Origin of the sequence: Cryobacterium sp. M23 (assembly GCF_002929655.1) — a bacterium.
GTDB classification, from domain to species: domain Bacteria; phylum Actinomycetota; class Actinomycetes; order Actinomycetales; family Microbacteriaceae; genus Cryobacterium; species Cryobacterium sandaracinum.
This window is the reverse complement of the sequence record NZ_PJJV01000050.1, coordinates 1-41,234: the sequence shown is the minus strand read 5'-3', so window position 1 is coordinate 41,234 and position 41,234 is coordinate 1. Positions and strand designations below refer to the sequence as shown.

General features: G+C 66.2%; 37 protein-coding genes, 1 tRNA gene and 1 pseudogene. 30 read left to right on the top strand and 9 right to left on the bottom strand.

Annotated elements, in window-relative coordinates:
- Nucleotides 1-442: C40 family peptidase (locus tag CXY82_RS02940; RefSeq protein WP_146069035.1), on the top strand; the 442-nt coding region annotated here is incomplete at its 5' end.
- 231 nt (nt 443-673) lie between these two features.
- On the opposite strand, the gene CXY82_RS18480 is transcribed toward CXY82_RS02940, so the two are convergent.
- From CXY82_RS18480 to CXY82_RS02925, 3 genes are read right to left on the bottom strand one after another with little or no spacing between them, the layout of a single operon-like run.
- Nucleotides 674-961: a DUF6671 family protein gene (locus CXY82_RS18480; RefSeq protein ID WP_370443673.1), complete on the bottom strand. Its 288-nt coding sequence runs from the start codon at nt 959-961 to the stop codon at nt 674-676.
- Nucleotides 958-1,353 (bottom strand): DUF6671 family protein, encoded by a 396-nt coding sequence (locus CXY82_RS02930; RefSeq protein WP_134544305.1) that lies wholly within the window; start codon nt 1,351-1,353, stop codon nt 958-960. The genes CXY82_RS18480 and CXY82_RS02930 overlap by 4 nt, the downstream gene beginning before the upstream one ends.
- A gap of 46 nt (nt 1,354-1,399) precedes the next feature.
- Nucleotides 1,400-1,891 carry an inorganic diphosphatase gene (locus CXY82_RS02925; protein ID WP_104102469.1) on the bottom strand — a complete coding sequence of 164 codons (492 nt, stop codon included), beginning with the start codon at nt 1,889-1,891 and terminating at the stop codon, nt 1,400-1,402.
- Between the two features lie 45 nt (nt 1,892-1,936).
- Between CXY82_RS02925 and tilS the strand changes: the two genes are divergently transcribed.
- From tilS to cls, 16 genes are all read left to right on the top strand, one after another.
- Nucleotides 1,937-3,010 (top strand): tRNA lysidine(34) synthetase TilS, encoded by a 1,074-nt coding sequence (tilS, locus tag CXY82_RS02920; protein WP_104169607.1) that lies wholly within the window; start codon nt 1,937-1,939, stop codon nt 3,008-3,010.
- Nucleotides 2,991-3,542 (top strand): hypoxanthine phosphoribosyltransferase, encoded by a 552-nt coding sequence (gene hpt / locus CXY82_RS02915; protein ID WP_104169606.1) that lies wholly within the window; start codon nt 2,991-2,993, stop codon nt 3,540-3,542. Before tilS ends, hpt begins: the two co-directional genes overlap by 20 nt.
- A 66-nt stretch (nt 3,543-3,608) precedes the next feature.
- Nucleotides 3,609-5,618 (top strand): ATP-dependent zinc metalloprotease FtsH, encoded by a 2,010-nt coding sequence (gene ftsH / locus CXY82_RS02910; RefSeq protein ID WP_104169605.1) that lies wholly within the window; start codon nt 3,609-3,611, stop codon nt 5,616-5,618.
- An 8-nt stretch (nt 5,619-5,626) separates the two neighbouring features.
- A complete protein-coding gene (gene folE / locus CXY82_RS02905) occupies nt 5,627-6,196 on the top strand; it encodes a GTP cyclohydrolase I FolE (RefSeq protein ID WP_104169604.1) in 570 nt (189 codons plus the stop codon).
- Nucleotides 6,193-7,011, top strand: coding sequence for a dihydropteroate synthase (gene folP / locus CXY82_RS02900; RefSeq protein ID WP_370287922.1), 819 nt, complete (start codon nt 6,193-6,195; stop codon nt 7,009-7,011). Before folE ends, folP begins: the two co-directional genes overlap by 4 nt.
- Nucleotides 7,008-7,373 (top strand): dihydroneopterin aldolase, encoded by a 366-nt coding sequence (gene folB, locus CXY82_RS02895; RefSeq protein WP_104169603.1) that lies wholly within the window; start codon nt 7,008-7,010, stop codon nt 7,371-7,373. The genes folP and folB overlap by 4 nt, the downstream gene beginning before the upstream one ends.
- Nucleotides 7,370-7,894, top strand: coding sequence for a 2-amino-4-hydroxy-6-hydroxymethyldihydropteridine diphosphokinase (gene folK, locus CXY82_RS02890; protein WP_104169602.1), 525 nt, complete (start codon nt 7,370-7,372; stop codon nt 7,892-7,894). Before folB ends, folK begins: the two co-directional genes overlap by 4 nt.
- On the top strand, nt 7,891-8,361 hold the full coding sequence (locus tag CXY82_RS02885; protein WP_104169601.1) for a DUF3180 domain-containing protein: 471 nt from the start codon (nt 7,891-7,893) through the stop codon (nt 8,359-8,361). The genes folK and CXY82_RS02885 overlap by 4 nt, the downstream gene beginning before the upstream one ends.
- Entirely contained in the window at nt 8,354-8,851 is a 498-nt protein-coding gene (locus CXY82_RS02880; RefSeq protein ID WP_233199181.1) for a PH domain-containing protein, read from the top strand. Before CXY82_RS02885 ends, CXY82_RS02880 begins: the two co-directional genes overlap by 8 nt.
- Nucleotides 8,848-10,446 carry a PH domain-containing protein gene (locus CXY82_RS02875; RefSeq protein ID WP_104169599.1) on the top strand — a complete coding sequence of 533 codons (1,599 nt, stop codon included), beginning with the start codon at nt 8,848-8,850 and terminating at the stop codon, nt 10,444-10,446. The genes CXY82_RS02880 and CXY82_RS02875 overlap by 4 nt, the downstream gene beginning before the upstream one ends.
- Nucleotides 10,443-11,201, top strand: a complete 759-nt coding sequence (locus CXY82_RS02870; protein WP_104169598.1) for a Rossmann-like and DUF2520 domain-containing protein — start codon at nt 10,443-10,445, stop codon at nt 11,199-11,201. The genes CXY82_RS02875 and CXY82_RS02870 overlap by 4 nt, the downstream gene beginning before the upstream one ends.
- Entirely contained in the window at nt 11,198-12,130 is a 933-nt protein-coding gene (gene panC, locus CXY82_RS02865) for a pantoate--beta-alanine ligase (protein ID WP_104169597.1), read from the top strand. Before CXY82_RS02870 ends, panC begins: the two co-directional genes overlap by 4 nt.
- 132 nt (nt 12,131-12,262) lie before the next feature.
- Nucleotides 12,263-13,798, top strand: coding sequence for a lysine--tRNA ligase (gene lysS, locus CXY82_RS02860; RefSeq protein WP_104169596.1), 1,536 nt, complete (start codon nt 12,263-12,265; stop codon nt 13,796-13,798).
- A 7-nt stretch (nt 13,799-13,805) separates the two neighbouring features.
- Entirely contained in the window at nt 13,806-13,976 is a 171-nt protein-coding gene (locus tag CXY82_RS17215) for a hypothetical protein (protein WP_158252116.1), read from the top strand.
- Between the two features lie 45 nt (nt 13,977-14,021).
- Entirely contained in the window at nt 14,022-14,198 is a 177-nt protein-coding gene (locus tag CXY82_RS17500) for a hypothetical protein (RefSeq protein WP_166784554.1), read from the top strand.
- 6 nt (nt 14,199-14,204) lie between these two features.
- Nucleotides 14,205-15,668: a cardiolipin synthase gene (cls, locus tag CXY82_RS02855; protein WP_104169595.1), complete on the top strand. Its 1,464-nt coding sequence runs from the start codon at nt 14,205-14,207 to the stop codon at nt 15,666-15,668.
- Nucleotides 15,669-16,253: 585 nt separating this feature from the next.
- Here cls and CXY82_RS02850 read toward each other — a convergent pair.
- The gene (locus tag CXY82_RS02850) at nt 16,254-18,089 is read right to left on the bottom strand and encodes a glycoside hydrolase family 2 protein (RefSeq protein WP_370443672.1); all 1,836 of its coding nucleotides are present in this window, start codon (nt 18,087-18,089) and stop codon (nt 16,254-16,256) included.
- A gap of 98 nt (nt 18,090-18,187) precedes the next feature.
- Nucleotides 18,188-19,201, bottom strand: a complete 1,014-nt coding sequence (locus CXY82_RS02845) for a LacI family DNA-binding transcriptional regulator (RefSeq protein WP_104169593.1) — start codon at nt 19,199-19,201, stop codon at nt 18,188-18,190.
- Nucleotides 19,202-19,421: 220 nt separating this feature from the next.
- On the opposite strand from CXY82_RS02845, the gene CXY82_RS02840 reads away from it, so the two are divergent.
- The 6 genes from CXY82_RS02840 (at nt 19,422) to CXY82_RS02815 (ending at nt 26,141) form a co-directional block, all read left to right on the top strand.
- Entirely contained in the window at nt 19,422-20,729 is a 1,308-nt protein-coding gene (locus tag CXY82_RS02840; RefSeq protein WP_104169592.1) for an ABC transporter substrate-binding protein, read from the top strand.
- Between the two features lie 93 nt (nt 20,730-20,822).
- Nucleotides 20,823-21,746: a carbohydrate ABC transporter permease gene (locus CXY82_RS02835; protein ID WP_233199173.1), complete on the top strand. Its 924-nt coding sequence runs from the start codon at nt 20,823-20,825 to the stop codon at nt 21,744-21,746.
- A 125-nt stretch (nt 21,747-21,871) separates the two neighbouring features.
- Nucleotides 21,872-22,621 (top strand): carbohydrate ABC transporter permease, encoded by a 750-nt coding sequence (locus CXY82_RS02830; RefSeq protein WP_104102706.1) that lies wholly within the window; start codon nt 21,872-21,874, stop codon nt 22,619-22,621.
- A 54-nt stretch (nt 22,622-22,675) separates the two neighbouring features.
- Entirely contained in the window at nt 22,676-23,614 is a 939-nt protein-coding gene (locus CXY82_RS02825; protein ID WP_104102419.1) for a glycoside hydrolase family 43 protein, read from the top strand.
- Between the two features lie 47 nt (nt 23,615-23,661).
- The gene (locus CXY82_RS02820; RefSeq protein WP_104169591.1) at nt 23,662-24,615 is read left to right on the top strand and encodes an aldose 1-epimerase family protein; all 954 of its coding nucleotides are present in this window, start codon (nt 23,662-23,664) and stop codon (nt 24,613-24,615) included.
- Between the two features lie 383 nt (nt 24,616-24,998).
- Nucleotides 24,999-26,141 carry a glutathione-independent formaldehyde dehydrogenase gene (locus CXY82_RS02815; RefSeq protein ID WP_104169590.1) on the top strand — a complete coding sequence of 381 codons (1,143 nt, stop codon included), beginning with the start codon at nt 24,999-25,001 and terminating at the stop codon, nt 26,139-26,141.
- Here CXY82_RS02815 and CXY82_RS02810 read toward each other — a convergent pair.
- Nucleotides 26,081-26,320, bottom strand: a pseudogene (locus CXY82_RS02810) (GMC oxidoreductase); the annotation flags it as partial. The gene CXY82_RS02815 and the pseudogene CXY82_RS02810 overlap by 61 nt on opposite strands.
- 60 nt (nt 26,321-26,380) lie before the next feature.
- Nucleotides 26,381-26,611, bottom strand: a complete 231-nt coding sequence (locus tag CXY82_RS02805; protein WP_104169588.1) for a hypothetical protein — start codon at nt 26,609-26,611, stop codon at nt 26,381-26,383.
- Nucleotides 26,612-26,787: 176 nt separating this feature from the next.
- Here CXY82_RS02805 and CXY82_RS02800 point away from each other — a divergent pair, with 176 nt between their 5' ends.
- The 6 genes from CXY82_RS02800 (at nt 26,788) to CXY82_RS02775 (ending at nt 38,029) form a co-directional block, all read left to right on the top strand.
- Entirely contained in the window at nt 26,788-29,313 is a 2,526-nt protein-coding gene (locus CXY82_RS02800; protein ID WP_104102410.1) for an ATP-dependent Clp protease ATP-binding subunit, read from the top strand.
- Nucleotides 29,314-29,543: 230 nt separating this feature from the next.
- The gene (locus tag CXY82_RS02795) at nt 29,544-30,050 is read left to right on the top strand and encodes an amino-acid N-acetyltransferase (protein WP_104169587.1); all 507 of its coding nucleotides are present in this window, start codon (nt 29,544-29,546) and stop codon (nt 30,048-30,050) included.
- 204 nt (nt 30,051-30,254) lie between these two features.
- Entirely contained in the window at nt 30,255-34,991 is a 4,737-nt protein-coding gene (locus tag CXY82_RS02790) for an ExeM/NucH family extracellular endonuclease (RefSeq protein ID WP_104169586.1), read from the top strand.
- 139 nt (nt 34,992-35,130) lie between these two features.
- On the top strand, nt 35,131-35,763 hold the full coding sequence (locus tag CXY82_RS02785; protein WP_104169585.1) for a hypothetical protein: 633 nt from the start codon (nt 35,131-35,133) through the stop codon (nt 35,761-35,763).
- 88 nt (nt 35,764-35,851) lie between these two features.
- Nucleotides 35,852-36,277: a dehydrogenase gene (locus CXY82_RS02780; RefSeq protein WP_233194158.1), complete on the top strand. Its 426-nt coding sequence runs from the start codon at nt 35,852-35,854 to the stop codon at nt 36,275-36,277.
- A 156-nt stretch (nt 36,278-36,433) separates the two neighbouring features.
- Nucleotides 36,434-38,029, top strand: a complete 1,596-nt coding sequence (locus tag CXY82_RS02775) for a GGDEF domain-containing protein (RefSeq protein WP_104169583.1) — start codon at nt 36,434-36,436, stop codon at nt 38,027-38,029.
- 121 nt (nt 38,030-38,150) lie between these two features.
- Here CXY82_RS02775 and radA read toward each other — a convergent pair whose 3' ends face one another.
- Both radA and CXY82_RS02765 read right to left on the bottom strand, forming a co-directional pair.
- Nucleotides 38,151-39,515: a DNA repair protein RadA gene (gene radA / locus CXY82_RS02770; RefSeq protein ID WP_104169582.1), complete on the bottom strand. Its 1,365-nt coding sequence runs from the start codon at nt 39,513-39,515 to the stop codon at nt 38,151-38,153.
- Nucleotides 39,516-39,524: 9 nt separating this feature from the next.
- Nucleotides 39,525-40,466 (bottom strand): SGNH/GDSL hydrolase family protein, encoded by a 942-nt coding sequence (locus CXY82_RS02765; RefSeq protein ID WP_233199171.1) that lies wholly within the window; start codon nt 40,464-40,466, stop codon nt 39,525-39,527.
- 121 nt (nt 40,467-40,587) lie between these two features.
- Here CXY82_RS02765 and CXY82_RS02760 point away from each other — a divergent pair.
- Nucleotides 40,588-40,677: transfer RNA gene (locus tag CXY82_RS02760), tRNA-Ser, on the top strand.
- The last annotated feature ends 557 nt before the right edge of the window (nt 40,678-41,234 follow it).

The following is a 41,234-nucleotide window of genomic DNA, read 5'->3' as shown; positions in this document are numbered from 1 at the left end:
GGCGGCGCCGGCCCCGGCAGCCCCGGCCTCGGCAGCCCCGGCCCCCGCGGCCCCGGCCCCGAGCGCCGGAGCGGTCGACACGGCGCTGTCATTCGCCACCCAGCAGCTCGGCGACCGCTACGTGCTCGGCGGCTCCGGGCCGAACGTCTGGGACTGCTCGGGGCTGACCAAGGCCGCCTACGCGGCGGCGGGCATTTACATTGGCGCGCACTCGGCCACCAACCAGTACCGCACCATGGCCAACGAGGGTCGCCTGGTGCCCTTCAGTCAAGCTCAGCGCGGCGACCTCGTATTCTGGGGCGGGGGTGGTGACTACTACCATGTGGCTATCTACGTGGGCGGCGGCAAGATCCTCGAGGCCCCGAACCCGTCCTCGCCCGTGCGCATCCACGGCATCTGGTCTGCCGGCGACGTGGCTCCCTACGTGGGCCGACCCGGCTGACCGGCGAAACGGATCACCGGGTTGTCGGGTGCGTGGGCATCCAGGGCGTGTCTGCGAATTCGTGTCACCACACCACGATGGCGCTCAGGACAGCTCCGCCCCGGTAGGTGAGGGCGGGTTTGTCGTGGCGAGTGGCAAGTCCGCGCCACAGCTTGCGGGTGTGGCAAGCCGGCGTCGCCGCTCGAGGAGCGCGGGGACGAACGAGGGGGCAGCACGTGTGGGGTCGCCACTTCACGAGTTGCAGTAGTCGCACCATTCTGGGGCTGCCAGTGCGTGATTTCGTGGTGTCCGGATCTGGTGAGTGCACCGGCCGCAGCCGTGGATATCGGCTGCGATGGCCTGGGTTGCCGATCCGCAGAAGGAGCAGGGCAGGCCGTGTTCGACGTTGACGTGGCCAAACCCGGGCGCCCGGCAGGCCGGACACTCGGTTGAGAGACGCTGGGCCATTTTCTCGCACAGTGCTCGGATGGCTGCGGCGCGGGATGGTGCCTTGTGGGCGCGATAGTCCGGAAGTATCACAACGATCGGTGCTGTTTCAGAAGTGCTTCAGCGGTGTCGCCGAGGATCTCGAATTGGGTGATGTTTTTGTGGGTGACCGTGTGGTTCTTCTGTGTGCCGTGCAGGATCACGCCTTGGTCCAGGAAGCCGATAGCCGACGCGAACGTGATGGCTTCGCTGGCGCTAACGATGTGTCGTCCTCCGGCCACTGGCGAGGTGCTGACGCTGCCTTCGGCAATCTTCAGGCCCAAGGTGGTACATGTCCCGCCGGGCAACTGCTTCCCGGCGGGTACGCGGGCCCGGTATGGCTGGACATCGGCGGGATCATCCCTGGTCTGCGCGTGATCCAGGTCCGGGACGAGCCTCGGCAGCCCGACCTCACTCACGCTCGCCATCACGGCAGTACGAGTCACGGGTCGATTCTGCCGACAATCCTCACCGGACTGCAGGAGACGCGTCCTAGTGGCCCTCTTCCGCCAGTTTCGTGAGGCCGTCGCGCACGATCTGGTCGGCCTCCGCGGCGTCGCCCCAGCCCTCGGTCTTGACCCATTTGCCGGGTTCGAGGTCCTTGTAGTGCTCGAAGAAGTGCTCGATCTCCTTGCGGGTGTACTCCGGGATGTCGGTGACGTCCTGGATATAGTCCCAGCGCGGGTCGCCCGCGGGAACCGCGATGACCTTTGCGTCTGAGCCGCCGTCATCCGTCATATTGAACACGCCGACCGGGCGTACCGACAGGCCGACCCCTGGGAAAAGGGGAAACTCGATCAGGACCAGGACGTCGACCGGGTCGCCGTCGAGTCCCAGGGTGTTCTCGAAGAAGCCGTAGTCGGTCGGGTACACGAAGCTCGTGTAGAGAACACGGTCCAGGTACACCCGCCCGGTCTCGTGATCGACTTCGTACTTGTTGCGGCTCCCGCGAGGGATTTCAATTACTGCGTCGTATGCTGCCATGGCCTGGTCTCTCCCTTGTTCACAGTCTGTCGATAACGTTACTGGATGGAGTCCCCACGCCGCCCGAGGCTCACCCCGGCGATCGCCGATGTGCGCCGCCATGTACGCACCCTGCTCACCGAGGCCGGCCCGGCCCGCGGCGGCGGCCTGGTGCTGGTCGGCCTCAGCGGGGGAGCCGACTCGCTCGCCCTGGCCGCAGCCACCGCTTTCGAGGCGCCGCGCGCGGGCCTGCGCGCCGGGGCGGTCATCGTCGACCACGCCCTGCAGGCCGGCTCGGCCGGCGTCGCGGCGGCCGCGGCCGGGCAGGCGCGGGAACTCGGCCTCGACCCGGTTCTCGTTCTTCGGGTCACGGTCGACCACGGCACGGATGCCGGCGGTCCGGAGGCCTCCGCCCGCACCGCTCGGTACGCGGCCTTCGACCAGGCGCGGCGGGAGACCGGCGCGAGCCACATCCTCCTCGGGCACACACTCGACGATCAGGCCGAGACCGTGCTACTCGGCCTTGCCCGGGGATCGGGCCCCACAAGCCTGCAGGGAATGAAGCCGGTCGGCGGACCGATTCTGCGGCCGCTGCTGGGCATCCGTCGCGCCCGGACCCGGCAATTCTGCGTGGATGCCGGCCTGCACCCCTGGCAGGACCCGCACAACGACGACCCCCGCTTCCAGCGGGTGCGGGTACGCCAGACCGTGCTGCCCGTACTCGAGCGGGAGCTGGGGCCCGGCGTGGCCGAAGCACTCGTGCGCACGGCCGGGCAGCTGCGCGAGGACTCGAGCGCGCTCGACGACCTGGCCCGTGGTCTCAGCGAGCAGCTGAGTGAACCGCTCAGCGACTCTGCCGACGGCGCCGGAATCCGGCTGGACGCGAGCCGGCTCGAGACGAATCCGCCCGCGGTGCGCCAGCGGATCATCCGATTCTCGGTCGAACGGGAGTTCGGGGTGTCCCTGGAACGCGTGCACACGCTGGCCGTGCTGCGCCTGGTCACCGACTGGCACGGGCAGAAGCCGCTTGACCTGCCAGGCGTTAGGGTTATACGGCAGGACGGCTGGCTGATATTCACCGCGCCTGGACACGCCCCGAGCAAAGGACCCTCCCGCTCCCATGGAACCCCGCGACATTGAAGGCGACCTCACCGAGATTCTGATCGAGGAGGAGCAGATCCGCACCCGGCTCGCAGAGCTGTGCCGCCTGATCGAGGCGGACTATGCCGGCAAGGACCTGTTGCTGGTCGGCGTGCTCAAAGGAGCGGTCATGGTCATGGCCGATCTGGCGCGCGAACTCGTGCACCCGATCACGATGGACTGGATGGCGGTCAGCTCCTACGGGTCCGGCACGCAGTCCAGCGGCGTCGTGCGCATCCTGAAGGACCTCGACACCGACCTGCACGGTCGCAACGTGCTCATCGTCGAGGACATCATCGACTCCGGTCTGACGCTCTCGTGGCTGCTGTCCAACCTGAAGTCTCGCGGACCGGAATCCGTTGAAATCTGCGCCCTGCTGCGCAAGCCGGATGCCGCTCGCGTCGACATCGACGTGAAATACCTCGGTTTCGACATCCCGAACCAGTTTGTCGTGGGCTACGGTCTCGACTTCGACGAACGCTACCGCAATCTGCGCTCGGTGGGTGTTCTCGCCCCGCACATCTACAGCTGAGCCTGGTAGCGCTTTGGGCGAACACACGGTCTTCGTCCAGCGCGGTCACGGTAGCCTGACACCACGATGAACGTCAAGAAGCTACTGCGCGGGCCGCTCCTCTACATTCTCCTGGCGATTGTTGCTGTGTGGGTAGGGTCGAGTCTCATTACCATGTCGGGATTCAAAGAGATTCCGACCCAACAGGGACTGGAGTTCCTGAAAGACGGGAAGGTCTCCGAGGCCACGATCGTCGACGGCGAGCAGCGCGTCGACCTCACCCTGACCAAGGCGGATAAAGACCTCGGTAGCGAGGTCCAGTTCTACTACGTCGCCCCGCGCGGCGAAGAGGTCATCACGGCCGTCACCACTGCCAATCCGGCCGACGGCTTCACCGACGAGGTGCCGAAGTCCAGCTGGATCCTGTCGCTGCTCGGCATCATGCTGCCCCTGCTCCTGATCGGCGCGTTCTTCTGGTTCATGCTCGCCGGCATGCAGGGCGGCGGCAACAAGGTGATGCAGTTTGGCAAGTCGAAGGCCAAGCTGGTATCCAAGGAGAGTCCCCAGGTGACATTCGCGGATGTCGCGGGCGCCGACGAGGCCATCGAGGAGCTCGAGGAGATCAAGGATTTCCTCAAGGAGCCGGCGAAGTTCCAGGCCGTCGGGGCACGCATCCCCAAGGGCGTTCTGCTCTACGGCCCTCCCGGAACCGGAAAGACCCTCCTCGCCCGGGCCGTCGCCGGCGAGGCCAACGTGCCGTTCTACGCGATCTCGGGCTCCGACTTCGTGGAAATGTTCGTCGGCGTCGGCGCGAGCCGCGTGCGCGACCTGTTCCAGCAGGCCAAGGAAAACGCCCCGGCCATCATCTTCATCGATGAGATCGACGCCGTTGGCCGTCACCGCGGCGCCGGCATGGGCGGCGGGCACGACGAGCGCGAGCAGACCCTCAACCAGCTGCTGGTCGAGATGGACGGCTTCGACGTCAAGGCGAACGTCATTCTCATCGCGGCCACCAACCGGCCCGACATCCTCGACCCGGCGCTGCTGCGCCCCGGTCGCTTCGACCGTCAGATCGGCGTGGACGCGCCCGACATGCTCGGTCGCAAGCGCATCTTGGAGGTGCACTCCAAGGGCAAGCCGATGGCTCCCGGCGTCGACCTCGAGGTGCTGGCGCGCAAGACGCCCGGCTTCACCGGCGCCGATTTGGCCAACGTTCTCAACGAGGCCGCGCTGCTCACCGCGCGTTCCAACGCGCAGCTGATCGACAACCGCGCCCTCGACGAGGCAGTCGACCGCGTGATGGCCGGTCCGCAGCGCCGCAGCCGTGTTATGCGCGACAAAGAGAAGCTGATCACCGCGTACCACGAGGGCGGCCACGCGCTCGTGGCGACCGCGATGCGCAACACCGACCCGGTCACCAAGATCACGATCCTGCCCCGCGGCCGCGCCCTCGGCTACACGATGGTTATGCCGGTCGAAGACCGCTACTCCGTCACCCGCAACGAACTACTCGACCAGCTCGCCTACGCAATGGGCGGTCGGGTGGCCGAGGAGATCATCTTCCACGACCCGACCACCGGCGCCTCGAACGACATCGAGAAGGCCACCTCCACCGCGCGCAAGATGGTCACCGAGTTCGGCATGAGCTCGGCCGTCGGCCCGCTCAAGCTCGGGCAGGGTTCCGGTGAGGTCTTCCTCGGCCGCGACATGGGCCACCAGCGGGACTACTCCGAGCGGGTCGCCGAAAGCGTCGACGCCGAAGTGCGCCAGCTGCTTGAAGACGCGCACGACGAGGCATACCAGGTGCTGATCACGAACCGGGCCATCCTCGACGACCTGGCCGCCGAGCTGCTCGAGCACGAGACGCTCGACCAGCACGCGCTGGCCGGGCTCTTCACGGGCGTCGTCAAGCTGCCCCCGCGGCCGCAGTGGCTGTCCAGTGACAAGCGTCCGGTCTCCGACCTGCCGCCCATCGCGATGCCGACCTCCAAGGCCCTCATCGAGAGCGGAGTCGCCGATGGCAGTACCGCTGGCGAGACCGCCGCGCGCACTCCGGCCCGCACGCCGGCCCGTACCCCTCGCCCCGCCACCGCGTAGGCCCCCGGGTGGCAGTGGACAGGGTGCGGATCGAAGCCGCGGTCGCCGAGATCCTCGCCGCAATCGGCGAAGATCCCGCCCGTCCGGGCCTCAGGGCGACCCCTCGCCGGGTGGCCGAATCATACGGTGAGTTCTTCGCCGGGCTGGCGGTGGACCCGGTCGACCACCTGCGCGACACGATCCCGGTGGGCCCGCACACGGGTGAACTGGTGCTCCTGCGCGACATCGCCTTCCGCTCCGTCTGCGAACATCACCTGCTGCCCTTCCTCGGCATCGCCCACCTTGCCTACGTGCCGAACGAACGGGTCGTGGGTCTGGGCAAGCTGCCGGCCGTCGTCGACACGATCGCCGCCCGGCCCCAGATGCAGGAACGCCTGACCGAGGAGATCGCCGAGGCGCTCCAAATCGGGCTCGCACCGCTCGGCGTACTGGTCGTGCTCGACGCCGTGCACGGCTGCGTGACCGCCCGCGGTTCGCGCCAGACCGGCAGCTCGACCGTCACGATGGCCAGCCGCGGGTCCCTCGCCGATCCCGTGAAGCGCGCCGAGATCATGGCCCTGATCGGCTCCGGCCGGTGACCCGGCCGCGCACCCTGATCATGGGGGTGCTCAACGTCACACCGGATTCCTTCAGCGACGGCGGCCGGTGGGCGTCGACGGATGCCGCGATCATTCACGCCCTCGACCTGCAGTCCCAGGGAGCCGACCTGATCGACGTGGGCGGCGAGTCCACGCGCCCCGGCGCCGGCCGGGTCGCGCCCGCCGAGGAGCAGTCCCGGGTGATCCCGGTGATCAGCGAACTCGCCCGGCAGGGGCTTTCGATCAGTGTCGACACCCTCAATTCGAGCACCGCGGCCGCCGCGGCCGCCGCCGGGGCGCAGATCATCAACGACGTCTCCGGCGGCCTGGCGGACCCGCAGATGGCATCCATCGCCGCACGCAGCGGGCTGACCTACGTCGCCATGCACTGGCGGGCGCACGCCCCGAAGATGGACGACCTCGCTGTCTATGGCGACGTCGTCGCCGAGGTGCGGGCCGAGCTGGTTGCGCGGGTCGACATGCTCACCGCGGCTGGCCTGCCGCCGGAGAAGATCGTGCTTGACCCGGGGCTCGGCTTCTCGAAGCTGCCCGAGCACAACTGGCGTTTGCTGTCCCACCTGGACGCCTTCGCCGACCTGGGGTTCCCGGTCATGGTCGGTGCCTCTCGCAAGCGGTTCCTCGCCGGGGTGCTCCCGGCCGACGCGGGCGTGCTGGAACGCGATCTGCCGACCGCCGTGGTCAGCGTGCTGGCCGCGCAGGCCGGCGCCTGGGCGGTGCGCGTGCACGACGTCGCGGCGACGCGAACGGCGCTGAATGTGCTGGCACTGGCGGATTCCGCCAGAATGGGACCATGAGAAGCGACTCCATCACGCTCACCGGCCTGCGGGTCAACGCGCACCACGGCGTCTACGACTTCGAGCGGGAAAACGGACAGGACTTCGTCATCGACGTGACGGTTTGGCTCGACCTGCGGCATGCCGCCGCGAGCGACGATGTGACGCAGACCATCCACTACGGCGAGCTCGCCGTGGAGGTGACGGATGCTGCCCGGCACAACCCGGTCGACCTGATCGAAACCGTCGCCGAGCGCATCGCCGCCGCGGTGCTGGCGCACGACGCCGCCGACACGGTTCAGGTGACGGTGCACAAACCACAGGCACCGATCTCCGTACCGTTCACGGATGTCGCGGTGCAGATCGTGCGGACGCGCGCATGACCGACGCGACCCCGGCGCTGCTCGCCCTGGGCAGCAATCTCGGCGACCGCATGGCCACCCTCACCGCGGCGATCGACGCCCTGAAGCAGGTGCCCGGGCTCGAGCTGACCGGCGTCTCCCCGGTCTACGAGTCCGCCGCGGTGAAGGTCGGCGGCGTCGACGACGAGGCACCGCGCTATCTGAACCTGGTGGTCGGCATCCGTTACACCGGGCACCCGCACACCCTGCTCGACGCGGTGAACGCCATCGAGAACGACCACGGTCGGGTGCGGGTCGAACGCTGGGGCGACCGCACCCTCGACATCGACATCATCGTCTTCGGAACGGCCTCGCTGCACGACGAGCGCCTGACTATCCCGCACCAGCGGGCCGCCGAGCGCGACTTCGTGCTGGCCCCGTGGTTGGACCTCGACCCGGCCGCCGTGCTGCCGGGCCGCGGCCCGGTGCGCGCGCTGCTCGGCGCGATCAACACCACCGTGCAGCGGCACCCCGCCCTGCCGTCCGCGGGCGGCAGCCGGTGAAACGTACGCAGCCGTCGGCGCTGATCGCCCTGGGTCTGGCCGGCCTGGTCGTCGTGTTCCTGCTCGAGCTGGCCGCCGCGGCCGGCGGCTCGGCGATGTTCCTGCCCCCGGCCACCCTGCCGATCGCGCTGATCGCGATCGGGATCGGCGTCCTGGCGCTGGCCTGGCCGATCCGTCAGGCCATTCGCGGCACGGTGCGGAAACACGTCAACCCGTTCCTGGCCATCCGGGTGGCACTACTGGCGAAGGCGTCGGCGCTGAGCGGGGCGCTGCTTCTCGGCGGCGGACTGGGAATCGTGCTCTACATCCTGACCCGCTCGGTCATGCCGGCGGTAACATCGTTATGGCCTGCAATCGGGACGGCGGTAGGCGCCGGGATCCTCCTGACGCTGGGGCTGGTGGCCGAGCACTTTTGCACGCTTCCCCCCGATGACGACGATCAAGAGCAGGGAGAAGTGCGTGCCTGAGGCGGCTGTAGGACTGGACCTCCCCGACGTGGAGGAGTGGAAGCGCGTCTCCCCGCGTTATGTGGTGGTGGAGACGGTCGGCACGATCGTCTTCGGACTGGTGTTCACGGCCATGGCCGCGGCGGTGTGGCTGCTCCTCGACGTGCAGTGGGCGCTCTACGTGATCGGCGCGATCGTGTTGATCACCGGGGCCAGTGTCGCCTTCGAACCGCGCCGGGTGCGGGCCATCGGCTATCAGCTGCGACGCGACGACCTGCTCTTCCGCCGGGGCATCATGTTCACCCGGTTCGTGTCCGTCCCTTACGGGCGGATGCAGCTGGTCGATATCACGCGCGGCCCGATCGCGCGCTGGCTGGGTCTGGCCGACCTCAAATTCGTGACCGCGGCGGCCTCGTCGGGGGTGCTCATCCCGGGGCTCGCCGAGGCCGACGCGGAGAGCCTGCGCGACCGGCTCGTGGAGCTGGCCGAGAGTCGCCGGGCCGGGCTGTGACCACGCTCGCCGACGGGGAATGGCACCGGCTGCATCCGGCCAGCCCACTGCTGCGCGGCGGCATCTTCATCGTCGCCGTGCTCGGCTTCATCATCGCCAACCTTCGCGAGCGGCTGATCGACGTCTTCTTCGGGGTGCCGAGATACGGCGGGGACCCGATCGACGCGATCCTCGAGCGCGGCGTCGTCGGCTGGGCGCTGCTCGCGGTCGCGGTCGTGCTTGTGCTGATCCTGGCGGTCTTCTACCTGTCCTGGCGCATGCACACCTTCCGGGTCACCGGGGAGGTCGTCGAGGTGCGTAGCGGAATGCTCTTCCGCAGCAACCGCCGGGCCCGCCTCGACCGCATCCAGGGCGTCAACATCGTGCGCCCGTTCATCCCTCGCCTGATCGGCGCCGCGAAGCTCGAAGTCAGCGTGGCCGGTCAGGACGCCAATGTGCAACTGGCCTACCTGGGTTCGACCCTGGCCGACCAGCTGCGACGGGACATCCTTCGCCTCGCGTCCGGACTGCGGCAGCAGGCCGTTCCCGCCCCGGATGCCGCGCTGGCCCCGACCTCCCGTCTCGGTCTCGCTCCCGCGTCACCCCACTCTCCCGCGACCGCCGCCGCCGACCGGGCCCGGGATCTCTTCGCGCCCGAGCTGGACCCCGACGCCGCCCCGCCGGAATCGGTGGTGCGGATTCCACCCGGGAGGCTGATCGGATCCGTCGTGTTCAGCGGCTTCACGGTCTTCGTCGTGCTCGCCGGAATCGCCCTGATCGTCAGCGTGACCGCCGGCGGCAGCGACTGGCTGCTCGTAGCCTTCATCCCCACCCTGATCGCCAGCGTCAGCTTCTATTTCACCCGGGTCACCAAGTCGCTGCGCTACAGCATCGCCGGCACCCCCGACGGCGTGCGGGTCGGCTTCGGGCTGCTCACCACGAGCAACGAGACCCTGCCGCCGGGCCGGATCCACGCGATCGGCGTCTCGCAGCCGTTGCTCTGGCGCCCGTTCGGCTGGTGGCAGGTGCGCATCAACACGGCCGGCCACTCCAGCGCCCAGGGTGCCGCCGGCGAGGCCAACACCACAACCCTCCCGGTGGGCACGCTCGCCGACGTCGCCCGGGTGCTCGAATTGATCCTGCCCGGGTTCGACTCGGCGGAGCAGCAGGCCCTGATCGAACGGGGCCTCCGCTCGAAGGGCGGCGACGACGGCTTCACGAACGCGCCGCGCCGGGCGGCCTGGCTGCATCCGTTCTCGTGGCGCCGCACCGGCTACACCGTCGTGGGCGGCATCGCTCTGCTCCGGCGCGGCGTGATCTCGCGGGAGCTGGTGCTGGTGCCGCTGGCCCGGTTGCAGAGCGTCGCCATCTCGCAGGGCCCCGTGACCCGGATGCTGCGCCTCGCCTCCGCCCGGCTGCACACCGTCGCCGGGCCGGTGTCCGCCTACCTCGGGGTGGTGGCCGCCGCAGAGGCCCTGGTTTTCTTCGACCGGATCGCCTCCGGGGCCATCTCGTCGGCCCAGTCCGACACCAGCCACCACTGGAACCAGCCGATCCAGGACCAGCCGACCGCGGCCCAACCCACCTGGAAGCAACCGAACGGAGTCATCGAATGACGCCGCGTCCCGGACGCCTCGGGATCGGCATCATCGGTGCCGGCCGGGTCGGCCCCATCCTCGGCGCCGCCCTCGCCGGCGCGGGCCACGCGATCGTCGGGATCTCCGCCATCTCGCAGTCCAGCCGCGACCGGGCCGAGGCGATTCTTCCGGGCGCGCCCATCCTCACCGTTCCCGAGATCGTCGAGCGCAGCGAACTGGTCATCATCGCCGTGCCCGACGCCCAGCTCGAGAGCCTCGTCAGCGGGCTCGCGGCCGCCGGAACCTGGCAGGCCGGCCAGCTTGTGTTGCACACCTCGGCCCGGTACGGCACCGCGGTGCTGGCCCCGGCGCTGGCCGGTGGCGCGATCCCGCTGGCCATCCACCCGGCCATGAGCTTCACCGGAACCAGCATCGACCTGGCCCGCCTCGCCGACAGCTACTTCGCGGTGACGGCGCCTACGCCAGTGCTGCCGATCGGGCAGGCGCTGGTCGTGGAGATGGGCGGCGAGCCCGTGATCGTCGCGGAGGCCGACCGGGCTGCCTATGCCGAGGCCGTTGACACCGCCACGGCGTTCTCCACCTCGATCGTGGAGCAGGCCACCGGGCTGCTGGCCGGCATCGGCATCGAGCACCCCGGGGCGGTGATCGCGCCGCTGATGCGCTCCGCCATGGAGAACGCGCTGGCCCGCACCGGCCCCGACCGTCTCGACCTCTCCCAGCTCGACGCGCTGGACGCGCTCGACACCCGCGACCAGGACGGTTTCGACGAATGACACAACCGCAACACACCGGAGGACGAGTGAACGTGCTCACCAAACCAGCAGTCATCGGCAGCATCGAGGAACTGCGGAGCCGCCTGACCGACGCGCAGAGCCGCATCGAGAACGCGCGCGCCGAGCGCGGCGAGGCCGGCGGCACCCCCCGCGTCGTGTTGGTCCCGACCATGGGGGCCCTGCACGCCGGGCACCTGGCCCTGGTGCGCCGGGCCCGCAGCCTCGGCGACATCGTCGTGGTGTCGATCTTCGTCAACCCGCTGCAATTCGGGGTCGGGGAAGATCTCGGCAGCTACCCGCGCATGCTCGAGGCCGATGTCGCGGCTCTGGCCGCGGAGGGCGTGCCGTTCGTATTCGCGCCAACCAGCCAGCTGATGTACCCGGACGGCGCCGCTTCCACCCGGGTTGTCGCCGGCGCGGTCGGCAGCCTCTTCGAGGGCGCTGCGCGCCCCGGGCATTTCGACGGCATGCTGACGGTGGTCGCGAAGCTGTTCAACATCGTCGGCCCCGACGTGGCCGTATTCGGCCAGAAAGACGCGCAGCAGGTCTTCCTGGTCGAACGGATGCTGGCCGACCTCAACTTCCGCACCCGCATCGAGGTCGTCCGGATCGTGCGCGAAGACGGCGGCCTCGCCCTCTCCAGCCGCAACCGCGCGCTCGAACCGGCGCAGCGCGCCGCCGCCCGGGCGCTGTCCGCGGGGCTCGAGGCCGCAGCATCCGTCGCCGCCCAGGGGGTCGGCGCCGCGCTGCAGGCCGCCCACGCGCGGATCGACGTGCAGCCGCTGGTTAAACTGGACTATCTCGTTGTCGTCGACCCGCGGACCTTCCTTCCGGTCGGGGGCGAGCATCACGGCCCGGCCCGCATGCTGGTCGCCGCGCTGGTCGGTCACACCCGGCTGATCGACAACGTGGCCCTGGACCTTTCCTAGGCCGCACCACCCGCACGACCGTCACCAGCCAGACCCTCACCAGCCCGACCTTTCATCAACACGTCGTCACATTTATGAGCACGCGCGGGAGCGCCGGGCATCGCCCGGCCGCCACCTGCCACGGAGAACCGCATGAGCGAGCAGAACCCAGCACCGACCGAGGCCGAGATCGTGGCCGCCGCAGCGGCGGAGGCCGAGACCAACGAGCAGAAGGTCGTGCGCCTGGCCAAGCGTGACCGGTTGAACGCCGCCGCGACCAGTCCCGCCGGCGGCGCCTACCCGGTGTGCGTGCCCGTCACCGACACGATTCCCGCCGTGCGCGCGCAGTTCGGCGACCTCGAAGCGGATGCCGTCACCGGCGTTACCGTCGGCCTCGCCGGCCGCGTCGTGCACCTGCGCAATACCGGCAAGCTCTGTTTCGCGAGCCTGCAGTCCGGGGACGGCAGCCGCATCCAGGCAATGATCTCCCTGGGGGCGGTGGGGGAGGAATCCCTCGCCGATTGGAAAGACCTCGTCGACCTCGGCGACCACCTCTTTGTCTCCGGCGAGGTCATCTCCTCCCGCCGCGGCGAGCTCTCCGTCATGGCGTCGGAGTGGCAGGTCGCCGCCAAGGCGCTGCTGCCGCTGCCGAACCTGCACACCGCGCTCAGCGAGGAGACCCGCGTGCGCAGTCGGTACCTCGACCTGATCATTCGCGAGCAGGCCCGCCGCAGCGTGATCCAGCGCTCGCAGACCGTCGCTAGCATGCGCCGCACCTTCACGGAGCTGGGCTTCATCGAGATTGAGACGCCGATGCTGCAGGTCATGCACGGTGGCGCATCCGCTCGCCCGTTCACGACCCACAGCAACGCGTTCGACACCGACCTCTTCCTGCGGATCGCGCCGGAGCTGTTCCTCAAGCGCGCCGTCGTCGGCGGCATCGACCGGGTTTACGAGATCAACCGCAACTTCCGCAACGAGGGCGCCGACTCCACCCACTCGCCGGAGTTCGCGATGCTGGAGGCCTACGAGGCTTACGGCGACTACAACTCGATCGCCGACCTCACCCAGAAACTGATTCAGGATGCCGCGTTCGCCATCGCCGGTTCGCACGTGGTGACCTGGGCCGACGGCACCGAATTCGACCTGGGCGGCGACTGGGACCGCATCGGCATGTACGACAGCCTGTCCGCGGCCGTCGGCTACGCGATCTCGCCGGCCACCCCGCTCGCCGACTTGAAGTTGCTCGCCGACACGGAGGGGCTCGATATCGACCACCCCATCCACGGCAAGTACGTCGAGGAGCTGTGGGAGCACTTCGTGAAGGGCGGCCTGACCCGCCCCACGTTCGTGCTGGACTTCCCGATCGACACCAGCCCGCTCGTGCGCGGCCACCGCAGTGTGGCCGGGGTGGTCGAGAAGTGGGACCTGTACGTGCGCGGCTTCGAGCTGGCCACCGGCTACTCCGAGCTTGTCGACCCGGTCGTGCAGCGTGAGCGCTTCGTCGAACAGGCGCGCCTCGCCGCCGGCGGCGACCCCGAGGCCATGCGCCTCGACGAGGAATTCCTGCGGGCCCTCGAGCACGGGATGCCGCCCACCGGCGGCATGGGCATGGGCATCGACCGTTTGCTGATGGCGCTGTCCGGGCTGGGAATCCGGGAGACCATTCTATTCCCGCTGGTGAAATGATCATCCGATGAGGTCGAAGCCGCCTCGCGAGCCTGTGCCCGGCGAGCCTGTGCCCGGCCAACCGATCCCGCGCGTCCGTCGTCGTCCGTCCCTGCTCGAAATCTCGATCTGGGTCGGCGTCGCGGGAACCGGGATCTACGCAATCGGCACCGGTATCGCAGGGCTGCTGAACACGTAAACGTCGCGCGCCTGCCCGCCGTTTTCCCGTATCGTTGGAGACATCATGGATAACTTCTGGGTCAGCGCTTTCTGGGCGCTCCTGCCCACCGTCGCCGTCGGGCTGATCTTTTGGATCGTGATGCGTTCCATCGTGCGGGCAGACCGCACGGAGCGTAAGGTCTACGCCCGGATCGAGGCGGAAGAGCGCGCCAAGCTCGGGCTCGATAAACCGGTTACGTAGCACCGAATGTTCGGCATCGACATCTCGACCATCATCCTCGTGATCGCCCTGGTGGTCGATTTCTCCATTCGCGTGGTGGCAATCGTCGTCGTTCCTCGCAACCGTCGGCCGACATCGGGCATGGCGTGGCTGCTAACGATCTTCTTCCTGCCCTTCATCGGCGCCTTACTCTTCCTACTCATCGGCTACCGAACCCTGCCGAAAAAGCGGCTGGAAATGCAGGAGGAGATCAACCAGTTCATCCTCGACAGCACCGAGGGCATCGATCAGGTGCGTCGCGATCATCCGTGGCCGCTCTGGCTCGACTCGGTCGTCGAACTCAACCGCAATCTGGGGGCGATGCCGCTGGTCGGCGGCAACGAGGCCCGCCTGCTCGGCGACTATGAGGGCACGTTCGCCGAGATGGTCACGGACATCGATCGGGCCCTCAATTTCGTGCACGTCGAGTTCTACATTCTTTCCCTGGATCCGACCACGGCGTCATTCTTCGACGCCCTCGAAAACGCCGTCAAGCGCGGCGTGACCGTGCGCGTGTTGATGGATCATATCCAGTCGATGCGCAAGCTCGGCTACCGCGAGACGCTGCGCCGGCTCACCGACTCCGGCGTGAAGTGGGAGCTCCTGCTGCCGCTGCAGCCGCTCAAGGGAAAGTGGCAGCGGCCGGATCTGCGCAACCACCGTAAGGTGCTGATCATCGACGGCACGGTCGGTTACATGGGGTCGCAGAACGTCATCGACCGCACGTACAACATGCCGGGGAACATCCGTCGCGGCCTGAAGTGGAAAGACCTGATGACGAGGGTCGAGGGACCGATCGTGTCGGGTCTCAACGCGATTTTCATCACCGACTGGTATAGCGAGACCAACGACCTTCTGACCCGGGACATCCAGCCGGTGTCAACCGAGGTTGTGCCGCACTCCCTGGACTGCCAGGTCGTGCCCAGCGGACCCGGCTTCGAGGGCGAGAACAACCTGCGCCTGTTCCTCGCTCTGCTCTACTATGCACAGGAGCGCATCATCATCACGAGCCCGTACTTCGTGCCAGACGAGTCGATCATGTACGCCATCACGACGGCCACTCAGCGCGGGCTGCGGGTGGAGCTGTTCGTTTCCGAGGTCGGCGACCAGGCCCTCGTCTACCACGCGCAGCGCTCCTACTATGAGGAGCTGCTTCGGGCGGGCGTGAAGATCTACCTGTACAAGGCTCCCTACGTGCTGCACGCCAAGCATTTCACGATCGACGACGAGGTGGCCGTGATCGGGTCGAGCAACATGGACATGCGCTCGTTCAGCCTCAACTTCGAGGTATCGATGATGGTGCGCGGACGCTCCTTCGTGCAGCAGTTGCGGGCGGTGGAAGACGGCTACCGGGAGGACAGCCGTGAACTCACCCTGGCGGAATGGATGAAGCAGCCGCTGCGCTCCACGGTGCTCGACAATCTTGCCCGGCTGACTTCCGCGGTGCAGTAGCGGCGTCCGGCTCGGCTCCGAGCCCCGGTACCTTGACCCACCCAGGTCGGCGGTGGTCGAGGAGGCACTCCCTCGACGATGCGCGCCGTGCCCAACAGGCGTTCACGAGCCGGAGTCCGCACGACTATGAGCCCGGTTCGGTGGTGAACCAATTCGCTCGGGGGCGCGGGTGAAACGTGTTTTTGGCCGGTGCCCGTGCAGAGGCATGTGTGCATAGTGCGCTTGGGCTCTTTCTCGCCACGTTCATGTTCTTGCTCACGGTGCTGCGGAGCATCCGTTCTGGCGAGCGTGATCGCTCTGGTTTTCTTCCTGGCTCACCTGGCGACGCAGATCCGGGTCGAGGTGATCGCACAAATCTTTCTCCCGCACAGGGGCTCCATGCCGGTCGACTTGGCTGGTTCCGAACCCGGGGCGCGCGGTTCGAAAGCGCCGTCTCCGGGTTCCTGCTGGACATCGTCGCCACGGCTGCCTGTGCGGCCGTCGTCGGACTCGCTGAAGCTCGAGCAGAGGCACAACTCCACGCCCGATCTCAATACCTGCGTGCACTCACTGAGACCGAGTGCGTGGAGCCGGTCGTAGTCGTCCTCAGCCGGTGGCTGAGTGCAGGCTCGACGCAGCGACCCCCGCCACCCGGGGAAGGGGCGCGTTCTCCCCGGATACGATGCTGCGAATGACGGCGATCGGCAGTTTGGGCTTCCGGTTCGCGTCGGTCAGCCCGTTGGTCTCCTGCATTGTGTCCGTCAGCTGGGTGTAACAAAAGCCCGAGAGGATCGGGTTGTCCCGAAGGCTTCCCACGAGACCTGATACACGATTTTCGAAGTCCTCATAGCTTGTCGCTGTCGTGTAGCCCCACGAGTCATCGGCAGCGTCGGGCGCGAAGCTGACCCCGCCGAATTCAGTGACCATGATCGACTGGCCATCGACCTCGCGGGGGATGAGCTGCAGGCGACGGCCTGCCGGACCCATACCCGCAACGAGGGATCGGATGGCGTCGATGTCCTTGTAATTGGCGTCGAGCTGCTCGGCCGTGCCGGCATAGTCGTGGATTGTGAGGATGTCAGATATGGCGTGTTCCCAGCCGTCATTGGAGATGACGGGGCGGCTCGGATCGAGCGCTCGAGTCAGGTGGTAGAGCGACTGGGCGAAGCTCAACTGGGCGTCGTCGTGTGCGATCTGTTGAACACCCCAACTCTCGTTGAGGGGAACCCAGGTGACGATTGACGGATGCGATCGGTCGCGGCGCACTACTTCGGTCCATTCGCGGGTGACTCGCGATACTGCCTCCGAAGAGAACTCGTAGGTGCTGCCCATTTCACCCCAAATGAGCAAGCCGAGCCGGTCCGCCCAATAGAGGAATCGAGGGTCCTCGACCTTTTCATGGATTCTCGCGGCGTTGAACCCGAGGGCCTTGATGAGTTCCACTTCGGCTCGCAAAGCTTCGGCCGAGGGCGCAGCGAGGTGCGACTGCGGCCAGTAGCCCTGCTCCAGCACCGATCGTACGAAGTACGGCCGGTCATTGAGCAGGAACCTGCCGCCCGCGACACCGACGCTGCGAAGCCCGAAATAGGAGAAGGACTCGTCGAGAATGCTTCCGTCGTCAGCAATGATCGAGACATGCGCGTCAATCAGTCGCGGGTTTTCCGGTGACCAGAGGAGAGCTTCACAGGCCTGACCGTTCGCCTGCCGAGAAATCTGAATGGTTGCCTGTGATCGCGGCTCAACGGCCAAGAAAGACTGCCGGGCGAGAATTTCGCCCGCGATGGACAGTTCCACCTGAACAGTAACGCTCGGCGCCGGTCGCCGCGTCAGCTCCACCTCGATCGCGACGTCCCCAGCCGGCACGTTTGGAATCCAACGCAGTGCCGTGATGCGCTGATCCGGCACAGACTCGAGCCAGACCGGTTGCCAAATCCCCGTAGTGCGGTGGTACCAAATGACGTGCGCATCCTCAAGCCAATCCTGTTTGCCCCGCGGCTGAGCTACGTCGTGGGGGTCATCCTCGGCACGAACCACGAGCACGCAGTCCTCTTGGGGCGACAGAGCTTCGGTGATGTCAAAGGAGAACGGCGTCTGGCCGCCCTCGTGAGACCCGATGAACTGGCCATCGATCCACACAGATGCGCGGTAGTCGACCGCCCCAAAATGCAACACCACTCGGTCACGCCCGCGGGACAGTCCGCTCGCGGCCACGTCTTCGGGGCTGATGATGCGGGAATACCAGACAACGGGATGGAAGCCCGGCTCGGCGATTCCTGACATCTCCGACTCAGGCGGAAACGGAACAGTGATGACCCGGCCAAGGTGTGCAGGGTTTGCGAACCACTTCTCGCTTCTGCCGATGTCGTGATCGTCGTGTTCGAATGCCCACTCGCCGGCGAGATCGTGCCAATTCGGGCGGACAAGTTGCGGGCGGGGATACACGCCACCCTGGGCACTGGCAGAAATCGGGAGAGAACGCGACATACCGCAATCATGCCGCCAAATTACAGCGCTGTAAAGTCCGAGCGTCGGTCGAGGCGTCAAGGAGCAAATGGAGCGCTCTCGCGCAGCTCGAGTGAATGCCCCACGATCCTGTGGCGGCCAACCCCCCGGTATCCAGCGATTCGTTCCTCGAGGAGATCGAAAGCAGCCGCGGCGATAGCGGTCTTCCTCGGCGCCACGGAGGTGAGTGTCGGGGACGTGTACGCGGCCAGGAAGGTGTTGTCCCAACCGACCACGGCCACATCTGCGGGTACCGATCGCCCGGAATCATGGAGGGCTTTCAATGCTCCGATCGCAAACCGGTCGTCGCGGCAGACCACGCCGTCAAAACACACCCCGCGCTCAATCGCCTCGGCAACCGAACGAAGGCCTGCTTCAGCCGTGAATTCCAAGGCCGTGAATACCAGCTCAGGATCCAGCTGGACCCCGGCCTCCAGGAGACCCTGTTGGTAGCCGAGAAGGCGCTGATTCGTCGAACCAGTGATGTCCGCCGCTATGACACCGAGAAAAGCGATGCGTCGACATCCTCTCGCTAAGAGGTGCCGCGTGGCATCGAGAGCGGCCGAGACGTTGTCGATCATCACGTGGTCTGTCATGACAGGCATGGCCGCCTCGCCGAGCAAGACCAGCGGAGTGCCAGGATCGAGCTTCGCAATGTCGAGCGATTCCATGCGGACGGGGTGAAAGATGACGCCGTCGACCAGCCCAGCCTCCCGATCGCTGAGTACCGCCCGTTCCGCGACGGGATCGCTCAAGGTCTGCTCGATGATGACTCGGTATCCTCGTCGGGTTGCTTCTTCGGCAATGTGACGGGAAAGTTCCGAAAAGTACGGGTGGTCGATTTCGGGGATTGCCAGGGCGATCATTCCGGTTCTTCCGGTAGCCAGACGCCGCGCCGTAAGGTTGGGTCGGTAGCCGAGCTGGTCAATTGCCGCTTGCACCTTCTCGCGGAGCGCCGGGGCCACGTGAGGATAGTTGTGAACGACGTTTGAGACGGTCTTCATGGACACGCCCGCGAGCTCCGCGACGTCTATTAGTCGAACCCTTGCCATGTTTGTCCCGTCCCGTCCGGTCCGGTCCATCCTAAGGCGACTGTGGCCAGGCGCTGGAAACGGCGTTTGTCGCGGATCCTCGCAGACTAGACAAACATCTTTCCAGCGCTGTACATTGACGGAAGGCACTCGTCTGCCGCTCCGATTGGTGCGGGGAATGGGCGGCCCGCTTCGCGCATGGGTCGCGGAGCGATGTTTTCGATGAGGAGGACGAACGATCATGAAGCAGAAAGACTTCCTGGGGCGACGAGTGATAGGGGCCACAGCTCTCGGTGCCGCACTCATGCTGGTACTGGCCGGATGCTCTGCGGGCGGAACCGGGCAGGCGGCGAGTGAGCCCTTCACCGGTGAGTACACCGGACCTGAAGTGGAGCTGTCCTATTGGAACGGCTTCACCGGCGGGGACGGTCCGTTCATGGAGAAGATGGTGTCCGACTTCAATGCTGAGCATGACAACATCACGGTTGTCTCGAACACGATGCAGTGGACCGACTTCTACCAGCGACTGCCCGCAGCGGTGACCGCCGGCGAGGGTCCCGACGTCGGCGTGATGCACCTGGACCAGCTCGCGTCGAATGCCGCGCGAAACGTCATCGTACCGATCGACGATCTCGCCGAGGACTTGGGTCTGACGTCAGATGACTTCACCGACGAAGTCTGGAATGCCGGCGCCTATAAGGACGCCCGATACGGCATTCCGCTCGATGTGCATTCACTGGCCATGTACTACAACACCGAACATTTCGCCGCCGCTGGGATCGAAGAGGCCCCGACCGACGCGGCGTCCTTCCAGGATGCGCTCGACAAGCTCAAAGCAGCTGGGTACGAAACTCCATTCTGGATGCCGACGCGGTGGCCGAGCCACCTCATGAACCTCTCCGTGCTGTGGCAGAACGACGGTGAACCATATGGTGACGACGGGGCAACGTTTGATTCAGCAGCCGGGGTAGAGGCACTTGAGTGGCAGCGCTCCATCGTGGACGACGGTTACAGCCCGAGTGACGTCGCCATCGACTCTCAGTACGTCGCCTTCAAGAATGGTGAGACCTCGATCACCTGGGACGGCATCTGGCAGATCAACGATCTCGCCGAGTCCGGTCTGCCTTACGCGGTCGCCCCGGTCCCCACAATTGGTGACACGGATGCCGTATGGGCCAACTCCCATAACTTCTTCCTCCCCCGCCAGGCAAACGCGGACCAGAACAAGGTCAACGCGTCGAAGGTGTTCATCGCCTGGATGAGCGAGCAGTCCGCCGAGTGGGCAGGCTCGGGCATGATCCCCGCTCGCCAGTCGGTGCGCGATGCGGGTGCCCTCGACGGCCTGCCGCAAGAAGCAATCGCGGCGACGATCGATTCGATGCGTTTCTTGCCGCCCATTCCCGGGATCGGTGGGGTTCAGGCCGAGACCCTCGAAATCGCAGTCGCCGATGGGGTTCAGGGAACGACGACGCCGAGTGACGCGCTCAAAAAAGCCGCCGGCACGGCGACGAAACTCATGGCCGATAACAAAGCCTCGTTCGGGGACTGACCAGTGTCGACGAAGGTCGGTGAGCGCGTCCTCCCCATGGGGAGGACGCGCCGCCCCTCGACTTCCGACCCGGAGTCGCAGAAGAATCGTAGAGTGCGAGCGGGCACTCGGCGGCAGGGGATAGCCACACCTTGGATATTTCTTGCCCCCTACCTGCTTCTGTTTGGCAGCTTCGTCATCCTCCCGGCAGTTTTAGGGGTGTGGATCAGTCTTCATTCCTGGGACTACACGTTGCCGAACAAACCCTTTGTCGGCCTCGACAACTACGTCGCCTTGTTCTCACCCGGATCAACGGTTTTTGGCCCGTTCTGGGGGTCCATGCGGGCCACCGGCATCTTCACGGTACTCAGCGTGCCATTGCTCCTGATCGTCCCGCTCGCCGTCGCCCTACTCATGAGCAGGAAGTTTCCCGGACGGGACTTTCTCCGAGCAATCTACTTCGCCCCCTACGTACTCGGCGTCGCCGTCATCTCGGTGCTGTGGCGATACCTGCTCGACAACAACATCGGGCTGGTGAACCACTATCTGGGACTCCTAGGACTTCCGGATGACACCGCTTGGACAACAACGACGCCCGCGGCCTGGGTCGCGCTCGTGGGAGTGACCGTCTGGTGGACGCTCGGATTCAACGCCGTCATCTACCTTGCCGGCCTTCAGGACATCCCGATTGAACTCTACGAAGCCGCACGTGTGGATGGGGCCGGACCGTGGATGCAGTTCCTGCACGTGACGATCCCCGGGCTCAAGCCCATCCTCTCGTTCATCACGATCATCACCCTTCTTGCATCCGCCAACATGTTTGGCCAGTCCTATCTCATGACTCAGGGCGGCCCCGGACGTGAAACGCGCACGGCCATATATCAGATCGCCGACGCGGGTCTGCGCAACTTTCAGATGGGCAGCGCCGCAGCGATGAGTTATGTACTGACCGTATTCCTCATGGCGATCAGTGCTTTTGTCTTCTACATCTTTCGCGAGAAACAGCCCAAGAAGCTCATGAAGGAGGTGCGCTCGTGAACGCTCTCACGACCAGGATCAGTGCCGGTTCCCGTGCACGCAGTGCACGTCGACGGAGTGGCACAATCACTCGGGTCGTCGTTCTCGGCGCGATCGCAATCGCGTTCATCAGCCCGATCATCTTCATGATCGTGACCAGCTTCAAGACCCGGGCTGACGCAACGGCTATTCCACCGGCGTGGATTCCCAATCCGATTTCCGTGCAAGCTTTCGCGTCTATCCTCGCTCCCGGGACTGCGACTCCGGTGCTGCAATGGTTCGCAAACAGCATGGTCGCAGCCGCCCTCAATGCCACGCTCGTCGTCGTCACGGCGTCACTGGCGGCGTATCCGCTCGCACGAATGCAGTTTCGCGGCAAGAATTTCGTCTTCGTCATCATCGTCGCGACATTGCTGGTGCCGCCGGTAATCCTGGTGATTCCCAACTACCTCATCGTGAGCGAACTGGGGTGGCTCAACTCGCTCGTCGCGATCATCATTCCCACGGCGGCGTCCGCATTCGGAGTGTTCTTCATGCGACAGTTCTTCGTCGGCCTGCCGATCGAGTTAGAGGAGGCCGCCCGGCTCGATGGGGCGAACCGATTCGTCATCTTCATGCAAGTGGTTCTGCCGCTCGCCAAACCCGCACTTGCAACACTCGCGCTGCTCGCCTTCCTCGGCAACTGGAATGATTTCCTCTGGCCCGTCTACGTCTTGTTCAGCCCGGAGATACAAACACTGCCAGCTGGACTGTCCACGCTTCAGTCCGCAAATGCGGTGCGCTACGACCTTTTGATGGCCGGCGCGGTTGTCGCGAGCGTGCCCGTGCTGGCGCTGTTCATCTTCCTCCAGCGCTTTATCATCGAGGGCGTTTCTCGCTCCGGAGTGAAGGGGTAGCACGTGTTGACCTCTGCTCGCCGCGCAGCGGTAGCGTGTGCGGCTGGAGCCATCATGACCGCCTTCGCGGTGAGTGGCTGCACGGCGGCTCCGGAGCACTCGGCACCTCCGGCGTCTGCCGCAGCAGGCGCTGCGGTACTCAACACGAATTTCGCAGACCCCGACGTGGTGGAGGTCGACGGCACGTACTTCGCGTATGCCACCAACGACAACAACCGCAACGTGCAGGTCGCCTCCTCCACCGATCTCCTCGATTGGGAGGTGTTACCGGACGCGTTGCCGGATCTCCCAAGCTGGATTATTCCGGGAAAGACCTGGGCGCCTGAGGTGACGAGACTCGCCGATGATTCATTCGTCATGTACTTCACGGCGACGAATTTTGCGCCAACGCTGCAGTGCATTGGTGTAGCCACTGCCAGCGACCCGGCCGGACCGTTCATCGTTCAGAGCGACGCCATGATCATCTGTCCAGAAGACGAAGGCGGCGCGATCGATGCAAGCACCGTGCTCATCGACGACGCCTTGTACCTCGTCTGGAAAAATGACGGTAACTGTTGCGACCTCGACACCTGGATTCAGGCGGCCACGCTCTCTCCCGACGGGCTCAGCATCACGGGCGATCCCATCAGGATCCTGAAGCAAACCGAGGATTGGGAGGGCAACCTTATCGAGGCTCCCACCATTGTGGTCCGAGGTACAGGACTCCTGATGCTCTACTCCGCTAACTCTTACGGAGACGACCGATATGCGGTCGGTGCTGCAACGGCTGCCTCAATCGATGGCCCGTGGACGAAGGAAACGGGTCCGATCCTCTCGACCGAAGGGTCGGGGGGCTTATATCGCGGCCCTGGTGGCCAAGACCTGGTCTTTGGTCTGAATGGCAAGGACTATCTCGTCTTCCACGGGTGGGACACGGACTACACGTACCGCGCACTTCACGTTGCCGAGACGGAATGGGACGCCGACATTCCTCGGGTCCTGACCCCCGAGTAACCCAATTGGGCGTGAACTTCCCTGTATCTCCACTGAATGGTGTTCGCATGTCACTCACTCCGCTGTCGGGAACCCAATTCGTTCTCGAGGCTCACGGCTACACCGCCGCGATCGCGAGTATCGGCGCGAGCGTTCGATCGCTCCGATATCACGGACGGAACCTCATCGTGCCGTTCGATGCCAACCAGGTGCGACCTTTCTTTCGCGGCGCCATCCTGGCGCCGTGGCCGAACCGAGTCGTGGATGGAAAGTACACATTCGGTGGTGTCGAGCAACATCTCAGCATCACCGAGCCGTCGAGGGGCCACGCTCTCCATGGACTCGTGTCCTGGTTGAACTTTGCAGTGGTCAGGCAGGCGGCCGATCGGCTCGTCCTCGCGGCAACCGTCGAAGCGCAGCCTGGATACCCCCACCGGGTGACGCTGGAGGTGGATTTTGCGCTTGACGCCGGTGGCCTTCGAACGGCAGTTACGGCAGTGAATGCCGGTCCAAATGCCGCCCCTTTTGGCGTCGCTCCGCACCCGTACCTTGTTGCCGGCGATGGCCGCGTCAACGACTGGACGCTGGAGCTCGCAGCCCAGCGAATCCTGACCGTGACTCATGACCGCCTCATTCCCCTTCACCTCTGTGATCTCGATGCTGGTGATCTTGCCGTGTTTGACTTCCGCACGCCGCGGACTATCGATGACACCTTCATCGACCATGCATTCACTGGCTTCGACCGGGACGATGAAGGCATGGCGACACTTCGATTGATGACGACCGCGGGCAGTGGAGTGGAAATGATCTGGGGTCCCGAATGCCCGTGGGTTCAGGTGCATACGGCTGATCAATTAGTACCCTCGATCGACAGAATTGGACTCGCCGTCGAACCAATGACCTGTCCGCCGGATGCGTTCAACTCTGGAATGAACCTGAACGTCCTTGAGCCATCCGGCTCAACGCGCGCCTCCTGGACGGTTCGTGCAATCGACCAGCTATGCAGACCGCTCCGGAATTGACGCGACTCGCGTCGCCGAATGACCAAACCGGCACACTAGCGCTTGACCGACGATTTCACATACGTTCTGACGCCGGGGTCGCTGAACGCCCGATAGCCGAACGGCTAGCGGCCGTTCCGTCGTAAGAGAGAATGCCTCGGTGCCCACCTCGGTGCCCACCTCGTGGTGTCGACGAGGCACCCCTGGCGCTGGCAGGGGGCAACGCGCAACCCGAATTCGGCCGCATCCTCGCAGTGGCGGGTCATGTGCGATCGTGATAGATCTGGGATATGCACATTTTCCGCGCAGCCTGAGACTCTGCCCGGACATTCACCGTAAATGCACCTCCGAAAGTGAGGGCGGAACTTCCGTCTTTCATGGTCAAAATTTAGGGAGTGAAAGAAATGAAAGCAGTCGTCTATAAAGGCCCCAACGCGGTCAACGTTGAAGACGTTCCGGATGCCAAGATCGAACGCCCCACTGACGTTCTTGTTCGCATCACAGCGACAAATATTTGCGGTTCCGATTTGCACATGTACGAGGGACGCACCGATTTCGAGGTCGGGCGCACCTTTGGTCACGAGAACATGGGTGAGGTCATCGAGATCGGAAACGGCGTCGACGCCGTCAAGGTCGGCGATCGGGTCGTGCTGCCATTCAATATTTCCTGCGGGTTTTGCAAGAATTGCGAACGCGGTTTCACGAACTACTGCATGACCACTCAACCAAACCCGGTCGGCGCGGGCGCCGCCTACGGCTTCGCTGGCATGGGTCCGTATCCCGGCGGGCAGGCCCAAATGCTGCGTGTGCCCTACGGCGATAACAACTGCTTGCGCCTGGGTGAAGACGCGGTAGAAAAGCAAAACGATTACGTGATGCTGTCGGACATTTTCCCTACCGGTTACCACGCTACCGAGATGGCCGGAGTGATCCCCGGTGACACGGTCGTGATTTACGGTGCGGGTCCAGTCGGACTGATGGCCGCCCTGTCCGCCACGATCAAGGGCGCGAGTAAAGTTTGGGTTGTGGATCGACGCCCTGACCGGCTGGCCCTCGCCGAGCAGATCGGTGCGATCGCCATTGATGACTCGAAGACGGACCCGGTTGAGTTCGTTTTGGACCAGACCAAGGGTATCGGCGCGGACCGGGGATGTGAATGCGTGGGTTATCAGGCCCACGACCCCCAGGGCACCGAAGATCCCGCCATGACTCTGAATCGGCTTATCCAGTCCGTGCGCATCACCGGGGGAATCGGCGTTGTCGGAGTCTTCCTTCCGGCAGATCCCGGCGGCTTCGACGATAACGCCAAGCAGGGCAAACTTGCCATTGACTATGGCCTGCAGTGGCTTAAGGGTCAAAGCATGGGCAGCGGACAATGCCCGGTGAAGAAGTACAATCGGCAGTTGCGCGAGCTGATCGCCGCGGGCAAGGCCAAGCCATCCTGGATCGTTTCCCACGAGATCCCCCTCAGCAAAGCCGCGGATGCCTACAAGAACTTTGGCGAACGCACCAACGGTTGGACCAAAGTCATCCTGAAGCCCGAGTAGGCCAACCGATCCTTCGTTGGGTATCCGCGCGTGCGCCGTCGCACGGCTACCCGGGATGAGGCAGCAGCGCGTTCCGCGATGGCGACGACGGCGGCATCCGTGTTGCCGGACATTGCCGCGGGCATAATCGAGGCGTCTGCGACACGCAGTCCGACGATTCCGTGCACCCGCAATTCCGGGGGGCAGCGGCCCGACCGTCATCGGACCGTCGGTGCCCCGGATCACGGCCCTCCGTCGTCTCACCGCGCCGACAGTGCTTCCATGCTCAGCAACATGGTGCCGATTTGCTCGGCGGTGGACCGGCCGCGGTCATCGACCACGCGACCATCGGCCAGGAGGATGATGCGGTCGGCATAGCTGGCGGCCTGCAGCGCGGCGATGACCTGCGTCTGGCTGAGCCGCAGCGCCTCTTCCCAGACGGTGGCGAACGCATCCGAGGTCACCACCTGTTCGGCCGACGAGGTCGCCACGTGCGGTCGAGATCGCCCGCCACACCTTCCGAAATCGGCCGAAGGTGACGAGGTCGGAGCCGGTGCGCGACGACATCCGTCACGCCTGCGGCGAACAGAGGCACTCATTTCAGGGTTCGCTCGTTACTCTCGATGTATCGGCGCCACAACTGCCCTGGCGCCAAGGGAGCGATCACATGTTTGAGAGATTTACCGACCGAGCTCGTCGCGTCGTTGTTTTGGCCCAGGAAGAGGCCAAAATGCTCAACCACAACTACATCGGTACTGAGCACATCCTGCTCGGCCTGATCCACGAAGGCGAGGGAGTTGCGGCCAAGGCCCTCGAGAGCCTGGGTATTTCCCTCGACGCCGTGCGTGAGCAGGTGCAGGACATCATCGGTCAGGGCCAGCAGCAGCCGACGGGGCACATCCCGTTCACGCCGCGCGCCAAGAAGGTTCTCGAACTGAGCCTGCGCGAAGCACTGCAGCTCGGCCACAACTACATCGGCACCGAGCACATTCTGCTCGGCCTCATCCGCGAGGGTGAAGGCGTTGCCGCCCAGGTGCTCGTCAAGCTCGGCGCCGACCTCAACCGGGTGCGCCAGCAGGTCATCCAGCTCCTCTCTGGTTACCAGGGCAAGGAGCAGGTGCAGGTCGGCGCGAACGAGCAGGCGAGCGGTCCGGCGGGCAGCCAGATTCTCGACCAGTTCGGGCGCAACCTCACGCAGGCCGCCCGCGACAACAAACTCGACCCGGTCATCGGGCGCGAGAAGGAGATCGAGCGGGTCATGCAGATCCTGTCCCGCCGGTCCAAGAACAACCCGGTTCTGATCGGTGAGCCCGGAGTCGGCAAGACCGCCGTCGTCGAGGGTCTCGCCCAGGCCATCGTCAAGGGCGATGTACCCGAGACGCTGAAAGACAAACAGCTCTACTCGCTCGACCTCGGCTCGCTCATCGCCGGAAGCCGCTACCGCGGTGACTTCGAGGAGCGGCTGAAGAAGGTCACCAAGGAGATCCGCACCCGCGGCGACATCATCATCTTCATCGACGAGATCCACACCCTCGTCGGTGCCGGTGCCGCTGAGGGCGCCATCGACGCGGCCAGCATCCTGAAGCCTCTCCTCGCCCGAGGCGAGCTGCAGACCATCGGTGCCACCACGATCGACGAGTACCGCAAGCACTTCGAGAAGGATGCCGCGCTCGAGCGCCGCTTCCAGCCGATCCAGGTGGCCGAGCCGTCTCTGCCCCACACCATCAATATCCTCAAGGGGCTGCGCGACCGGTACGAGGCGCACCACAAGGTATCGATCACCGACGGCGCTCTCGTGGCCGCGGCGAACCTGGCCGACCGCTACGTCTCCGACCGGTTCCTGCCGGACAAGGCCATCGACCTGATCGACGAGGCCGGCGCCCGCCTGCGCCTGTCGATCCTGTCCAGCCCGCCCGAGCTGCGCGAATTCGACGAGAAGATCGCCGTGGTGCGCGCCGCCAAGGAGACCGCCATCGAGGAGCAGGACTTCGAGAAGGCCGCCGGCCTGCGCGACGAGGAGAAGAACCTCCTCGGCGAGCGTCTGCGCCTCGAGAAGAAGTGGAAGTCCGGCGACGTCAAGACGACCGCCGTCGTCGACGAGGGCCTGATCGCCGAGGTTCTGGCCCAGGCCACCGGCATCCCCGTCTTCAAACTCACCGAGGAGGAGTCCTCGCGGCTCGTCTTCATGGAGAAGGCGCTGCACCAGCGCGTCATCGGTCAGGAAGAGGCCATCTCGGCGCTCGCCAAGACCATCCGTCGCACCCGTGCCGGACTGAAGGACCCGAAGCGCCCGAGCGGTTCGTTCATCTTCGCGGGCCCCACCGGCGTCGGAAAGACCGAGCTGGCCAAGGCGCTCGCCGAGTTCCTCTTCGACGACGAGGCCGCCATGATCTCCCTCGACATGAGTGAGTACGGCGAGAAGCACACCGTGTCCCGACTGTTCGGCGCCCCTCCCGGGTTCGTCGGCTTCGAAGAGGGCGGCCAGCTCACCGAGAAGGTGCGCCGCAAGCCGTTCTCCGTGGTGCTGTTCGACGAGATCGAGAAGGCCCACCCTGACATCTTCAACTCGCTCCTGCAGATTCTTGAAGAGGGCCGGTTGACGGATGGCCAGGGTCGCGTCGTCGACTTCAAGAACACCGTGATCATCATGACCACGAACCTCGGCACCAAGGACATCAGCGGCGCGCCCGTCGGTTTCCAACTCGAGGGTGACACGTCCACCGGGTACGACCGGATGAGCGGCAAGGTGAAGGAGGAGCTGAAGAAGCACTTCAAGCCCGAGTTCCTCAACCGCGTGGACGAGATCATCGTCTTCCCGCAGCTGACCAAGCCGGAACTGCTCCAGATCGTGGACCTGTTCATCAAGCGCTTGAGCGAGCGCCTGCTCGACCGCGACATGACCGTGGACCTGACCCTCGCCGTGAAGGAGCACTTGATCGAGGTCGGCTTCGACCCCGCACTCGGTGCCCGTCCGTTGCGCCGTGCGATCCAGCGCGAGGTGGAGGACCGCCTGTCGGAAAAGATCCTGCAGGGCGAGCTCAACGCCGGCGACCACGTGCACGTGGATTACGTGGGTGGGGAGTACATCTTCACCACGACGGTGCGCGCCTCCGCCGTAGCCGTCGGCGTCAACACCACGGCCGCAATCGGCACGGGGCCGGGCTCACCCGACCTCGCGGTGACCAGCGAGTAGCGGTAACCCGTTGGACAGGGCCCGGCGGAAACATCCGCCGGGCCCTGTCTCGTGCTCGTCCGGCCCCGACTCCCTGACGAATTCGACGGAGATTTTGCTCCTGCGGGCCTGTTTCGGGCTCAAAACGGGCAGATTCGGCAAAATCTCCGTCGAATTCGCTCCCCCCACAGCTGCCTAGACTGGATTGGTTGGTTCGCGTGAGTGAACCGAGAGAGATCGGTGGGCAGCGAATGCAGGAGTTTTTGGTGCGCCGGGCACGCACCACCGATGTGCCTCGAATCCAGGCTCTCGTGGCGCCGCTGGTGCAGGAGCGCATTCTGCTCGGCAAGGAAAGCGTCGTCTTCTATGAGGCGGTGCAGGAATTCCGGGTGGTCGAGGATGCCGACGGCAATCTGATCGGCTGCGGCGCCCTGCACGTGATGTGGGAGGACCTGGGCGAGGTGCGCACCCTCGCCGTGACCACCGACCGGCTCGGCCATGGCGTCGGCCACGCGCTGATGGACCGGCTCGAAGCGGATGCTCGCGAGCTCGGCCTCAGCCGCCTTTTCTGCCTGACCTTCGAGGTGCCATTTTTCGCCCGGCACGGCTTCACCGACATGGGCTCCGAAACGGTCGACCCGCAGGTGTACACCGAGCTCGTGCGCTCGCACGATGAGGGTGTCGCCGAGTTCCTCGACCTGGCCCGGGTCAAGCCGAACACGCTCGGCAACACCCGGATGGTCAAGCGGCTCGACTGACCGTCTGGAAGCTGGCCGCAGTGGGCAGAAGACAGCGAGAGACTACCCGTTCAGGTGCCGCTCAGGTGAGGGACGTTCTGGAGATTTCTGCTCATCCGAGCGAAACGCCCAAATTCACTGATTGTTACTTCGCAGGTAGCGCACTGGCAACACCGCCTCCGTAGCATGGCGATCACTGTCGATCGTTAATAGCTGAGGAAAACTATGTCGCCTGCACCGAACAGCCGTCTGAAACTGGCTTTTTCTGCTCTACTCGGAGTGGGGCTGGTCGCCAGCCCCCTGGTGGCCCTGCCCGCCTTCGCCGACGTCGGCGGCACCGGGGTCGTGATCAACGAGGCCTACCTGAACGGCGGCAGCACGGGAGCGACCTACCTCAACAAGTTCGTCGAGCTCTACAACCCCACGGACGCTGCCGTCTCCCTCGATGGCACCTCGCTGCAGTATCGGTCGGCCACAGGCGCGGCAAACCCGTCCGGCACGCTTGCACTGAGCGGCTCGATCCCCGCCAAGGGGTACTACCTGGTGCAGGGAACGGCCAACTCGACCAGCGGCGCGGCGCTGCCCACCACCAACGCCACCCTCGGCTTCTCTTTCGGCGGCGGAGGCGGAACCCTCTTCCTCGCCAGCCAGGCCACGCAGCTGACGGCCCCGGCCACGGGATCCCTCCTCAACGCCCCGGGCGTCATCGACCTACTCGGCTACGGCACGTCGCTCACGTTCGAGACCACGGTGGCGTCCGCCGCATCCGTCACCACCGCGCTCACCCGCGCCACGGGCCTCGACACCGACGTCAACTCGGCCGACTTCATCGTCGCGGCTCCCACCCCGACGAACGCCGCAGGCGAGACCGCGGCGACCCCGGTCGACCCGACCGCGACGCCCACCCCGACGCCCACCGCGACGACTCCGCCCGTGCCTGCCGCCGCCCTTGCGATCAACGAGATCCAGGGCTCCACGGATGCCGGCGCCCAGACCGGCAAGGTCGTCACGACGACCGGCGTCGTCACCGCCACATATCCCACGGGCGGTTTCAAAGGCTTTTACCTGCAGACCCCCGGCACCGGCGGCGCGGTCGACCTGACCACGCACACCGCGTCCGACGGCCTCTTCGTCTACACGAACGCACTGGCCGCCCCGGTCACGGCCGGCGACTACGTCTCCGTCACCGGCACCGCGAGCGAGTTCTTCGGCCTCACCCAGATCACGATCACCGCGCTTAGCGATGTGACCGCGTTGGACAAGGCCGGGATCGTCGGGCCGGTGCCGGCCACGGTCGGCCTCCCGTCAACGGATGCCGCACGTGAGTCTCTCGAGGGCATGCTCGTCTCCCCGCAGGGCGACTTCACCGTCACCAACAACTACGCGACCAACCAGTACGGCGAGATCGGCCTCGCGGCCGGAACCACCCCGCTCGTCGGCCCGACCGTCACCGCCCGCCCGGGAACGGACGCGTACACCGCGGCCGTCGCCGGCAATAAGGCGCGCGCGGTCACCCTCGACGACGGCGCCACCACCAACTTCTTGTCCAGCATCAACAAGGACAAGCCCGTCCCCTACCTTTCGACGACCAGCCCGGTGCGCATCGGTGCGGCCGTCACGTTCGCGACGCCGGTCATCTTCGACTTCCGCAACAGTGCCTGGAAGTTCCAGCCGACCACCGAACTGGTGCCTGCGACTGCCGCAGCCGTGCAGCCCGCAACCTTCGCCGACACCCGCACCGCGGCACCTCGATCGGTGGGCGGCGACATCCGTCTGGCCACCTTCAACGTGCTCAACTACTTCGCCACCACCGGGGACTCGATCACCGGCTGCAGCTACTACACCGACCGGGCCGGCACGCCGATCACGGTCAACAGCGGATGCGACGCCCGCGGCGCGGCCACCCAGGTCAGTTTCGAGCGCCAGCAGGCAAAGATCGTCTCGGCGATCAACGCCCTCGACGCCCACGTCATCACGCTGGAAGAGATCGAGAACTCGGCCCGCTTCGGCAAGGACCGCGACTTCGCCCTCGCCAACCTCGTCACCGCCCTGAACACCGACGCGGGCAGCCCGGTTTGGGCGTTCGTACCGTCACCGGCCGCCCTCCCGGCCAGCGAAGATGTCATCCGCACCGCATTCATCTACAAGACCGCCGCGGTCGAAACCGTCGGCGGATCGACCATCTTCGACGACGCCGCGTTCGTGAACGCCCGCCAGCCGCTCGCCCAGGCGTTCCAGTTGGTCGGCGACGCCGGCAGCAGCTTCCTCGCGATCGTCAACCACTTCAAGTCGAAGGGTTCCGGAACCGGCGCCGACGCCAACACCGGCGACGGCCAGGGAGCCTCGAACCTGTCCCGCGTGAACCAGGCGACCGCGCTCGTCAAGTTCGCCGACACGCTGAAGACCAGTACCGGCATCGCGCGCGTCTTCCTCACCGGCGACTTCAACGCCTACGACCAGGAAGACCCGATTAAGGTCATCACCGACGCGGGCTACCTCAGCCAGGAGGCCAAGACCGGCGAGTACACCTACGCGTTCGGTGGCACCGTCGGCTCGCTCGACCACGTGTTCGCGTCGCCCGAGGCGAATGCCGCGGTCACCGATGTGGACGTCTGGAACATCAACTCGGTCGAGTCCGTTGCGCTCGAGTACAGCCGCTACAACAACAACGTCACCGACTTCTACGTGGCCGACGCGTTCCGCTCGTCGGACCACGACCCGGCGATCGTCGGGTTGGACCTCGCCAGCCCCACCGACGTCGACATCAACCTGCTCAACATCAACGACTTCCACGGGCGCATCGACGGCAACACGGTGAGGTTCGCCGGAACGATCGAGCAGCTCCGCGCGGAATACGGAGACGCGTCCACTTTGTTCCTCTCCGACGGTGACAACATCGGCGCCTCCCTGTTCGCCTCGGCGTCGCAGGGCGACAAGCCCACCATAGACGTGCTGAACGCGCTCGGCCTCAAGGCCTCGGCCGTGGGCAACCACGAGTTCGACCAGGGCTTCGCCGACCTCACCGGGCGCGTCGCCGACGCCGCCGACTTCGAGTACCTCGGCGCGAACGTCTACCTGCTCGGAACGACGACCCCGGCGATGCAGGAATATGCGATCTTCGACGTCGACGGCGTCTCGGTCGGTGTGATCGGCGCCGTCACCAAGGAGACCCCGGCGCTGGTGTCGCCGAACGGGATCGCGAGCCTGAGCTTCGGTGACCCGGTAGCCGCGGTCAACCGGGTCTCGGCCCAGCTCACCGACGGTGACCCGGCCAACGGCGAAGCCGACGTGCTGATCGCCGAGTACCACGAGGGTGCCAGCGCCGGAACGCCGGACAACGCGACCCTCGAGCAGGAACTCGCCCTCACCGACAGTGCGTTCGCAGTGATCGTCACGCAGACCTCAGCCGAAGTCGACGCGATCTTCACCGGCCACACGCACAAGCAATACGCGTGGAACGCACAGCTGCCCGGTGCGCCCGCCGGCGTCACCCGCCCGGTGCTTCAGACCGGTAACTACGGTGAGAACATCGGCCAGGTCGTGCTGAACTACGACATTGCCTCCGGTGACACCACGACCGTGAAGAACCAGAACGTCAAGCGCTCGGTCACCGCCGACGCCACCCTGGTCGCCGCCTACCCGCGGGTCGCCTTGGTGAAGACAATCACGGATGCCGCGCTCGCCCAGGCGGCCGTCATCGGCAACCAGCCGATCGGCTCCGTCACCGCCGACATCACCCGCGCCTGCCTCGGTGGCACCGCACCGTGCGCGGAGAACCGGGCCGCACCATCGGTGATGGGCACCCTGGTGGCCAACTCGCTGCGCGAATCGCTGGCTGACCCGCTCAAGGGCGGCGCCGAAATCGGCGTGGTCAACCCCGGCGGCATGCGCGCCGAGCTGCTACTCGCACCGGACGGCGTCGTCACCTACGCCGAGGCCAACGCGGTGCTGCCGTTCCTGAACAACCTGTGGACGACCAGCCTCACCGGGGCCCAGTTCAAGACGGTTCTGGAGCAGCAGTGGCAACGTGACGCGGCCGGCAACATTCCGAGCCGTCCGTACCTGCAGCTGGGCCTCTCCGACAACGTCAACTACACGTTCGACGCGAGCCGGACCGAGGGTGACCGCATTACGGGCATCTGGATCGACGGCTCGGCAATCGACCCGGCGCGCTCCTACCGGGTCGGCTCGTTCAACTTCTTGCTCACCGGAGGCGACAACTTTCGGGAGTTCAAGAACGGAACGGGCACGCGCGACTCCGGTCTCGTCGACCGGGACGCGTGGATCTCCTACATCACGGCCAAGAGCCCGCTGACACCGTCGTTCGCCACCCGCCAGGCCAGTGTCACCGGTGTCCCGACCGTGGCGGTCGAACGCGGCGCTTCGGTCACGTTCACCGTGGGCAACCTGAACTTGAGCTCGCTCGGCGCCCCGAAGAACACGGCGCTGTCGTTGGTCTGGGCCGGCAGCAATGTCGGCCTGGGCACGGCATCCGTTGACGCAACGGGTGCGGCGACGGTCACCGTCACGGTTCCGCAGGATGCCGCGGCGAACAGCGTGGTCGAACTCACCACCACGGAGTCCGGCACGATCGTGCGGGTGCCGATCACGGTCGTTGTGCCGGTTCCGCCGACGACTGAACCGGTCGCCGCCAGTCCGAAGGCGCTGACCAAGGCGCTCAAGAACGCGATCGTCACGGACGCGGCCACGTATGCCGTGGGTGCTCCGGTCACGGTCGACGTCGGAGGGGCGCGTGCCGGTGAGTTCGTCTCCGTGTCGCTGCAGTCCAAGCCGGTGGAGAACCTGGGCGGTTGGCTGCTGGTGAACGCGCAGGGTGAGGTTAGCACGACTCTGCCGGCCGACACCCGTGCGGGCAAGTACAAGCTGGTCGTGCAGGACGAGACCGGTATCGTGCTCGGCTGGACCGAGATCAGGGTCGACAAGGCGCCGCGCGGCCGGTAGGACCGCCCGGAGCAAACCGGACCGGCGCGGAACCGAGCCTCTCGAGGCCGGCCGCGCCGGTTCGGCGTTTCCTGCCCGACACGCGCTCGACACGCACAGCATTGCCGGGGGCGCCGGTATACCTCGTTAGCCTTGGGTAATGTCGACGATCAAACATCCGGTCGGCCCCCAGTCCAGCAAGGTGTACTGGCGCCGTCGTCTCGTGGTGGGCCTCGGCCTGCTCATCGTGCTCGCCCTCCTCATCCTGGTCATCTCGTCCATCGTGCGCCCGGCCGCCGGCCCCGGTGTGCCCGGCAGCACTCCGACGCCCGCGGCCGAGGCTGCCGGGGCGGGGGTCTCCGCCTCCGACCCGGCGGCCGACCCGGCCGCGTGCGACCCCGCATCCGTGCAGATCGAAGCGACCACCGACGCGGTCAGCTACGAACCGGGGGCGCAGCCGATGCTCTCGCTCAGCGTCACCAACATCGGCGACGTGCCGTGCGTGCTGAACGCGGGCACGGCGACGCAGGTGTTCACGGTGTCGAGCGGCACGGATGTCTACTGGACGTCGACCGATTGCCAGCAGGAGGCAGGCGACGCCGACGTCACCCTGCAGCCGGACGAACCCGTGAGTTCCGGCGAAGCGATCGCCTGGGACCGCACCCGTTCGAACCCGGAGACCTGCGGCGAAGCCAGCCGCGATGCCGCGCCGGCCGGGGGAGCGGCCTACAACCTGACCGTGAGCGTCGACGGCATCGAGTCGGCGAATCCGAAGCAGTTCTTCCTCTCCTGAACCGGCCCGGCCGCCGTTCGCTCGTGGCGTGCCCGCGAAGGGTCGGATTCGTCGTGACACCACCGCGCCAACTGGTTAAATGGAATCCGTGACTGACGTTTCTCCACCGACGAATTCCCCTGCCCTCGCTGCCGCTCTGGCCGCTCAGGATGTGGTCGCCGTGGCCTATGCCCTGCGCAACGACGTGATGATCGTGCCGCAGCTGGTCGTCAATGGGCAGGCGGAACAGGTGCGGGTCTTCGGCCGTGAAGGCACCGACCGACGGATGCTGCTGCTCTTCTCCTCCGCCGAGAACTACGCCCGCATGGTTCCCGACGAGATCGATCCGCAGATCATGGTCGGCGACGCGCAGTGGCTTCGCGAATTCCTCACCGTGCACCAGCAGGTGCTCGAGATGGTGTTCTTCGACGTCGCCGGTCCCCATGTCATGCAGGCCGCACCGGCGGACCTGATGCGCGCCCTCGGCCCACTGCCCGGCGAGGAAGAACTCGGCGCGAGCAAAACCGGCCGGTAGCGCCCGACTGACCCCCTCAGGCTGGGGGTCCCCAGACACCCGGCCACGTAGTCGGCCCGCGCTAGGCTGGCGCTAGACAGTGTTCGGCCCGCTCCCGAAGCGGAATCCGACGGACTTTTCACGGTCAGCATTCGGCCTGTCAGGGAGCAGGTCAGAGTGGTGGGGACCGAACAGGATCCGACCGACGCCCGCCTCGCGGGCATCGAGCGACAGTACTGGATCGATCGCAATGTCGCCCTCCAGGACGCCGAGGCCTGGCTCGCCGATCTCGGCGACGGGGAGCACGGAGCGACCGCACGACGGCTGCAGGTTGTCGTCGCGGCCGTGCGCATCCGTCGCGGCGACCCGAGTCAAAGCGCCGTTGACGTGCAACAGATCTTGAGCTGGGCGGAGCAGCACGGCGAGCTCGCCCTGCAGTCGCGCTGTCACGACGTGCTCGGTTCCGTGTTCGAGATGGTGGGCGACCGCGCCCTGGCCCTGGAACACGCCGTCGCCGCGAACGACCTGCTCGAGGAGTCGGAGGTTCCACTCATGCGTGCAGCCGCCCGCAAGTGCCTGGCGGACGCGCTGGGCTCGGCCGGGTCCCTCGACGAGGCGCGCCGCCGCTACGACGATGCCCTCCGCCTCGTGATCGATGACCCCGAGACCATCATCCGCTACAACATCCTGAACAATCTCGCCTACACCGAGTACCTGGCCCATAACCAGGTCGAGGCCCTCGCGGCCGTGGAACAGCTGATCGGCCTGTCCGAGGTGGGCGACCGGCAGATCGGCATGTACGCCCTCGACACGGTCGCGCGCGTCTATCTGACGGCGGGGCGGCTGGACGAGGCGGAAGCGAAGCTGCTGCCGGCTATGGACCCGGCCGTGGGCAACTTGCATCCCGACGGGTCCGCGGTGGCCCTGGTCACGCTGGCCGAGATCTATCGCACGCAGGGCAAGCTGGTCCGAGCGCAGACCGTCATCGACCGGTGCCGCGAGCTGTCCCAGCGGTTCGGGCTCACCCGCTGGTCGACGGAAGCGGCCAGGGAGCAGGCCGAGATCCATGCGGCCAACGGCGATTTTCGCGCCGCGTTCGAGGCGTACCGGCACTTCCACGAACAGTCCGAGGCGCTCGGTGCGAGCGAGAACGAGTCGCGCGGGCGCATCCTCGAGGCCATGTTCCAGACCGCGGAGTCCCGCCGAGAGAGCGAGCGGTACCGAGAGCTGGCTGAGCGCGATCCGCTCACCGGGCTGCACAACCGCCGGTTCGTCGACGAGCACCTCAGCGCCGCGTTGATGCGCCTGCGCGAGGGTGGGCCGAGCGTGGCCATCGCCATGGTCGACCTCGATCACTTCAAGCGCATCAACGACACCCTGTCGCACGAGGTCGGCGACACTGTGCTCCGTGAGGTGGGCAGCATCCTGATCGCGGCTGCGGCATCCGCGGCCGACGGCATCGCCGCACGCCTGGGCGGCGAGGAATTCCTCCTGATCATGCCGGGGATTGACGCCACCGAGGCGCACCGGCGTTTCGAGGCGGTCTGCCGCTCGATCGCTGATCACGACTGGTCGCCGATCACCGGCGCCCTGCCGGTGACCGCGAGTCTCGGGATTGCCCTGGCGCCTGCCGACGGCCAGCAGAGCTCTGACCTGCTGCGCGCCGCCGATGTGCGTCTGTACGTGGCCAAACGCGACGGTCGCAATCGGGTCGTTCACGCCGCCATCGTCTCCACGTCGACCCCGGAGGCGGAACTGCTCGAGGCCCGATGATCACGGTGGGTCGGGCTTCCCGCTGGTCGAGCGCCCGCTGGTTGAGCTCGTCGAGACCCCGGTGACCCGAACCTGCCGCTCGCCCGGGACATCCGTGGCGGCCCGCGCCGGATGCTCCCTGCTAGAACGCGCGGTCGAGCTCGGCGTCCCGTGCGGACTGGCCGGTCGCGATCGCCGCGGCGACCGCGGTGCCGATTGCGCCGGCCTCGGCATCGAGTCGGATGGTGAAGCCGAGCCGGGCGGCCTCGGCTGCGCGCAGCTTGGCCGCTGACACCGGTCGCACCTCGCCGGCGAGGCTGATCTCGCCGAACGCCACGGCCCCTTGAGCGATCGGCTTGTCCTTGAACGCGGACGCGATGGCGAGGGCGATGGCGAGGTCGGCGGCCGGTTCGGTGAGACGGATGCCGCCTACGGTCGACACGTAGACATCCATGCTGCCCAGCCCCGACAGGCTCGCCCGGCGCTCGAGCACCGCGAGGAGCATCGCCACCCGTGAGGAGTCCACCCCGTTGGTGACGCGGCGGGGGTTCGGGGCCTGGGTCTTGATCACCAGAGCCTGCACTTCGACCGGCATCGCCCGGCGGCCCTCGAGCGCCACCGTGACGCAGGTGCCGGACACGGGGGTGGAGCCGCGGCTGAGGAACAGCGCGCTCGGGTCGGGCACCTCGGCGATGCCGTCGCCGGTCATCTCGAAGCAGCCCACCTCGTCGGTCGAGCCGAACCGATTCTTGAGCGCCCGCACGAAGCGCAGCGCGCTCTGCCGGTCACCCTCGAACTGGCACACTACGTCGACAAGGTGTTCGAGCAGGCGGGGGCCGGCGATCGAGCCGTCTTTGGTGACGTGCCCGACGAGCAGGATGGGCAGGTTGCGGTCTTTGGCCACCCGGATCAGCGTGGAGGCCACCTCCCTCACCTGGCTGGGCATGCCCGCAAGGCCGTCGGAGAGCGAGCTGGCCACCGTCTGCACCGAGTCGACGATGACGAGGTTGGGTTGAATGGCGTCGATCTGGCCGAGGATGGTGGCCAGGTCGGTCTCGGCGGCGATGTACAGCTCGGGTTGCAGCGCCCCGGTGCGCTCGGCGCGCAACCGCACCTGGCTGACCGATTCCTCGGCGCTGACGTAGAGCACGCGGGACTTGGCAGCCGCTGCCTTGGAGGCCACCTCGAGCAGCAGTGTCGACTTGCCGACGCCGGGCTCGCCGCTGAGCAGGATTACCGAGCCCGGCACGATGCCGCCGCCCAGCACCCGGTCGAACTCGGCGATGCCGGTGGGCCAGTGCGAGACGGCCGTGGTGTCGACGTGGGTGATCGGGCGGGCAACGCCCGCGCCGGTGACGCTGGCCGGCTTGAGCGCGCGGGCCAGGCTCGCCTTCACGGTGGTGTCCACCACGGTGCCCCACTGCTGGCATTCGCCGCAGCGGCCTGCCCACTTCAGGGTGGTCCAGCCACACTCGGTGCAGCGGAAGGAGGAAACGGGTCTGGCCATTCTGCGAGCCTAGCTCGGGCCGCTGACACCACCCGATTCCGAAGTGTTCGCCACCGGAGTCGACGCGGGTTCCGGCGTGGGGGAGGGCCGGCCGGCCGGCACGGCCAAGGGCAGGCCGGCTGCCGCGTGTGCCGATGAGGGCAGGCCGGCAGGCGCGTTGGGGGCATCCGGCCCGGCCAGGTCGGCAGGCCGGATGCCCCGCACCAGATGAGCGCTCAGCGCCGGAACGAACGCCTCGGCCCAGGCCCGGTAGCCGCGGTTATTGGGGTGGAACAGGTCGCCCGCGACGTGCGTGGCGACGCTGCGCAGCCCGAGCCGCTTCGTCGTGGCGTGGAGCGGTACCACGCGTAGCTGGTGCTCCGCGGCCACCTGGCGGATGATGCGGTTGGCGACGGCGACCATCCGTTCGTTGCGGGGCAGGTGGAAGCAGGGCAGGTCGGCGACCAGGGCGTGCGGGGGCAGCGCCGCGCAGACCTGCCGGATGCCGGCCTCGAAGACGGCGGCGTCCCAGAGGGCGATGTCGTTGGCGCCGATCGCGACCGTGACGATGTCAGGGGTGAGCTTCACGAACGTGGGCAGCTGGTCGCGCACAGCCATTTCGACGGTGGCGCCCGACACGCTCAGGTTCACCACGCGCACCGAGCGGCCGGTGGAGAGACGGATGTGGTCGGTCAGGATTCCGACATAGCCGCGGTGCGGGGAACTCGCCCCGATCCCCTGCGCGGCACTGTCTCCGATGACGGCGTAGATCAGCTCGCCCTTGTCTTTCGCGCGGGCGCGCCACCAGAGAGAGTGCACCGGCAGGGTCTCATTGAGAATCACCGAGCTCTCGGCGATGCGACGCTGGAAGCCCCGGTAGTTGACCACGGCGGCGGCGCCGAGGCCGGCCGCTGTGGCCAGGGTTCCGGCAGTGAGGGCAAGGGAACGGAGCCTGTGGTTCGCGGTGATCACCCGGTGAGAATACCGCTTCGTGCTGGGTTCTCGTCGTTCAGGGCCGTTCGGGGCCGTTCAGACACGGATGTTCGCCGCCGCGATTCGCGCAAGGCCCCCGATTTCAACTAAACTCTTCCTCGGTACCGTGTCCGAGCGGCCGAAGGTGCAACTCTCGAAAAGTTGTGTGGGGGAGACTCCACCGTGGGTTCAAATCCCACCGGTACCGCCACAGAAAACCCCCTGCAGCCCAGTGTTTCATTGGGAAGCAGGGGGTTTTTTCTTGCCTGGATTTGCCCAGCGGTAACGCAGCGGTAACGGAACATCTGTGCGCGGGTGTGAGCAAGTGCGAATTGAGGCATGTGGTGAGTGGTGAACCACATAACTGCGTAGCCCGTACCCTTCCTGGCGACGACCTCCATGGTGGACTGCGGCGGCTCGAGAGCGGCCGATTCAAGGTCCTCGCATCGGTCACGGCGAGGGGTGCGCTGCCGGTGAGCGCATGGAGAGACGCGGTCTCGACGCGCCCAATGTGTCGGGGCATGTGTTGTTCGGCCGATGTCTCCCAAATACACACCCCTACACATTTACCCTCGTCGGAATGTGTAGGTGTCCAGAAGTTGTGCGACCCATACGAGACAAGGGAAGCGGGCATACCCAGCTTCAAGGGTCGTACACATTCTCTCGACGACAACTCAAGTTCAGGAACCCCCTACGTGTCAGGGTGAGTTGAGGCCAGTAGCTCAGAGCAAGTCCGCCGTTTGACGTAGGGCGAGAACCAGGAAGTCC

Bases quoted from the DNA above. Each gene is read 5' to 3' on its own strand.
- CXY82_RS02925 (WP_104102469.1), bottom strand. From the start codon at position 1,891: ATGGCAGCATACGACGCAGTAATTGAAATCCCTCGCGGGAGCCGCAAC.
- tilS (WP_104169607.1), top strand. From the start codon at position 1,937: ATGGAGTCCCCACGCCGCCCGAGGCTCACCCCGGCGATCGCCGATGTG.
- hpt (WP_104169606.1), top strand. From the start codon at position 2,991: ATGGAACCCCGCGACATTGAAGGCGACCTCACCGAGATTCTGATCGAG.
- ftsH (WP_104169605.1), top strand. From the start codon at position 3,609: ATGAACGTCAAGAAGCTACTGCGCGGGCCGCTCCTCTACATTCTCCTG.
- folB (WP_104169603.1), top strand. From the start codon at position 7,008: ATGAGAAGCGACTCCATCACGCTCACCGGCCTGCGGGTCAACGCGCAC.
- folK (WP_104169602.1), top strand. From the start codon at position 7,370: ATGACCGACGCGACCCCGGCGCTGCTCGCCCTGGGCAGCAATCTCGGC.
- CXY82_RS02870 (WP_104169598.1), top strand. From the start codon at position 10,443: ATGACGCCGCGTCCCGGACGCCTCGGGATCGGCATCATCGGTGCCGGC.
- panC (WP_104169597.1), top strand. From the start codon at position 11,198: ATGACACAACCGCAACACACCGGAGGACGAGTGAACGTGCTCACCAAA.
- lysS (WP_104169596.1), top strand. From the start codon at position 12,263: ATGAGCGAGCAGAACCCAGCACCGACCGAGGCCGAGATCGTGGCCGCC.
- CXY82_RS17215 (WP_158252116.1), top strand. From the start codon at position 13,806: ATGAGGTCGAAGCCGCCTCGCGAGCCTGTGCCCGGCGAGCCTGTGCCC.
- CXY82_RS17500 (WP_166784554.1), top strand. From the start codon at position 14,022: ATGGATAACTTCTGGGTCAGCGCTTTCTGGGCGCTCCTGCCCACCGTC.
- cls (WP_104169595.1), top strand. From the start codon at position 14,205: ATGTTCGGCATCGACATCTCGACCATCATCCTCGTGATCGCCCTGGTG.
- CXY82_RS02845 (WP_104169593.1), bottom strand. From the start codon at position 19,201: ATGGCAAGGGTTCGACTAATAGACGTCGCGGAGCTCGCGGGCGTGTCC.
- CXY82_RS02840 (WP_104169592.1), top strand. From the start codon at position 19,422: ATGAAGCAGAAAGACTTCCTGGGGCGACGAGTGATAGGGGCCACAGCT.
- CXY82_RS02830 (WP_104102706.1), top strand. From the start codon at position 21,872: ATGATCGTGACCAGCTTCAAGACCCGGGCTGACGCAACGGCTATTCCA.
- CXY82_RS02825 (WP_104102419.1), top strand. From the start codon at position 22,676: ATGACCGCCTTCGCGGTGAGTGGCTGCACGGCGGCTCCGGAGCACTCG.
- CXY82_RS02820 (WP_104169591.1), top strand. From the start codon at position 23,662: ATGTCACTCACTCCGCTGTCGGGAACCCAATTCGTTCTCGAGGCTCAC.
- CXY82_RS02815 (WP_104169590.1), top strand. From the start codon at position 24,999: ATGAAAGCAGTCGTCTATAAAGGCCCCAACGCGGTCAACGTTGAAGAC.
- CXY82_RS02800 (WP_104102410.1), top strand. From the start codon at position 26,788: ATGTTTGAGAGATTTACCGACCGAGCTCGTCGCGTCGTTGTTTTGGCC.
- CXY82_RS02795 (WP_104169587.1), top strand. From the start codon at position 29,544: ATGCAGGAGTTTTTGGTGCGCCGGGCACGCACCACCGATGTGCCTCGA.
- CXY82_RS02790 (WP_104169586.1), top strand. From the start codon at position 30,255: ATGTCGCCTGCACCGAACAGCCGTCTGAAACTGGCTTTTTCTGCTCTA.
- CXY82_RS02785 (WP_104169585.1), top strand. From the start codon at position 35,131: ATGTCGACGATCAAACATCCGGTCGGCCCCCAGTCCAGCAAGGTGTAC.
- radA (WP_104169582.1), bottom strand. From the start codon at position 39,515: ATGGCCAGACCCGTTTCCTCCTTCCGCTGCACCGAGTGTGGCTGGACC.